The sequence below is a fragment of the Rhodoferax sp. GW822-FHT04A08 genome, from assembly GCF_058801025.1.
Map to the genome: position 1 here is coordinate 1 of NZ_JBXAMW010000019.1, position 57551 is coordinate 57551.

The following is a 57551-nucleotide window of genomic DNA, read 5'->3' on the forward strand; positions in this document are numbered from 1 at the left end:
TTAAGCCCCAAGCCGACTATGTCAATTGCCAACCCCATGAAAATAAATACTTGCACGCATTGAGATGAATCAATGGGTTCTATTTCACTTGGGCGGAGTATTCGAAGCGGGTCATTGCGTGCATCAAAGAAAGAATTGATTGCGCAACTTGATCGCGGTGGCCATTTCAAAATTCCAACCGATTGCCAAAGGATTTCAAAATGAAAACAATTAAATTTCAGTTTCCACGAATTTCTGCAATTGCCATGGCAATTGCAGCATTTGCATTTGCTGGAGGCAGCGTACTTGCACAAGACAATGTTCAAAGCAAAACACCGGGGCAAATGCGTGCCAAAGATAGCTCGACGTACGCCATCTACGGATCGCAATTGATGACCAATGCCGAGCGCAACGAATACCGCATTCATATGCGCAGTCTAAAGACCAAGCAGGAACGCGAAGCATACCGACTCGAGCACCACAAGCTCATGCAGGAGCGTGCACGTGAAAAAGGCCTTACCTTGCCTGAATTACCTCCAGCCATGGGTAAAGGTAAGGGACCTGGTCCAGGACCCGGTGGAATGGGGACTGGCCCCTCCGGGAATCCATGAAATTAAAGAACTTGCCTCGGCCAATGTTCGCTGGCGAACGGAAAACTTTGCTGCTGCCAATAGACTGACGAAAGAAATACGCAATGCTCACGTAGCTGTCCGTTGGACGCAACTCTTCAGGATGAGATCGCTGATAGGTGCGGACTTGATTCCCGTACTTTGACGCGTAGGTGAGGCCCCAAGCCAGGGGTGCTTTACTGGTTCAATCCAGTGAAGCCGATGAAAGCACCCTCAGATTGGTTGGCTGGTCAAGCGCTCAACCAAGGCTTTCACACTTTCCCGCTATATGGCAATGAGTCTATGCCCACCGAATTCCGCTTCGATTCAAGCGCAGCCGATAGCAAACCACTCCAAAAACACTTTACTGACCCACCGGTTGTTAAAGTGCCTCCCATCGTGACTTAGATCAATACTTTCTTGCTCGCCCCCACGTAGAGTGAAGCCATCGACCCGAACTTCAGATGGCGCCCCCTATGATTTCGCATGTTCCCGCTTCAGCGGGCACTCCCTGCTCAGTACGTGGCCGTCTAGCAGCCATGCCGCTGGCCGTCTCGCTGCTGCTGGCCGCCTGCGCGCACCAGCCCACCACGGTGGAGCTTCCCACGCCTCCCATTGCCAATGCCTATGCGGAAGGCCGCACTGCGGATGGCCCCGGCGCCGCTGCGTTGGCCTGGCGTGATTTCTTTACCGACCCTGCCCTGCAGCGCCTGATTGACCAGGCACTGGCCAACAACCGCGACCTGCGCATTGCCGCAGCGCGGGTGCAGCAGGCGCAGGCCGCCCTGGGCTTGCAGCATGCGGCTACGCTGCCCTCGGTGTCTGGCCAGCTGGGAGCCTCGCGGGCGCATCTGCCGGCCAACATCAACCCCCTGGGCGCGCCCATACAGGGCACGGGCTACAACGTGGGCCTGGGGTTTGTGAGCTGGGAGATTGACCTCTGGAACCGGCTGGGCCAGTTGCAGGATGCGGCGTTTGAGACGGCGCAGGCGGGCGAAGAGTCGCGCCGCGCAGCCACGCTGAGCCTGACGACTGCGGTGGCGCAGGCTTACCTTGCGCTGTGTGAACTGGATGAGCGCCTGGCCCTGGCGCGCCAGACAGAGGCCAGCCGTGTGGAGAGCACGCGCATCTTCACCAGGCGGGTGGAGGTGGGCTCCAGCTCGCGCTTGCAGCTCACGCAGGTGCAGACGCTGCTGACGCAGGCGCAAAGCCTGGTGGCGCAGTTGCAGCAGGCGCGCGCCACGCTGGTACAGACCTTGACGCTGCTGGTGGGCACATCGCTGGACTTGCCCGAGCGCTCCAACGCCCTGAGCAGCCAGCCCCCGATTGCACGGCTGCGCAGCGGCTTACCGTCGGAGCTGTTGCAGGCGCGCCCGGACATCGTGGCAGCCGAGCACCAGCTGCGCGCTGCCCATGCGCAGGTGGGTGCGGCACGTGCGGCCTTCTTCCCCAGCATCACGCTGACCACGGTGCTGGGCAATACCAGCGAAGACCTGGACAAACTCTTCCAGAGCGACAGCCGGGCCTGGCTGTTCTCGCCCAGCATCAACCTGCCGATCTTTGATGGCGGGCGCCGTCAGAACAACCTGGACCTGCAGGAGGCCCGCCGCAATGAGGCCGTGGCCCAGTATGAAAAGAGCATACAGACCGCCTTCCGCGAAGTGAACGACGCGCTGAGCGACGGCCATTGGCTGGAAGTGCAGCAAGGCATTGCCGAAGCCGCCGTGCGGGCGCAGTCCGAGCGGGCACGCCTGTCCGAGCGTCGCTTTGAGGCCGGCTCTGCCGCCTTTCTGGAAGTGCTGGATGCCCAGCGCGACCTGCTTGCTGCAACCCAGCAGCTGGTGCAGGTGCGCCGCGCCGTGCTGGCCAGCCGGGTGACGCTGTATGCGGCACTGGGCGGCGGCTCGCTGGCGGCCAACACCTCTCCCCTTTCGCAAGCGCAGAGCAGCGACGCTCAGCCCTGATGCGCACAGTCCCATGGATCAGATAGCACCATGAACAAACCCAAATACCTCATCCCCATTGCATTGGCCCTGGCCGTCGGCGTTGCCATCGCGGGCTATGGCTGGACCCATTGGCGCAACACCGGCCCCGGCCCGGGCTTTGCCAGCGGCAACGGCCGCATCGAAGCCACCGAAATCGACATCGCCACCAAGTCGCCAGGGCGCGTGGTCGATATCCTGGTGGGCGAAGGAGACCTGGTCACCGAAGGCCAGACCCTGGCCCACATGCAGATCCAGAGCCTGGAAGCCCAGCGCGATGAAGCCCGCGCCCACCAGCGCCAGGCCGAAACCGCCATAGCCAGCGCCGAGGCGCAGGTGGCCGTGCGCGAGAGCGATGCCGCTGCCGCCCATGCGGTGGTGAGCGCGCGTGAGGCCGAGCTGGATTCCGCCCAACGGCGCCTGGCCCGCTCAGACGACCTCAGCCGCGACGGCGCCGCCTCGCAACAGGAGCTGGACGATGACCGCGCCCGCGTGCGCAGCGCCAGTGCCGCCACGGCGGCAGCGCGCGCACAGGAGGCTGCTGCCATCAGCGCCATTGCCGCAGCCCGTGCCCAAGTGGCCAGTGCCCGCGCCGTCGCCCTGGCGGGCGACGCCACCGTGGCGCGCATCCAGGTGGAGATTGACGACGGCACGCTCAAGGCGCCGCGCAGTGGCCGTGTGCAGTACCGCGTGGCCCAGCCGGGTGAAGTGCTGGGCGGCGGCGGCAAGGTGCTCAATCTGGTGGACCTGTCGGATGTGAGCATGGACTTCTTTGTGCCCGAAACCGTGGCCGGCAAGCTGGCCATGGGCAGCGAGGTGCACGTGGTGCTGGACGCCGCGCCGCAGTACGTGATACCAGCCAAGGTGTCGTATGTGGCATCCACCGCGCAGTTCACGCCCAAGACGGTGGAGACCGCCAGCGAACGCCAGAAGCTGATGTTCAAGGTCAAGGCGCAGATAGACCGCGAGCTGCTGCGCAAGTACCTCACCCAGGTCAAGACCGGCCTGCCCGGCGTGGCCTGGCTCAAGCTCGACCCGCAGGCCGCTTGGCCCACTGAGCTGGCGGTGAAGGTGCCTCAGTGACTGCAACGATTCCGGCTGGCGCCTGCGCCCGCCTGAGCAAGGTCAGCCTGAAGCTGGGCAACACCCAGGCGCTGGCGGACACCACGCTGGACCTGCCCGCAGGCTGCCGCGTGGGCCTGATCGGCCCGGACGGCGTGGGCAAGTCCAGCCTGCTGTCGCTGCTGGCGGGTGCGCGCGCCATCCAGCAAGGGCGCGTTGAATCGCTGGGCGTGGACATGAGCAGCTCGGCCAACCGCGACGCCGTGTGCCCACACATTGCCTACATGCCCCAAGGCCTGGGCAAGAACCTGTACCCCACGCTTTCGGTGGAAGAGAACCTGCAATTCTTCGGCCGCCTGTTTGGCCAAAGCCCGGCCGAGCGCCGCCGCCGCATCGACACCCTGACCGGCAGCACCGGGCTTGCGCCCTTCCTGTCGCGCCCGGCGGGCAAGCTCTCGGGCGGCATGAAGCAGAAGCTGGGCCTGTGCTGCGCCCTCATCCACGACCCGGACCTGCTGATCCTGGACGAGCCCACCACCGGTGTGGACCCGCTGTCGCGCAGCCAGTTCTGGGACCTGATAGACCGCATACGCGCCGAGCTGCCACGCATGAGCGTGATCGTGGCCACTGCCTACATGGAAGAGGCTGAGCGCTTTGATTGGCTGGTAGCCATGGACGCTGGCCGTGTGCTGGCCACCGGCACCGCCGCCGAGCTGCGCGAGCGCACCGGCAGCCATACGCTGGAAGAGGCCTTCATCGCCCTGCTGCCCGAAGAGCGCAGGCGCGGCCACCAGGCGGTGACGGTGCCGCCGCTGGACAGTGCTGCCAATGCCGAAATCGCCATCGAGGCCAAGGGCCTGACCATGCGCTTTGGTGACTTTGTGGCGGTGGTCCATGTGGACTTCCGCATTCGGCGTGGCGAGATATTCGGCTTTCTGGGCTCCAACGGGTGCGGCAAGTCCACCACCATGAAGATGCTCACCGGTCTGCTGGTGCCTACCGAAGGCCAGGCGCAGTTGTTCGGCCAGCCGATAGACCCGCAGGACCTGGCCATACGCCAGCGCGTGGGCTATATGTCGCAAGGCTTCTCGCTCTACAGCGAGCTCACCGTGCAGCAAAACCTGGTGCTGCATGCGCGCCTGTTCAATGTGCCCGAAGCCGAGGTGGCCCAGCGGGTGCAGCAGATGGTGGAGCGCTTTGGCCTGCATGACGTGGTGGACAGCCTGCCCGAGAGCATGCCGCTGGGCATGCGCCAGCGCCTGTCACTGGCCGTGGCCACGGTGCACAAGCCCGAGCTGCTGATACTGGACGAGCCCACCTCGGGCGTGGACCCGGTGGCGCGCGACATGTTCTGGCAGCTGATGATCGACCTGGCGCGCAAGGACGGCGTGACCATCTTCATCTCCACCCACTTCATGAACGAGGCCGAGCGCTGTGACCGCATCTCGCTCATGCATGCCGGGCGCGTGCTGGTGAGCGACACGCCCAAGGCCATCGTGCAGCAGCGCGGCACGGCCACCTTGGAGGAAGCTTTTATCAGCCATTTGCGCGAAGCCGGTGGCGTGGATGCAGAAGCCGTACCCACCGGCGCAGCCGCCAGCACACCCACTGCGGCAAACCCGGCCGCCACACCGGCCAAGCGCCGCGGCGGATTCAGTCTGGGCCGGGCCTGGAGCTATTCGATGCGCGAGGCGCTGGAACTGCAGCGCGACCCGGTACGTGCCACGCTGGCGCTGCTGGGCACGGCCATCCTGATGTTCATCATTGGCTACGGCATCAGCCTGGATGTGGAGGACCTGAGCTACGCGGTGCTGGACCGCGACCAGACCGTGCTGAGCCAGAACTACGCGCTCAACCTGTCGGGCTCGCGTTACTTCATTGAGCACGCGCCCATCACCAGCGACCAGGACATGGACCAGCGCATGCGCAGTGGTGAACTCTCGCTGGCCATCGAAATACCGCCCGGCTTTGCGCGCGACCTGGAGCGCGGCAAGCCCGTGAGCGTGGCCGCCTGGGTGGACGGCGCCATGCCCACACGCGCGGAAACCATACGCGGCTACGTGCAGGCCATGCACATCGGCTGGATTGCAGAACAGGCTGCGCTGCGCTTTGGCATCCATATGGACACGGCCAGCCAGGTGGAAACACGCTACCGCTACAACCCCGATGTGAAGAGCCTGCCCGCCATGGTGCCAGCGGTGATCCCCATGCTGCTGATGATGATCCCGGCCATGCTGACGGCGCTGTCGGTGGTGCGCGAGAAGGAGCTGGGCTCCATTATCAACCTGTATGTGACGCCGGTCACCCGCGCCGAATTCCTGCTGGGCAAGCAGCTGCCCTACATCGTGCTGGCCATGTTCAACTTTGCACTGATGACCTTTCTGGCGGCCACCGTGTTTGGTGTGCCGGTCAAAGGGGACTTGCTCACGCTCACGCTGGCGGCGCTGCTGTTTGTAGTCAGTGCCACCGGCTTTGGGCTGCTGGCCTCGACCTTTACCAAGAGCCAGATCGCGGCCATGTTTGTGACCATGATCGGAACGCTGATTCCCTGCGTGCAGTTTGCAGGTCTGCTCAACCCGGTGTCTTCACTGGAAGGCACGGGGGCCTTCATCGGAGCCATCTACCCGGCCACCCACTTCCTCACCATCAGCCGCGGCGTCTTCAGCAAGGCGCTGGACATGACGTCTCTGGGCAGCGCGTTCTGGCCGCTGGCAGCCGCCATACCGGTGGTCCTGGGGCTTGCCATCGCGCTGCTGAAGAAACAGGAGAAGTAGCCCATGAGCCGGCTGAGCAACATCTACCGCCTGGGCGTCAAGGAGCTGTGGAGCCTGGTGCGCGACCCCATGATGCTGGTGCTGATCGCCTACACCTTCACGGTGTCGATCTATGTGGCGGCAACGGCCATGCCCGAGTCGATGCACAAGGCGTCCATTGCCATCGTGGACGAAGACGGCTCGCCGTTGTCGGCGCGCATCGTGTCGGCCTTCTACCCACCCCACTTCAATACGCCGCGCCTGCTGAACCTGAAGGAGATGGACGCCGGCATGGACAGCGGTGACTACACCTTTGTGCTGGACATCCCCTCGGGCTTTCAGGCGGACGTGCTGGCCGGGCGCTCGCCGCGCATCCAGCTCAATGTGGATGCCACCCGCATGAGCCAGGCCTTCACCGGCAATGCCTATATCCAGCAGATGGTGAGCGACGAGGTGGACGAGTTCGCGCGCCGCTACCGGGTGGCACGCACGCTGCCGGTGGACCTGAACCTGCACACCCGCTTCAACCCCAACCTGGAGCAGGCCTGGTTTGGCTCCTTGATGGAGATCATCAACAACGTCACCATGCTCTCCATCATCCTGACCGGTGCGGCCCTGATCCGTGAACGCGAGCACGGCACCATCGAGCACTTGCTGGTGATGCCGCTGCGACCGCTGGAGATCATGATGGCCAAAGTCTGGTCCATGGGCCTGGTGGTGTGGTGTGCCGCGCTGATTGCCCTGGTCTTCGTCGTGCAGGGCACGCTGCACGTTCCGGTACAGGGTTCGATTGCCCTCTTCATGCTGGTGGTGGCCATGCACCTGTTTGCCACCACCTCCATGGGCATCTTCCTGGCCACGGTGGCGCGCTCCATGCCGCAATTCGGCATGCTGCTGGTGCTGGTGCTGTTGCCGCTGCAACTGCTCTCGGGCGGCATGACGCCCCGGGAAAGCATGCCAGCCCTGGTGCGCGACATCATGTTGTTTGCCCCAACCACCCACTTTGTGTCAGCCGCCCAGGCCATTCTGTACCGCGGTGCCGGGCTGGACACGGTCTGGACCTCACTGCTGGCGATTGCCGCCATCGGAGCGGTGCTGTTCAGCGCTTCCCTGGCCCGCTTTCGCAAGACCATCAGCCAGGTTGCATAAATTACGCGCAAAAAACCCTACAGTTCAGGAACCGGCTGCCGATAACCTCCTTGGGTGAGAGCGCTTTTCGCTCGGATTTCAAGAAAGGTTTGCCATGGCTATCAGTTCTGTTGGTTCCAATTCCTCCGTACAACCCCCGGTAAAGCCTGCTCCCGTGGAGGCTGCAGAAGCCACCTCCGGCGGCAAGGATGTCAAAAATGACGGCGATACCGATGACACAAGTGGCGCTGCCGCAGCTGGCACCCCCACGCCAGTGGTCAACACCTTGGGGCAGCAGATTGGCAACAATCTGAACGTGACTGCCTGACGATTGACGGATTAGGGGAACAAGGTGTCTACCATCGTTTCGTCCGCGAGCACGTCCCTGGCTGGCAGCCTGACTGCGCCGCTCGCAGGTGTGCGCGTGCCGGCAACGGCACTGCCCGCCGCGACACCGGTCACCCAGACGGATCAGACAGACTCTGCCAATACGTCCGCCAAGTCCGGCACGCCCGGACAGGAGGAGCTGAAGAAGCTGGTCACAGAGATGCAGTCCAAAGTCGCGCAGACGGCTTCCGATCTGGAGTTTTCCATCGACAAGGAAAGCGGCAAGTCCATCGTCAAGGTGACGGAGCGCGCTTCCAAGCAGGTGATCTGGCAGTTCCCGTCGGAACAGGCCTTGCAGGTCACTCGGGAGCTGGACCGTTATCTGGGCGCATTCCTGAACCGGACTGCGTAAGCCCGCTGCTGCGCCACGGCCAAGCCGTCAGATATCTTCGTTGAGAAGAAGTCCGCGCTTGGCCAAGTTGGAGAAGAAAGCGCCCAGGCCAAACTGCCAGGGGGCGGCCTGCTCGCTATGGGTCACGCGGTTGCACAGCGCGCCCAGATGCGGGCTCTGGATACGCACCACATCACCCAGGTGGTGAGTAAAACCGTCGCCCGGCTGGTCGCGGTCCTGCGTGGGAGCAAACAAGGTTCCCATGAACAGCATGAAGCCGTCCGGGTATTGATGCGCACCCAGGGTCTGCTGCACCAGTTCCAGCGGGTCACGGCTGATCTGGTCCATGGAGCTGCTGCCCTGCAGCACAAACCCGTCTTCTCCGCTCACCTGCAGCTGCACCACCTGGCGGCGCACGTGATCGAGATCGAAGCTCTCGTCAAACAAGCGGATGAACGGCCCGAGCGCACAGGACGCGTTGTTGTCCTTGGCCTTACCCAACAGCAGCGCGCTGCGGCCCTCGATGTCGCGCAGGTTGACGTCATTGCCCAGGCATGCACCCTGGATCACGCCGCGGCTGTTGACCGCCAGCACCACCTCGGGCTCGGGGTTGTTCCAGTGCGAGTCGGAGCGTATGCCCACATCGCTGCCCGTGCCCACCGAGGACAGCACCGGCGCCTTGGTGAACACCTCGGCGTCCGGGCCAATACCCACTTCCAGATACTGCGACCAGATGCCCTGCGCCTGCAAAGCCGCCTTGAGCTCCGTGGCCTGGGCCGAACCCGGCTTGATGGCCGCCAGATCGCTGCCGATATGGGCCACCACCTGGGCACGGATGTCCTGCGCCCGGCTGGCGTCGCCGCCTGCCTTCTCTTCGATGACGCGCTCGATCATGCTGGTGGCAAAGGTGACACCCGCCGCCTTGATGACCTGCAGGTCGCAGGGCGAGAGAAAGTACGGTTTGCCCGGATCACGCGTGGCCTCGGTGCTGTTGGCCAGCACCTCTTCCAGCGTGCCTACCCGGTACCCGGCCCAGCTGCGCACCCACACCACCGGTTCCTCCGCCTCCAGCAAAGCACTCATGGTGGCCACGTGGCCGCTCAGGTCATACACCGCGTCTTCACGGATCACCGCCACCGATGGCCCGCCAATACCTGCGGGATTCCAGATGCGGGTTACCAGGGTGCCGGTGTAGAGGTCGTCGGGTAGGAAGGGGGATGTGGGCATGGTGGAGTGCGTTGGATGGTGGCGACTCGCCGGTGAGGCTGCGTGCTGGATCATACGCAAAGCCTGCCGTCGCCATTGCGAAAGCTTCTGCAAAGATAATGACGCCCATGGCTGCAACCCATGACCCCAAAACACGCACTGCGCATCACTGACCTGGTGCACCCCATGTGATGACTGACCGCTACCGAACTCCTGGCACCCAAGGCACGTTTCAGCCTGGCTCAGACGAGCAGGTGCTTGCCAACAAGCTCGGAATCACTGCGGCAGAAGAAATGGATGAGCTTGAGTTGGTTCTGCTCGACCAGTTGTACGAGGACATACTCATCCGCAATCTGCCCGAACGACAATTGACCACAGGAGACCTCAAGGACTGGCATCGTCGATGGTTGGGAAATGTGTACGAATGGGCAGGACAAGAGCGCGCAGTGAATATGAGCAAAGGCAGCTTTATGTTTGCAGCTGCGCCTCAGATACCGCGGTTGCTGGCAGAGTTTGAGCACGCTTGCTTGGCGCGGTGGACACCTTGCGATGCGTTGGATGCCGAAACCTTGGTGGAAGCCATCGCAGTAACGCATGTTGAACTGATTTTGATCCACCCTTTTCGAGAGGGGAACGGTCGTCTGTCGCGGTTGCTGGCAGACGTTATGGCCGTGCAATCAGGCCGGGACCCGTTGGACTACAGCATCTGGGAATCCCACAAGGCCGATTACTTTGCTGCTATCCAACAAGGGTTGCTTGCCAATTACGCCCCCATGAAATATTGGGTGGCCCAAGCCTTAGGCCAGGAGGGGCAAGACCTCAGGCTGCCAGCTTGACGTGCTGAAACCGCAGCTTGCTTTTGTTCTGCAGCTTCTGCTCAAGCTGCTGCACACTTTGGCCCGTTTCCACCGCCGTCGAACTAGCAACTGCGCGCCGCACAGCTTGCACGCTGGGCGTCTTCTTGCGGTTATTCGGGGTGAATTTGAGCATGGCTATTGCAGTGAGTGTGAGTTGGTAGTGTAGCCATTTCAGAAGCAACTGATCAGCCCGCCAACCGGCTCGCCACAAAGCGGCTGAGCCGATCCGGCCCCAGTGCCGTCAACCGGAACAACCAGGTCGCCATGAAGCCAACCGGCCAGTGCACCTTGCCAAAGCTGCCCTGGTAGGTGGCGGCGGCGTAGATGGTGCCTGCGACGTCCTGCACCGTGAGGCGCACGCCCATGCGCTCAATGCTGCGCGCATTCATGTTGGTGACCATGTCGGTCTGCACGAACAGGGGCATGACGTCCATCACGCGGATGCCGTCTTTCTGCCACTCGATGTTCAGCGCCTCGGTCAGTGCGCGCACGGCAAACTTGCTGGCCGAGTAGGTTGCCAAAGAGGCCTGACCGTACACCGCCGCCGCAGACGACATGTTGATGACGCGGCTGCCCGGTGTGGACTGCAGGTAGGGCTTGGCCAGCTGACAGCCGGTTAGCACGCCTTTGACATTGACGTCCAGCACCGCCTGGTGGCGCTCCAGTGCGTTGGATTCCAAGGGGCCGGAGATCAGGATGCCGGCATTGTTGAGCAGCACGTCCAGACGACCTGTTGCGCTGTGAAAAGTTGCCAGCGCCGCGCGCCAGGCCTCAGGGTCGCGCACATCCAGCGCCATGGTCAGGCAATGGCTCTCACCCAGCTCGTCGCCCAGCGCTTTCAAGCCCGCCGTGTCGATATCGGCCAGACCGACAAACCAGCCTTGCTTGCTGAACAGCCGCGCAGCTGCACGGCCAATGCCGGTGGCGGCGCCGGTGATGAAGACACAGTGTCTGGTTTGCATGGTCATACCCAGCGGATGAAGGACTTCAGGAGCTTGCGCACCAGAGGCGGAACCGGGCCTGCCCGGAACAGCGTAGCCGCCAGCGAGAACTGCGTGCGCACCACACCGCGCTCGTGGCTGAAGGCTTTGAAGCCGTAGTGGCCGTGGGCATTGCCAATGCCGGAGTTATTCACTCCACCAAACGGCAGGCGCGCATGCAGGAACTGCAGCAGAGCATGGTTGACACAGGCGCCACCAGAGGCGGTCTGCGTCAGTATCTGGTCGATGGCCGATGGGTTGCGGCTGTACACATAGAGGGCCAGTGGCTTGGGGCCGGCATTGATGCTAGCAATCACATCGTCCAGCTTGCTATAGCCGATCACGGGGAGCAGCGGGCCGAAGATCTCTTCCTGCATGATGGTAGCGTCCGCAGGAATGCCATCTAGCAAAGTGGGCTGCACAAAACAGGCATCCTCGACCACACCGCCGCCGGCCAGAGCCTTGGCGCCGCGTGCCGTGGCATCGTCCAGCAGGGCCTTCACACGGGTGGTCTGGCGCGCATTCACCATATGTGCCAGGCCCGGGCTGCTCTGCTGTTCACCCAGGCTGGTGCCATACGCTTTGCGCAGCTCCTGCCGGCACAACTCCACCCACTGGTCCTTGACGCTGTGGTGCACATACACGTGGTCGGGCGCAATGCAGGTCTGGCCCGCGTTGGCAAATTTGGACCACATGATGTTGACGGCCGCCAGCTTCAGATCGGCGCTGGCATCCACAATGGTCGGGCTCTTGCCGCCCAGCTCCAGGGTGACACTGCTCAGGTTTTTGGCCGCGGCGGCCATCACACGTTTGCCGATGGCCGGGCTGCCGGTAAAGAACACATGGTCAAACGGCAACGCCTGCAGGGCTTGCGCCACATCGGCCTCGCCTTGAAAGACCGCGACCTCGTCTTCGGTAAACACCTCGCGCACCACCTTGGCAATCAGGCCGGAGAGATGCGGAGTCAGTTCCGAGGGCTTCACGATGACGGTATTGCCCGCCCCGATGGCCGATACCAGCGGGCCCAGCGTCAGGTTCACCGGGTAGTTGAACGGACCGATGATCAGGCACCTGCCGCGCGGCAGGTACTGCACGTGGCTGGTGGTGCCCAGCGTCAACATCGTGGGCCACACGCGCTTGGGTTTCATCCAGCGGCGCAGGTTGCGGATGGCGTCATTGGCCTCCACACACACGGGCAGTATTTCGGCCAGATCCACCTCGCCGGGCGGCTTTTTGAAATCGGCATAGGCAGCCTGGTACCAGTCTTCGGTATGGGCAATGACGGCCTCGCGCAGCTTGCGGATCTTGGCGATGCGCTCTGCTGCAGTGGAGCTGCGCAATCGCAGTGCCGTGGCGGCCTGGCGGTCAAAAACCGCTTGCATCTGCGCGGTTGGTGTGACGGTGTGGAGGTTGGTGGTGGATGTCATGGTTGCTTGTACCGCATTGGGGGCCGTCATGCCAGCACCACGTCCTTGCCGCTCAGGCGTTTGGCAAGGGCCTGGGCCAGGCGGTTGATGTTGCCGTAGATGGAGAGCTGCGGATTGGCGCCGATGCTGGTGGGGAAGATGGAGCCGTCGTGAATGGACAGATTGTCGAGCTGCCAATGGACGCCATCGGGGCGTGTCACGCCCAATGATTCATCTCCACCCAGACCGCAGCCGCCCATGACATGTGCGCTGCCGATCTTGGTGAGCAGCGGCTTCATGGGCAGCGCCTCAATGGCAGACTTGGTCGCGGCCCAGGTGCTGGTGCCACCAGCCAGCTCGTGGCCGGGGTAGACCATGGTGGCGCCTGCTTCAAATTGGATCTGTGCCATGACCAGCATGGCGCGGCGGGCACCGTCCATCACATAGTCGGTCAGCGGATAGTCCAGCAGGGGCGAGCCGTCACCACGCAGTTCCACCGTGCCGCCTATGGACTGTTCGTGAAAGCCGTCGCGCATGAGCGCCAGCATCACATTGGCATGCGGGTACTGGCGCAACAGTTCCGCCTGCTTGTTGCCAAAGCCCGGCAGGTTGGCGCCGAAAAACATGGGATGCAGCGGCGCCACTTCCAGCTTGAAGCCTATGGGTCCGTCCACCGGCTGGGTATGCAGGAAGTGGTCGGAGTAGATGGACTGCGGCGCGCCGTTCCAGGCTTCCACCGCATCCTTCATGACGGCGGTGGTGATGGCCACCGGGTGCAGAAAGGTGCGCGTGCCCAGCCGCTTGTGCGGGTCCGGCGCCTTGGAGCGCAGCAGCAGCGCCGGCGAGTTGATGGCACCACCCGCCAGCACATAGTGCTTGGCCGCGATGGTGGTGGAGACTGTGCCTGCTTGCACCGGCGCGGCATTGGGCTTGACGGCGATGCACTGCATGCCGGTTACACGGTTGCCATCGAAGACCAGTTTTTCAGCCCGCGTCTCCACCAGCAGCGTGGCGCCGTGGTCCAGTGCAAACGGAATGGTGGTGACCAGCATGGACTGCTTGGCATTGGTGGGGCAGCCCATGCCGCAAGAGCCCAGGTTGTAGCAACCCTTGACGTTGCGCGGAATGGTTTCGGCCTTGATGCCCAGCTTGGCCGCGCCACGGCGCAGCAGCTCGTTGTTCTCGTTGGGTGCGGCTTCCCAGGGGTGGATGTTCAGCCGCGTCTGGGCCTGCGTGAAAAAAGGGTCCAGCGCTTCGGGGGTGAAGTCCTTGAGGCCGAAGTGGTCCTGCCAAAACTTGAGCGTGTCGGGCGGCGTGCGAAACGAGCTGGTCCAGTTGACCGTGGTGGTGCCACCCACGCTGCGGCCCTGCAGGATGGTGATGCCCTTGTCCTTGGTCTTGCGCCCGGCGTTTTCCTGGTAGAGCGCGGCATAGGCCTGCAGTTCGCGCTGCTTGAAGTCGGAGCTGGATTGGAGCTGCCCTTCTTCAACGATGACGACGTTCAGCCCGGCCTTGGTCAGCAGCTCGGCGGTGATGCCGGCACCTGCACCCGAGCCGATGATGGCCACGTCGCAGGTGATGTGTTCGGGCAGTGGCGCGTGCTTGCCGCCTAGGACTTTCCAGCCGCGTTGCAGGCCTTCCAGGATGGGATCGGGAATGTTGCTCATGGGTGGTACTCGGAGCTAGGTTTCAGACAGCGCGTGGTCCGGGGTAGCCAATGGCCTGCCAGGACTCTTCGCCGGAAAAATATGGAGCGAACACGATGTCGTGCAGCCCCTGATAAGCCTGTATGCGCAGCGCCATGCCGGACTCGCGCATGGACTGAAGTGCCGCGCTGGTCTGGGCCACGTTGGCTTCTGCCCACGACTCCGGCAGACCCACCAGCAGGCGCCGCCCCGGGGCGCTGGTCAGCAGGCTAAGCAACTGACCCAGCTCCTCCAGCACATGCACAGGCAAGCCTGCCAGAAACACGTCGGTACGCTGCAGGATGGCTTCGGTGGCGGCTTGCAGGGCGGCGGGCTCGGATGGCAACAGACCCGCCAGCATGGCCTGGCCGATCTTGCCCATGGCCTCGCGGGCCGATGGGCTGAGTTTGCCGTCGACCAGGCCTGGCTGGAGCATGGCGACGGTACCACCTGCCACGGCGAGGACGACGGCGGAACCGATACCGAGTTTGAGAAACGAGCGGCGGCGCAGGGTGGGTTGTGGCATGGCGGTGGACTCTGGTTTGGAAGAATGGGAAGGCATGTTCAACCCACGCAGGAACGGGCAAAGGCGGCGAGGGCCTGCAGCGCCTGTCGGCTGGAGCGCAGGTAGAAGGCCTGCAGATGGAACACATGCCAGCGCTCCTGGTAAATGTCCAGCTGGCAAGGGACCTTGCAGCGCTGGGCATGGGCTTCAAGGCGGACGGAATCAGGCAGCAGAATCTCCTCCCGCCCGGCCTGCACCAGCATGGGCGGCAGCCCCGACAAATCCACATCCAGCGGCGCAAACTCCGCTGTGCCCTGCGGCACATGGAACCATTGCAGGCCCTGGCTTAGCCAGGCCTGCGTGACCATAGGGTCGCCGCGTACGCCGGGTGCTGTGTCTGCGTGGTCCGCCTGCAAGTCGGTGACGGGAGAGATCAGCGTCAAGCCTGCGGGCATCGCGCGACCCAGGCGTTTCAAATGGATGGCCAGCGCCAGCGCCAAGGTGGCTCCCGCAGAGTCACCCGCCACAACGATGTTGTTGCAGGCATAGCCGCGCTGCAGCAGCGCATCGAAGGCGGCCAAGGCATCTTCCAGCGCGCAGGGGTACGGATGCTCCGGCGCCAGACGGTAGTTGGGAATCCACACTGGCATGCCGCTCTCATGCGCCAGATGCGAACACAGGCCTCGGTGCGTTTGCGTACCGCCCAAGCAGAAAGCGCCCCCGTGCAGGTACAGGACCACGCCCTTGCTTGTTACCTGCGGGGGTGCAAGCACCAGCACATCCAAGCCAGCAATGTGCTCGCGTTGCGAGACCAGCCCCGCACACCCCGGCATCAGCAGGGACAGAATATTCGCCCAGCGGCGTTGCGCCACCGGCCCCAGGCGCGGGCCTATGAAGGGGCGAAACGCTGCGCGCAGGAACAGGCGCAGAAAACCCGCCACACCGGCCTCAAGCCAGCCACCGGGCGCAGGAATGCTACGCTGCATGCGGCAAACCCCACGCGGCTTGGGTGCTGGCGGAGAAGCGATACGCGTCCAGGCTGGACGTGCGGGTCAGCCAGCGGTAGCTCAGGGTGAAGCCCGGCCAGTTGGTGCTGTTGTGGCCCTGGGCATCCACATACCAGCTCTTGCAGCCGTTCCACACCGTGTGCGCGAGGCCGCTTTGCACCTGCGCGTTGAATTGCTCGAACACGCCGGGCAAGACTTCCATCACCTGGGAGCGGGTGCTTTCCATTTTCTTCAGGCAACGCATGACGTGCGCAATCTGGCTCTCGAGCATGTAGACGATGGAGTTGTGGCCCAGGTTGGTATTGGGGCCGTACAGCATGAAGAAGTTGGGGAACTCCGGCACGGTCATTCCCAGGTACGCCTTGCTGCCTTGTGACCAGGCTGCATTGAGCTCCTTGCCCGCCCTGCCCTTGATGCGCAGAGGCGCCAGAAACTCGGTCGCGGCGAAGCCGGTTCCGTAGACGATGGCGTCCACTGTATGCACCTGTCCATCGTTGGTTTCCACACCCGTGGGGGTGATGCGCCGAATGCCTTGCGTGACCAGCTGCACATTGGGGTGGTTGAAGGTTGCCAGGTACTCGCTGGAGAGCAGGATGCGCTTGCAGCCAATCTGGTACTCCGGCGTCATGGCCCGGCGCAACGCGGGGTCGGGCACCTGCTGCTCGAGTTGCTTGCGCACCGGTATGCCCACCGCGAATTTCATCAAACCCTTGAAGCGCGTGAATGCCAGGGCGCGGGATTCGTACTGCACGTAGATGGCCAGACGGTGCAGACGCATCAGCCACGGCGCCCAGCGGCACAAGGCTTTTTCCAGGGCGCTGTAGGGGCGGTCGGGCCGGGGCAGGATGTAGGCCGGTGAGCGCTGAAACACCGCCATGCTTTGGACTTGCGCCGCAATCGCCGGAACAAACTGGATGGCAGAGGCACCGGTGCCAATCACCGCCACGCGCTTGCCCGCGAGGTCAAAAGCGTGGTCCCACTGTGCGGAGTGGAAAGCCTTGCCCTGAAAACTTTCCTGGCCCTCGATCACCGGTATGGCCGGGCGGCTGAGCTGGCCCATGGCAGTGATGAGTATCAGGCTGCGCAATTCGGTTCCGTCGGTCAGGAGCACACGCCAGTTCTGCTGCAGCTCATCAAATTCCGCGGCGCGCACTTCGGCGCCGAAGCGCACATGGCGGCGCACACCAAAGCGCGTGGCACAGTCTTTCAGGTAGGCCAGGATTTCGCCTTGCGGTGCGAACTTGCGCGTCCAGTGGGGATTGGGAAAAAACGAGAAGGAATAGAGATGCGATGGCACGTCGCAGGCCGCGCCGGGGTAGCTGTTGTCGCGCCACACGCCGCCTACGTCATCGGCCTTTTCCAGAATCAGGTACTGATCGAAGCCCTGCTTCTGCAACGCGATGGCCATGCCCAGGCCTGCAAAGCCGGTGCCGATGATGATGGCCTTGAGCACGTTGCTGGCGCTGGCTGCGCCGGGCTCTTGCGTAACTGGCATGCAATCCCTCCTGGGTCATAAGTGGCGCGATTGTTCAACACAACGCGTGCGCCGCACATGCTGACTTGGGTCATTGTCATTAGAATTTGGGCCAAATTCACCAAACAAGGGTAATCACTGATGAGCCTGTTGGACTACACCCGCAGCCCTGCAAGCATCGCCCTGCTCGTTGCATTCGGCAAGGAAACGGGGCGCGATGCTGCGGCCCTGCTGCGCGGTACCAAGCTGTCAGAGCACCAACTGACCGACCCGAACGCGGAGGTGTCCGCGTCGCAGGAGCTGCGGGTTGTGTCGAACCTGCTGCGCCTGTCCAAGGCTTCGTCCCGGTTGGGCCTGCTCATTGGCCAGCGCTACAAACCATCGGTGTATGGCGTGTGGGGATTCGGGCTGATGAGTTGTGCCACGCTGGGCGCCGCCGTGACACAGGCGCTGAAGTTCCTGCCGCTCACCTTTGCGTTCTCCACCATCCGCTACCGCTTCGACGCGGGGTTTGCGCATCTGCAATTTGAAGAGGCGAACCTGCAAACGGAACTCAAGGAATTCCTGCTGAATCGGGACATGACGGCCGCGCTGCAGTTGATCCGCAGTACGCTCGGGCGGAACTTCCGCTTGGCGGAAGTCCGGCTGAAGCAGCCCCGTTGTCCGGCCCATTCAGACGTACTTGCCTATACCGAAGCCTTCGGCATAGAGCCGTTTTTTGGTGCGGCAGACAACATGCTGATTTTTGACGGCAAGTTCTTGGAGTACCCGCTGCCGCTGGCCAATCCGTCGGCAGCGTTGATGTGCGAACAAATGTGCGTCGAGCTGCTGGAGAAGCGTCGCTCCAAACTGGGCACCGCTGCCATCGTCAACCAGTATCTCAGCCTGAACCTGCACAAGATTCCCCAGCTGGGCGATATGGCCGCCCTGCTCAATACCAGCGAACGGACCTTGAAGCGCATGCTGGCCAGCGAAGGCACCAGCTTCCGCGAACTGGTCAGGCAATTCCAATGTGCCCAGTCCACCGAGTACCTGCGCAACAGCCAGCTCGGCATCCACGAGATTGCCGCAAGGCTGGGCTTCAGTGATGCCTCCAGCTTTTCGCAATCGTTCAAGCGCTGGACGGGTGTGGCGCCGCAGGTATACAGGGACGCGGAAGACTACGCGCGCATCTGACATGCATCAGCTTTTCAAATAGACCTGCCACGTATACTGCGCCGAACATGAACAGCCACCCTAGACGCTATTGGTCCACATGGATTGCCATCCTGGCGATCCTGTTGAATAGCCTCATGCCGTCGGTTGCACATGCTGTTTCCGGAAAACAGTCAGCGCCGCGTTCCGGCTGGACCGAGGTGTGCACCACGCAAGGTGCCATCTGGATCAAGGTTGCGGCGGACGAATCAGACACTGCGCAAAGCCCAACCCAACCTGCAAACGCACCGCAGGGCGCCATGGTGCTGGCGCAGTGCCCCTATTGCCTGCTACATGCAGGTGCGCCAGGTCTCCCTGCCGTTGTGGAACACGGGTCGGTGACAGACCGTGCGGACAGCGGGCCTCTGGCCCCCGCCCCCCATTTGCAAGTCCACTCCCAGGCCCACTGGGAGTCTCCGGCAGTACGCGCTCCGCCGCTGGCATAACTGCTCCCGCATGAACCGGTGCGCCAAGGCGCCCGGTGCTGCCCTGCCCTCGCTGCTGCCATAAGTTGATCTTCCGGTACGGCTGGGGAATCCGTAATCAAAGTACCCCCATCGATGGCTTTGTCCCTGGCATTGCGCTTTGCCCGCTACGTGTTGGTCTGGTTCGCCCTATCAGTGGGCGCATCAGTTGCCTCGCCTTTCATTGCCCCCCGACTGCTGACACTGGTCTGCACCAGCGCCGGCGCCCAGGTCATCGAACAAAGCCAGTCCGCACCGAGCACTTCATCCGCCACATGGGATTGCCCCGTCTGTGTCAACTTCATCGGGCCGGTTGCCTCCTTTGCAATCCACCTGCCTGCGGCGGTTCCGTACCAGCCACCTTTGCCGCTGCGTTTGGAAATTCATACCAAACCCACTGCCGCTGCGCCGCCACCTTCCCGCGCACCTCCTGCCAGTCTTTCCACTTGAGCGGACCTGTTTGAAGCAGGTCTGATGGACCTGGGTCACCAGGAAATTTTTTGCGTTGCCGATCAGAGGTCGGCGCGCCTCATCTTGAAAGACGAAAACATGAAGAAGCAAAAGATAGCAGCGACGACACCTGCCATGTCATCGCTAGGCATGGCCTTGCTGGCAGCTGTGTCAACACACGCGGGGGCACAGCAACCTCCCCAATTACCGGAAGTGGTCGTAAAGGCCAGTCGGGTGCCGACAAGCAGCTCGGCGCTGGATGCATCGCAGATAGCCCGCCAGAGCATGTACACCAGCGACTCGGCCCGCCTGCTGGAGGACGTGCCCGGGCTGAGTCTGTATGGTGCCGGCGGAGTCTCCAGCCTTCCGGCAATCAACGGTCTGGCCGATGATCGCTTGCGGATCAAGGTGGATGGCATGGACCTGATTGCCTCCTGCCCCAACCACATGAACTCCCCGCTGTCCTATGTGGTCCCCACCCAGTTGCAATCGATCCGCGTGTACCCCGGTGTTTCTCCGGTCAGCGTGGGTGGGGACAGCGTGGGGGGAGCAATCCTTGTCACTTCACAGGCTCCTGTCTTTGCATCCGCATCGCAGGGACTCTTACTCAATGGTGAGGTGGGCACCAGCTACCGCAGCAACGGGGATGCCAAGACTTACAACCTGGGCGTGCTGATTGCCGGGGAAAGCCTGAGTCTTTCCTACAAGGCGTCTTCGGCCGAGTCCTCCAACTACAAGGCAGCAAGCGACTTCAAGAGCTACACCTCGATCCGCCCCGCATCGGCGGTGAGTGGCGCCAACTACGGCAGCACCCTTGACCAAAATGAAGTCGGCTCAACGGCGTACAAATCGCGCAACCAATTGCTGACCCTGGCGGCCAAGGCCGGGCAGGACATCCTGGAGGCCGCCGTCGGCTACCAGGACATTCCTTACGAGATGTACCCCAATCAGCGCATGGACATGTTGGGGAACACGGCGGAGCGCTACAACCTGCGCTACCAAGGCCAGAGGGATTGGGGGCTGTTTGACATACGGGCCTACCACGAGACTGTGACCCACCACATGGACTTTGGCGCAGACAAGGTCATGTACTACGGCGCCATCACCGGAACCAACGGTGTCACTTATCCGGTCAACGGCATGCCAATGAATACCGACGGAAAGACTGACGGTCTGGCCCTGAAGGCAGAGTTTGAATGGTCCGATAGGCACCTTGCACGCGTGGGCTTGGACTGGCAGCAGTACCGCCTCAATGACTGGTGGCCGCCGTCGCCCAATTGCGGCGTGGGCATCTGTTCTGGCGGTATGGCGCCTTACTCCTTCTGGAATATCCGAGACGGGCAACGTGACCGACAGGCCGTATTTGGGGAGTTGGAGTCACGCTGGAATGCGCAATGGTTCAGCCAGCTGGGGTTGCGCCTTGAGCAGGTGAGCACCAACACCGGTGCGGCCCAGGGCTACAACACGGGCATGATGTACGTGGGAAGTGCCGTGAGCGCCAGCGGTGGAGCCGCTGCCTACAACGCGAGCGACAAGCACCGTACGGACAACAACCTCGATTGGAGCGCCATCAGCCGGTATGAGCCGGATGATCAGAAGTCGTTTGAACTCGGGCTCTCGCAAAAGACACGCTCACCCAACCTCTATGAGCGCTACGCCTGGTCCACCAACGCAATGGCCATGGAAATGGTGAACTTTGTGGGTGACGGAAATGGCTATGTAGGCAACCCCAACCTCAAGCCCGAGGTTGCCCATACCTTGAGCTTCACCAGTGACTGGCACAGTGGTGATCGGGAGTCGCAACTCTCCGTGACGCCGTTCTACACGCATGTGCAGGACTACATAGACGCGACACGCAACTACCCCGGTTCCGCGGCCTCCAACATCTCAGCCACCACAGGCTTCGTCAAACTCCAGTACGTCAACCAGGAAGCGCGCCTGTACGGCATGAACATCGCCGGACAAGCGCCGGTGGGCGCCAATGGGTGGGGTTTCTGGAGTGTCAAGGCGCGCCTCAACTATACAAACGGCAAAAACCTGACCACGGGAGACAATCTGTACAACGTCATGCCCTTGAATGCGCGTTTCTCGCTGGTACAGAAATTGGAAGGCTGGGAAAACACAGCCGAGCTGGTCTCGGTGGCTGCCAAGAACGATGTTTCTGCCACACGCAACGAAGTGCGTACGCCCGAATACAGCCTCGTGAACCTGCGTTCGAGCTACACCCGCGGCCGATTCCAAATGGACTTTGGCATTGAAAACCTGTTTGACAAGATGTACTACCAGCCCTTGGGTGGAGCCTATGTGGGGCAGGGTTTTACGATGTCGCTTAACCGCGAAGTGGGTACCAACAATGCCTCGTCCTGGGGAACCGCCGTGCCCGGCATGGGCCGCTCACTGTACGTTGGCGTCAACTACAGGTTCTAGCTAGCCCCCCTGCCACCAGGAGCGCTGCGGGCCTGGCCCGCGGCGGTAGCGCCATGCTGCTTCCAATCTCCTGGTAGCGGGTTTTTCTGCCGCATTTCATGCAATGTGTTTCACATTTGTTTGATTTATCGCAAACTCACTCATCAATACATGCATCATAGTGCCGCTTATCACAAAGATGCATGCATTAAAGTGCTCTTGTGATTCGCATAACTTTTACAGGAGAAGACACTTGAGCCAGACAGATGCATTAGTTGAAGACCGCGAATCCGTTGAGAACGACCGGTTTGTGGAAGTCAGTTACGACGATTCCATCCCCAACAACGTGGGGCTTTCCTCCGACCGCCAGTTGTTGCGCGCCCTGGAGAGCTGGCACCCCAAGTACATCGACTGGTGGAAGGACATGGGTCCGGACGGCTTCCAGGATGCTGACGTCTACCTGCGCACCGCCGTGGGCGTGGACCCGGCTGGCTGGGCCAAGTTCGGCTACGTGAAGATGCCCGACTACCGCTGGGGCATTCTGTTGGCGTCCCCAGTGGAAGGCCGCACCATTCCCTTTGGCAAGCACAAGGGTGAGCCCGCCTGGCAGGAAGTGCCCGGCGAGTACCGCGCCCTGCTCAAGCGCCTGATCGTGGTCCAGGGCGATACCGAGCCTGCATCCGTGGAGCAGCAGCGCTACCTGGGCAAGACCGCGCCCAGCCTGTACGACATGCGCAACCTGTTCCAGGTGAATGTGGAAGAAGGCCGCCACCTCTGGGCCATGGTGTACCTGTTGGTCAAGTACTTTGGCAAGGACGGCCGCGAAGAAGCGCAGGCCCTGCTGGAACGCCGCAGCGGCCAGCAGGACAACCCGCGCATTCTGGGTGCGTTCAACGAACTCACACCGGACTGGCTGTCCTTCTTCATGTTCACCTACTTCACCGACCGTGACGGAAAGATGCAACTGGCCGCACTGGCCGAGAGCGGGTTCGACCCCTTGAGCCGCAGCTGCCGCTTCATGCTGACCGAAGAGGCGCACCACCTGTTTGTGGGCGAGACCGGCGTGGGCCGCACCATCGAGGCCACCTGCAATGCCATGGTCAAGGCCGGCATCACCGACCCCTACGACACCGAAGCCATCCGCAAGCTCGGCGTGGTGGACCTGCCGCTGCTGCAACGCAAGGCCAACTTCCACATGTCGGTAACCCGCGACCTGTTTGGCTCGGAAATCTCCAGCAACGGCGCCGAAGCCTTCAGCTCCGGCCTCAAAGGCCGCTTCAACGAAGCCAAGCTGAACGACGATCACCAGTTGCAGAACGAAAGCTACACCGTCACACGCGTGGTCGACGGCAAGCTGGTGGATGAGTCCGTACCCGCCCTGCGTGCCATCAACTGCCGATTGCTGGACGACTACATCGCCGACTGCCAGGGCGGCATCGACCGCTGGAACAAAGTGATTGAAAAAGCCGGCATCAACTTCAAGATCACGCAACCCCACAAGGGCTTCAACCGCCGCATCGGCGAGTTTGCGGGACACCGCATAAGCCCCAGCGGCACCTTGCTTACAGAGTCCGAGTGGAACGCACAAAAAGGCAACTGGTTGCCCAACGACAACGACATGCAGTTCATCCACTCGCTGATGAAACCCTGCCACGAGGCCGGTGCCTACGCCTCCTGGATCGCCCCTCCGCGCACTGGCATCAACCAGCAACCGGTGGATTATGAGTATGTGAAGATCGACTGAGGCGGCGCGTAATTCGGCATAAAAGAAAACGGCCTGCTGCTATTTGAATAGCAGCAGGCCGTTTGCATTGGCGGAGAAGGTGTCCCCGTTAAAGCTGTCCAAAGAAATCCGAAGACATCTTGCAACATCCCTCTGTACGAGGGAGAAAAGTCTTTTTCTGTCCAATGGCGTCCTACTCAAATTGATACAATCCAACCAACATTTGATAGTCAATTTGATAGTCATAAGAGAAGGATACTCGAACCCATGGCACGGCAACTCGCCAAGCTCACAGCGCTTCAGGTCGCGAAGTTGACCAAGCCCGGACTGTACGGAGATGGAGGAGGACTTACCCTTCAAATCACCCGCGCCGGTGCCAAAAGTTGGCTCTTTCGTTACATGCGTGATGGTAAGGCGCATGGCATGGGGCTGGGTCCAACTCACACGGTTACGCTGGCCGAGGCCCGCGTCAAGGCACTCGAAGCACGCAAACTTCTGGTGGACGGGCAAAACCCCCTGGTAGTCAAGAACCAGCAAAAAACCGCTGCGGCACTTGAGCGCGCCAGGATGATGACCTTTGACCAGTGCGCCAAGGCTTACATCGATGCCCACAAGGCGAGCTGGAAGAACGACAAGCACCGTGACCAGTGGACCAACACCTTGACCACCTATGCAAGCCCTGTCTTTGGCAAGCTGCCGGTGGCAGAAGTGGACACTGCATTGATTGTCAAATGCCTGTCTCCCATCTGGGAAACCAAGGCAGAGACGGCAACCCGACTGCGTGGCCGCATTGAGTCTGTTCTGGGTTGGGCCACCACCAGCGGATACCGCACCGGAGAGAATCCAGCCCGCTGGAAAGGCCACCTGGAGAACCTGCTGGCAAGCATCAGCAAGACCGCCAGAGTCAAGAACCACCCATCCCTGCCATGGTCGCGCATTGGTGAATTTATGGGTGCCATCAAGAAGCGCGAGGGTGTTGCGGCCAGGGCCGTGGAATTCTGCATCCTGACTGCCTGCCGCTCTGGGGAAGTACGTGGCGCTCAGTGGAGCGAGTTTGATTTTGAGAACAATGTCTGGACCATACCGGCTGAGCGCATGAAGGCACGCCGAGAACATCAGGTACCACTGTCCGATGCAGCGCTTGCCATACTGAAAACCATGCATTCAGCAGGTACTGCAAATGAAGACAGCCTTGTTGATGCCAAGAGGCAGGGATTCGTCTTTGCGGGCACGAAGAAGCAAGAGCTTTCGGATATGTCATTGACTGCCGTACTGCGACGCATGAACAGCGATGAAGAAACGCCGATTTGGGTGGACGTGAATGGCGATGGGATCACTGTGCATGGGTTTCGGTCCACGTTTCGGATGTGGGCTGCGGAAAAGACGACCTATCCACGTGAGGTTGCGGAGCATGCATTGGCCCACCAACTGCCAGATGCCGTAGAGCGTGCCTATCAGCGGGGAACTCAGTTTGACAAGCGGAAATCGCTGATGGTTGAGTGGAGCAATTTTTGCTGCACAGTTCCAGATGAATCCGCCCGGCGTAAGCAGACCAAATAGTCCCAATCAAGATTTTATTTTTGCGTTTCGGCACCGCACCAACACAACCCCCGTCCAGACCGATGCTGGACGGGGATTGAGAAGACAATGTAGCGGGGTGGCGGATGAAATATCCGTCCAGTTCATTTTGTTGAAACGCCTAAACCAACTATTGCAAAATTTCTGCTCGGTTCATTACACCCGATGCCGCCAAGAGTCGAAGCCGCGCAGACCTCCAGTCGGCCAGGGCACGCAAGCGCTCCGACTGCGCATCGGCATAGGCTGATTGCGTGCTCAGCAATTCCAGAATGTCAGAAGCACCTCTGTCAAACTTGCGCTGTACGGATTCAGTCGCCGCACTGGCCGCCTTCAATAGCTGCTCCGTGGCACTCAGGTTATCCAGCGCAGCCTCGGCATCCGCATGGGCTTTAACCACTTCGGCCAAGACTTGGTTTTGCACGTCGATAACCTGCGCCTGGGACTGTTCCACTTGAGCCTGTGCGCCTCGGACCTTGTACGTGTTGGAAAATCCAGTGAACAGCGGGATGTTAAGCGTGATTGCAGCCAGTGTTTCCTGTGTCCTGGTCGGACTCAACGTCTGATTGGGCCTGCCGTTCTCGTAGTAGTTCACTCCCAAGTCTAGCGTGGGTTTTCCTTCGGAACGCGCTGCTTCGAGCTTTTGGGTGGCGGCTTCCAACTGCAACTGGGCCGCGCGGATTGCAGGATGGTTTGTTTGAACTTCTCTCAACCAGTCTTGCAAATCAGCGTGCAATGCCGATGTCGCAGTAACAGGAGCGCCGTCGTCTGCCACTTCAAATTGCACGCCAAGTGGCAAGCCCATAGCACTCACCAGCACCGCCAACGACCTTTTGTAGGCACCGGATGCTCTGCTGCGTTCCAGGGAGGCCTTAGCCAATGCGGTGGTTGCCTGCAAAGTGTCCGTCTGGGAGCCTGCGTTGCGGGCCTCTTTTCTGATGGCGGCTTGCTGAGTTTGCATTGCCAGTCGCTCCTGGCTTTGCCGCGCGTCAAGGGTCGCGTGGGCGGTCTGCGCATCAAAGTACGCACCAATGACCGCTGTCAGTGTCTTTTGAAGGGTGGCATCGTGGCTCGCAAGCGCGGACTCCAAAAGCGCCACCGCGCTGCGTCGGCTGGCGTCATTCCCCCCAAAATCAAATAGTCGCCAGTTCACGGTCGCATTGGATGTTGTAGTGTCCACGGCCGAGGAAGGAAACTGCGAGCCAGGATAGGCGGTTTGGTCGCTGCTCTGCCCCACGCTTAAACTGACCGTTGGTAAATTGGCCGCTTTGACTTCACCCAGCGCTGCAGCTTGCACCTTGATGCTGGCCCAAGACGTTTGAATTTGCGGGTTGTTGCACAGGGCAATGTCTACGCTTTGCGCAAGCGAAAGCGTAGACGAAAGTGGCGCCTTGGAGCCTTTCGCCAGCAGGTCAGAAGTGTTGCTAGTGCATGTGACTTGCGCGTCTCCTGGCAGGGATGCAGCGCCCGCATCCAGCACGGGCGGATGAACGTTCAAAGGGTCTGCAAAGGGTGTTGCCCACTCACTGATCGAGGGCCAAGCATATGCATGGGTGCCGCAGCAAAGCATCAATACCAACGGCAGCAGCCTCCAAGCCACCCTAGCGTTCATGTAAAGCCTCGTGCTGATGCTGGATCAGCGGGGACAGCAGGTACTGGATAATGCGCCGCTCACCGGTCTTGATCTCCACATTCACGCTCATGCCTGCCGTGAGCGATACGGTGTTGGAATCTACCACCATGCTGGACTTATCCAACGCCACCTTCACGCTATAAAGCAGTCCTTTCTTGTCATCCTGAATCGCATCCCGTGAGACATGGCTTACTGTGGCTGAAACTGTGCCGTACCGTGTGTAATCAAAGGCATCGATTTTGACTTCCGCCTGCTGGCCTTCCTGCACAAATCCAATGTCCTTGTTCTCCATCATGGCCTCCACTTCCACTTGATTCTCTTTGGGAACAATCATCATCAAGGGCTGCGCGGCAGGCACCACCCCACCCACGGTATGCACGGTGAGTTGCTGCACTGTGCCATCCACTGGAGAGGTGAGTTTCAAGAGTTTGCTGTGCTCGCCCGAGCGCCGTGCATCCTGCACACTGGATTGCAGTGTCTTGGAAGCATCAGTGTAGGCATCGTTGGCTTCCTTGATGCTCTGGGCAATCAACGCTTTACGCTGATTGCTTGCATCATGCAACTGGCCTTCCAGATCGATACGGGCCTGCTCTTTTTCTTGCCAAGCATGGACAGAAACATCCTTGTTGTCAGACAGTGCCTTGTAGTCTTGGGCACGTTGTGTAGCCAGTGGCAAAGCTTCGGAATAGCGCGCAATCTCGTCATCCAGGCGAGTTAGCTTGGCGTAGAAGTCCCGGTATTGGCTGTCCAATTGGCCTGCGGCTGACTGCCATTGTTGAATAGAGACGCCATCCAACTTCGGTAATGCGGGGGACTTCAGGCTGCGCACCGCGTCTGCCAATGCAGTAGACCTTGCCATCTGCAGTCTTGCCTCTGTGGCGCCACTTTGGGCTTTGTCATGCTCGGAGTCCGTGGCGCTGGAGTCCAGTTCCACCAAGACATCACCGGCTTTCACTACTTGCCCTTCCGTGACGTACAGCGCACGCACCGAGGCAACGTCCACGGAAGCAATGGTCTTGGTATAGCCGCTGGGGATGATCTTGCCTGCGGCATTGACCACGATGTCCATCTTCCCCAGGATGGACCAAGCCAGAGCGGTAATGACAATGGCCATCAGGATGCGACCTGTGATTTTGGCCGTTGCGGATACGGGCTTTTCTTGCAGGGACAGCGCTGCAGGCAGGAATTCTGCTTCCTGCTCATTGAAGATGCCACCACCCAGGTTGTGACGCTCTTTCCAAAAATGCGCAAAAACTGTTCTGTAGCGCCCCAGCAGTTCAAAGTAGGCTTCCAGCCGGTGCCAACTCACAATGCACCACCTTGCTGCAGTCGATAGAGGTGGCTGTAGATGCCTTGGGGGTTTTGCAACAATTGGTCGTGGCTTCCCACTTCAGCAACCTGACCGCGCTCCATAACCACGATACGGTTGGCCTCCCGCACTGCAGAGAGTCGGTGCGCAATGATCAATACCGTTCTGCCATGGCAGATGCTGCGCATGTTGTCCTGGATGATCTTTTCTGACTCGTAGTCCAAAGCACTAGTGGCCTCGTCAAAGATCAGGATGCGTGGGTTTGATATCAGTGCCCTGGCAATCGCAATGCGTTGCCTCTGCCCGCCAGACAACCCCGTTCCATGCTCTCCCACTAGTGTGTCGTAGCCTTCGGGCAGTTCACAAATAAACTCGTGGGCGCCCGCCAGCTTGGCCACTTGAATGATTGCCTCGATGGGCAAGGCCGGATTGGACAGTGCAATGTTGTCCCGGATGGAGCGGGTGAAAAGAGTGTTTTCCTGGAGGACCACGCCGATCTGATGGCGCAGGCTGGTGGTGTCCACAATGGCAATGTCTTGCCCATCGACCAGTACACGGCCACGGTCAGGAATGAACAAGCGCTGAGCCAGTTTGGTGAGCGTGCTTTTGCCGGAGCCAGATCGCCCCACGATGCCAATCACTTCCCCTGGCTGAATCTTGAGACTCACACTGCGCAATACGTCTGGCGTATCAGGACGGTAGCGAAAAGACACTTGGTCAAATTCAATAGCACCGGCAATGCGTGGAATTCGGGTCTTCTGACCCGAGACCTCAGTACGGGCGTTCAGGATGTCACCCAGTCGCCCCATGGAAATGCCGACCTGCTGGAAATCGTTCCAAAGCTGGGCCAACCGGAGAATGGGGGAAGCCACTTGGCCGGAAAGCATATTGAAGGCAACCAGTTCACCAACGGTCATCTTGCCGTCGATCACCAGCCCTGCACCTAACCACATGATTGCAGCAGTCACCAGTTTGCTGACTAAGGTCACCCCACCACTGGCAACCATGCCGATGTTGGTGGTGGACAGGCCCGCTGACACATAGGACGCGAGTTGCTTTTCCCACTTCTGCTGCCAGCGTGGCTCCACCGCCATGGCCTTGACGGTATCGATACCACTCAAGGTCTCTACCAGGAAAGACTGGTTCTCCGCGGACTTGTTAAACTTTTCGTTCAGGCGCACTCGCAATATAGGCGTGAACACCATGGACAGCGCCACGTAGACCGGGATAGAGACCACCACCACTACGGTGAGTGTCACGCTGTACCAGAGCATGGCTCCCAGGAAAATGAACGAGAACATGACATCCAGCACCAGGGTCATCGCGTTGCCGGTTAGAAACGAGCGGATGTTTTCCAATTCACGGATGCGTGCAACCGAGTCGCCCACTCTGCGTGCTTGAAAGTAGCTGATGGGCAAATTGAGCAGGTGTTTAAAGAGCCGAGCCCCAAGCTCCACGTCAATCTTGCTGCTGGTGTGGGAAAAGACGTAGGTGCGAATGCCTGTCAGCATGGCTTCAAACAAAGTGGCGCACACCAAACCAATTGCAATGACGTTCAGCGTCTTCATCGCGTGGTTGACCAGCACCTTGTCCATGACCACCTGGAAGAACATGGGGGTGGCCAGACCAATGAGTTGCAGCACCAGGGAGATCAGGAGCACTTCACCCAGCAGGCGGCGATATTTGACGATCGCCGGAATGAACCAAGTAAAGTCGAACTTGGCCATTTCTCCCGAGAAGGTTGCTTTGCTGGTGAAAAACAGAAGTTCACCGCGCCACAGGGATTCAAAGGCCTGCAGTGTCACCACCTCCGGTGCACTGCCTGGTCGCTGTATCAGAATGCGTGTAGAAGCATCGTTGTCTGCAATATGTTTACCGGCAATAAAGAAGTGGCCATTCAAGTCCTGTGCAATGGCAGGCAGGGGCGCGCGGTCCAGCCGCTTGACGTCTTGTCTTACGGCCTTTGCAGACAACCCCAGCCTCTTTGCAGCCAGCAGGATGGTGGAAGTGGTGAACACTTCACTTCCATGCTCGTGCTGCAATTGGGCAGCATCGGCCGGTACACCATGCAAGCCTGCCATCATGAGCAAACACTGCAAACCCGTGTTGGTGGGAATTGCAGTACTGGATGCCAATGAAGGCGGGGACAACGTATCGCTAGGCTTTAAGGGTATGGCAGACATGCAAATTCCCAGCGCATTTGCAGGGAGTTCTCAAGGAAAAGTGTTTGCGGAAAGTGCTTACTGGATGACAAGCACCAACTGGCGGCACTAGCCGCCAGTTGGTGCTTGTTTCAGAAAGATTCAGTGTGCTGCAGCCAGCAGCGGTGTACTACCCAAACTATCGTTGGCGGCAGGCAGGTTGGTCTGTGCCGCTGAGGGCACTCCAAAGCTGGCCATGGCCTGAATGAGTTGGTCCAGGTTGGTCTGGCCGCTGGCGTTGTTGACGCTAGTGTCGATAGTGCTGGCTGAGGCAACAGGCGATGACTGGGCGCCACCCCGGAACGCCAGATTCACACCGGCAATATCCCCACTCGTACCGTCGACCCGAGTGAAAGTGCTGTCGTCCAAAATACCATTGCCATTGTTGTCCTGGTTTACGCGACTAGCATTCAAGTCAATGCTGGTAATACCCAACTGATCAAGAGTATAGAGATCGGACGACTGAAAACTGGCAGTGCCAGTTGAATCGACCCAGACTTTGAGATCACCCCAGGATGTGTCATTGGAATCGAGCTTGCCGTCGCCATTGGAATCCAGGGTCTGTAATTCTGAAAAGCCCGCAACCAGATCAGCGCTGCTGCTGACTACACCAGTATGGTTCTTGTCATTCACCAGCATGCCTTCACCTGCGGTTGCCCAGCCTGTCTGCACCGATTGACCACTGTTTTGCATGTCAAAAAAGGCTGAGGACGTGGCCAGACCTTGAGTGTCTACCTTGCCGCCTTGGAGATTGAGAATGATGGGGTCCGCAACTGAAATCGCACCGGTTGTTTCATATGGCAAAGTGACACCGTCTGCTGTGTCCCCCGTGTCGTCTCCAAATACAGTGAAAGTTGCTGTGCTGAAGGGGTCCGTGACCGCATCATATTGGCCGTATACGTTAATTTGGTCGTATCCGTAACCGAGAATAGCGTCATGGCTGCCGACTATTGTCGCGCTGTCATTGGGCCCAAGATCGACTGTGTCGCCAGTCGCATTTATGATGGAGCCAGTGCCTGCACCAGCGGAGGCCAGACTATTACTATAGGCGTTTAGGTTCACGATATTGCCTATGCCGCTTTCGTTGACAAGTACATGAGTCGCACCTACCGCTGCACTAATTGCATTTCCATCCCCTGAGAATTGAGCCACAGTAGTGTGATCCTCGAGCGTAATCGTGCTGTGCGAAGCATAGGCATATTCAAGCGTACCGAAGCTGTCAATTGTGCTGCCAGTACTTTCCGCGTAGCCAGCATTATTTGAGCCGTATAACCGTTCAATACCGCCTCCACCCCAGTCATAAACACTGCTGCCAGTGCCATTTACGGACGCCGTATTGTTTGTTCCGCCTGTCATTAATTGGGATAGATCACCAGTCCCATAGCTGTTTACTTGACTGCCCGTTCCATAGACATGACCACCGTTATTATTGCCTTGCAGTACAGTAACATCACCTGACCCGAAGCTGTCAATGGTGCTACCAGTGCTTTCTGCATATCCATAATCATTTGCCCCCCGCAACCAGGCAATTCCACCACCACCCCAGTCATATATATAGCTGCCAGTACCATTTACGGATGCCGTATTGTTGGTCCCGCCTGTCATTAATTGGGATAGATCACCAGTTCCATAGCTGACTATCTGACTGCCGCTTCCATAGACATGGCCGCCATCGTTATTGGCTCCCAACACCGTGGTGTCGCTGGCTCCAAAACTGTCGATAGTGCTTCCGGCAGCCTCTGCGTAGCCAGAATCATTGGTGCCGCGTAGCCAAGCTATACCGCCCCCGCCCCAGTCATAAACACTGCTACCAGTGCCATTTACGGACGCCGTATTATTGGTTCCACCTGGCATTAATTGGGATAGATCACCAGTTCCATAACTGTAAATCTGGCTGCCGCTTCCATAGACATGACCACCGTTATTATTGCCTACCAACGCCGTGGCGTCATTGCTTCCAAAACTGTCAATCGTGCTACCGGAAGCCTCTGCGTAGCCAGAATCATTGGTGCCGCGTAGCCAAGCTATACCACCCCCACCCCAGTCATAAACACTGCTGCCTATTCCATTTACTGACGCCGTATTGTTGGTTCCACCTGCCATCAATTGAGATAGATCACCAGTTCCATAGCTGTTTATCTGACTGCCGCTTCCATAGACATGGCCGCCATCGTTATTACCTTGCAGTACAGTGACGTCGCCGGCTCCAAAACTGTCGATCGTACCTAAAGTGCCAGAGGCAGTACCGGTCTCATTGCTACCACGTAACCATCCAATCTGATTGCTACCCGTTAGGTTGAGACTGCTTCCCACGCCACTTAACGATGCAGTAGAGGCATTTCCAATTAAACTCACCACGTCACCATTTGCGGAGTCCGTAACGGCAGAGCTTGCACCGTTAACCGTGATTGCATTCTTAGCACCGGATATGACTAAATTGTCGCTGCTATCAGCGTTCACCGAGGCACTGTTACCAATCAAATTGGCTTGGGTATTTGCACCCAAGTTAACAACCGCGCTGCTGACGGTAATCGAATCGGCATTACCGTTGGTTCCATTGAGTGTGACTTGGGCATTGGTACCTTCACTGATAGTGTTACCGCCTCCCACAATAGTGGCAATAGCATCTTGAACTACCATGATGGTGGCATTGTTAAGATTTGCAGGGTCACCTATTCCTGAGATAATTGCACTGACTTGACCTGTGGTGGCAGTGTTTGTCACCTGTTCATATTGAACCGAGCCAGAAGTGTTAAACGCTTTCAGATCATCCGACTTATTTCCAATCGTATCTTTAGTCGCCTGTTCAGTCAGGTTGACGATAACGGGGTTTCCATCTTTATCCTGATATCCAACAGATTCACTCACTATATTGCCATTAATATCGATTTGCTTTTGTGAAACGATGAAGCCACCAGTCACTGGGTCTATCGTTCTTGAATAAATAACGGAACCACCGGTGCTGTCCATGGTGTTGGGAGTAGTCATTGAATACTCACCAGTCTTAGCATTCGAGGTGACCGCTACTCCATTGATGTAGTTGTATGTGACGTTGTCACCCGCACGCTGTGGAATTTGAATGTTGGTGTTTGCTGGGATTTGGTTGGGATTGGTGAATTGAGGATTGTTTGCCAAAATATCAGCCACTGTAATCTTGTTGCCTTTTGCCGCTTCCAGTGTGACTATATCCAACAGACCCGCATAGTCCACCCCATTCGGACTGCTGTTCAACACGACACTATGCGTGCCGGTATAAGTCACAAATGTTGACGAATTGGGGCGTGTTGTGGAAGCAACTGGCTGAGTATATTGTTGACTAAGCGTATTTGCAGTAGTTTGAGTTTGTACAATGCTTGAAGCCGTCGAGTTGTTGCACGCGGCATTAGCATCGGTTAGGCCAATCGCATCAGAGGTACCTGCTTTTATGCCGTAAAGCGTAACATCTTGAATCCAATTGTTGATGCCCGTCGCGCTTGGACTTCCTGTTGAATTGGCTGCAGTCGATGCAACCTGCATGTCTTTCATCCAACCGAAAAGGAACCCTGATGCTGCACTTTTATTTGGGTCAATAGAGGCCTGCCAGTTTGATTCGAGTTGCTGTGGTGTCAGATATTTTGACGGCGCATCAAGAGTCCAGGTGTCCGGAAGGAGACCGTTTTTATTAAAAACATCGTTGTGAAAAGTGTGTGCCTCGTCATAATGGAGATCACGGTTAACAATTCCGTCACTTCCGTCTGCATTTTTTGAAATACCAATCAATGTATCGACATAGCCATTGGCCATTCCCGTTTCAATGGTTTTTACTTGATCTACTGTCAGATTAACGCCTTGGGCTTTGGCCGATTGCGTCATGAAATTCTGTGCTGTGGAGCCGCCCGTCAATAACGAGCATTCCACAACACCCTTGGCGATATTGGCATAGCCATACCCCTGGCTACTCATGTAGTTATAAAAGCCAATCAGATCCCCATTGGCAATCATGGTCTTTGCAGATTTCAGTTGGGCCGTAGTAAGAGCGTTAGGCATGTTTTAACTTTGAAGGGAATGGATAGCGAATGAAAGAGCGCGTGTGGATTATTCACGGCACGATAAACGACTGGGCCACTTGGTGAATACCCGCTTCGATGTCGCGCCAGCGGGCAAGATCGTCTTTGTCTTGTATGCCTGTGACACGCATGAGTGTTTTGACTTCTGGAAGGATGAATTCGATTTGACAGGAATTTAGCAACTTGCCAGTTGTCGTCTGGATGGTGTTTTTGCAAGTAATGAAAGTGGCTTGAGTCTTTGCATCATAGAAAAACTCATGCTGCCAACCATCAGCATCCGTTGATGGCTGCTTGGCGGAGATGTAATGCTGTAAACCCCAAGTGTCAGGCTGTTTAATAAAAGGCCCCCAAATTGAGTCATCCTTGAGCCAATTCTGATAGGCGTATTTAAAAGTACCCTTGGCATTTATATAATCTTGCGCATTAAAACTCACATTAATCCATCGATTTTCAAGGGGCTGGATCTGCAGGGTTTTATCCTTTTTATCGAAATCATCCCAATCTTTTTGCGTTTCAATTGGTTTGAAATTATTCAATCGAATTTTGATGGCAAAGTAATCCAACTCATTATCAAAAGTGGGTTGCATGGAGCGACTTGCAAAGGATTTAGGGTCCCAGATATCTACGCCCTTGTAAGCCATTGGTCCCATCAAATAATGCTGGGGGATTGCAAGCTTGACACCGCCCATACTGCCAACGCGAGGACAAGTTTCCCCTGTGAGGGCGTGAGGCGCATGGCGGGGCGCATCAGGCGCACACCATGCCTCGCTTTTGACCTGAGCCTGTAACCGCCCCATGGTCAATGTGCAAACTGTCGTGGCAATTATTACCAGCAGTGGCAAACCAGACAATTGCATTGCTGAATATCTCCGACGCTTATTGTTTAATTTACTCACCAATCGAACTTTGAATTCTGGTTTCAACATAAAATTAATTTCTGCATTGAAGTAGATTAAAAGCAACATCTGCGATTTCAGCTGAACGCTTCTCAAAATCACTCATTCAAAATCGAACGGCAACTGCAAAGCCAACAAGAGTTGCCTATGCAATGACTTACATATTGCTGATCAACCGCTCCCCCACACTTGTGGCAGTTAATAGTGAAACAGCTTTTCTTCACAAAATGCTGTTTTTAGAAATTTGGCGAGATGATATTCAATCTTTTCACGTTGTGACCTATTTTTACGCCAAGTTCACACCACAGACACATTTCTTTACCATCAAGAATTCGTCTCCCATTTCGGCGTCAGGTCAACTTTGATGAGTACCAACATGACTTGCACAATATTCCACGATGTCCTGCGTCACTGAGTTCCTTCAAGCTGCCGACCACCGCCGCAGCTACGCCTCTGCCATTCAACACTGTGAGTTGGACCAACGCACTTGCCCACTCGCTGCGAATCTAAAAATTTTCGGCCACATATAACCGCACTGAATCTATCCCACGATTCCTTCTGAGGGTGGCCCAGTAGCACACAGCAGCCCCTCTGAGTTTCCTCCCTCGCCAGTCCCCGTGCTGGCTTCTCCAAAGGCCCAAGCCTTCCCCGGATTCGTCCTGGGAGGGTTTGAGCCTTCTTTTTTGCTGCACTTTTTTACAGGAGTTTTGTCATGCCACTTTTTTCTCTGCCCGCCCAACTGCTCATCTGCTTTCTCATCATCTTTGCAACGGGTGTGGCAGCAGCCATCTTTTTGCCTGTGCTCCACGCGCTATAGGGGATAGCCCAATGCTCCCACCCTGTCCTTACTGCCACTCCAGTCGCGTGCTGAGCCGTGACCTCGCGCAAAAGACGGGCAGCGTCATTGGAGCCGTCTCAGGTGCTGCCAGCGGCATTGCCAGTGTCCTGCGCGGCGCAGAAATCGGCGGCGTCCTGGGTTTCGCTGCTGGTCCCGGCGGTGCACTGCTGGGCACCATTGCCGGTGCGGTCCTTGGTGGCCTGATCGGTGGCACCACCGGCTGCAACATCGGCGCATCCCTTGGACAGGCCCTCGATACCACGGTGCTGCACAACTATCGCTGCCTGGACTGCGGCTCACGCTTCAAGGCCGCGCCCGACTAAGAACTGTGCTGGTATTGACAGGCATCGACGCCGACGTCCCGCCACCTATCACTTCCCCCGCCACCATCAACCACTACTTCCGTGGACAGTCTCGCCCCTTTCTTCGGCGGAAGACCCCACCCATTCATCTGAAAGGAACTTTCATCATGGCTCATCTCGTAAATTCCATGGCCTACTTGGGCGCAACAACACCCTGGCATGGGCTTGGCAATGCGCTGCCCCCCAAACAGTCCATCTCTACTTGGGCGAAGGCTGCAGGCATGGATTGGAACATCTGCGAAACACCAGTGCGCTACATGGCCGAACAAAGTGGCGCACTGGGCAATATCATGACGTTCGATGACCAGCGTGTACTTTTTCGAAGCGATACAAAAGCTCCGCTGTCTGTCGTCGGCGGGCGCTATCGCGTGGTGCAGCCTCGTGATGTGCTGGAGTTCTATCGAGACCTGTCTGAGGTTGCCGGTTTTGAACTCGACACGGCGGGTGTTCTAAGGGAAGGTCGCAAGTTCTGGGCCTTGGCAAAGACTGGTAAATCGGCCTCTTTAAAGGGTGGCGATGTGGTCAACGGCTACCTGCTTCTGGCCACATCCTGCGATGGCACGCTGGCAACCACAGCCACCCCCACCACGATACGGGTGGTGTGCAACAACACGCTTTCCATTGCCCTGAATGGGGCCACGGGAGCAATCAAAGTGCCTCACAGTACCCACTTCAATGCACAAGCCGTGAAACAACAACTCGGCGTTGCAGTAGCGCAGTGGGACCACTTTATGTTCAATATGAGAACCTTGGCAGAGCGTAAGGTACGCAGCCACGAGGCTATGCGGTATTTTCTGAAAGTACTTTGCCAAACCGATGACCAGCCTGATCCCACGCTACGTCTCACAAACGAGCGCGCCCTTAAAAAGGTGCAGGCGCTCTACGAGGGTCAGGGGCGAGGGGCAGAACTGACGTCGGCCAATGGCACTGCGTGGGGATTGCTTAACGCAGTTACTGAGTTTTGTGATCATCAACGGGCTGCGCGTTCCGCCGAGTCACGCTTGTGCAGTTCGTGGTTCGGACAAGGTGCTGCGTTGAAGCAGCGAGCCCTGGATCAAGCCCTGCAACTGGTGTCCTGAGGGCGACCGCCCCTCTCATCAGACATCCCGCAACCCTGCGTCATAAGCCCCGCCCAGTCTTCGGACTGCGCGGGGCATTTTTGCTGAAAGACCACCATGAAACACCCCATGAAAGCCCCTCCATCGTGGGCCTCCCGACCTGCGGCCTCTCGACCGGCCCTCAAGCTCAAGACCCACGACATGCCACGGGAAGAATGGCTCTCTGTTCGCAAAGGCGGCATTGGCAGCTCCTATGCCGCACCAGTTGGCCTCAATCCGCCTGTATTCACGGGAGGGCCATCATGATGCCCAACCAAACGACTCAGCCGGAGCATCCCTGTGAGCAGGTGAACACCTCTCTGGAGGGCTCATGACCCAGCTGCTGCACATCTTTGCGCAAGGTCTGCGCTTCGATACGCTGTTGCAGTACACCGTGTCGGGTGCTTCTGGACACCGTTACCGCAATCTGCCATTGGGTAACCCGGACTCGGTGCAGGCTGCTGACAGTGGCCCGTTCTGTCTGGCGCAGTGTGTGGCGGTGCTGGGCCAGCTTCCCTTTAACGAAGCCGCTGCGCATCTATCTCGCCGTGGTTTCACACAAGACGGTCGCTGGATGGACGGTGCCCAGATGCATCTGGGTGAGGCGTCCATTCGCATGCGATTGGTGGAATCAGGGCTGACAAGCGCCATCGGCAGTGCTGCGGGCGCAGCGGTGCAACATGGGCACATGTGCATGGTGCAGTGTTGCAGCGCAACTTCCAGCCTGTGGGCAACCGTCACGGGTGTGGAGATGGATTCCACTGCGGGCCACATCCGCACCCTGCTCTTGCTGGACCCCACAGCAAGTGAACCCTGGGGAACCTGCCATAACGCACGGCTGGAACTGCTGGGGAAGGCGGGCCGTGCGGTGCCTGCATCTGCTGGATACGGGCTGCATTACCGGCATCTGGACGGCAAGGCCAGTGCAGTGCGCCTGCAAGGCCTGCTCGTTCTGAGCCTGTGATTCAGCGCCGGGTGATGGCGTGCACCCGGACCGTGCGGGGTGAACGGGTGCGGGTGACATCAAGACCCTTGCGCTCTGGCAGCGCCGGGTCTAGCAACTCGTGTGCGGGCATTCCAACTACGGCAGCGAGTTTCTCGATGTTGTCGACAGAAATATTGCGCTGCCCACGCTCCAGTGTTCCCACAAAGGCGCGGTCCAGCCCCGCTTCATCGGCCATGGCTTCCTGGGACATGCCCGCGTGCACCCGCACCAGCCGGATGTTGCGTGCAAACACCTGGCGCAGCGACAGCGGGGCAGATGGATCGGGACGGGGTACCGCTTTGGACATCCTCCTGATCGTTACCAAAAGAGGTGTTTGATACCACGGTGTTTGAAACCCTTTATGATCTCGGAATGCAAGCTTTTGGGAGGGAGCCTGTCATCACCTGGCCTGCATTGGGACAACGGTATGCACCCCATGGCCTTCCCCTCGAAACGCTCAGCAACTCATTCGCTTTAACCAATCAACTCAACTTTTTTACTTTGAAGGACTATTCGAAATGGAAGACATAGACGTCACACAACAACAAGACCAGAACCCAAAGGCCACTGTGATTGTTTGGGGCATAGCCGCCATGGCGTTTGCGGCGCTGGCGGCCTATGCGATGTTTGTGAATCCGAAGTACAACTTTGGATTTTTTTCAGCGGTGCTTTGCTTCATCGTCACAGCCATTGGCGGGACGATTGGAGCGCTGATTGGCAATGCGCTTTGCAACTTTGTGCGCCCTACTGCGGTGTGGACCACCGGTGGCTTCTTCAGCTTGCTGTGGATCAAGATATTTTGGCGTATTGGCCCGCAGGTCATTGGTCTGATCGTCGTGGGCGCTGCCTGCGGTGGGATGTTGATTCCGTATTTGAAGAACCCTGTCCCCTATCAGTACCCGCAGAACACTGGCACCAATGCACCGGCGAACTTCAATCCAAACAGCTCCGGTCAGGCAACTGCCAATGGCAATGCTGGCGCAGCACAGGCCATAAGCCCATCTGCACCAGCGCCAGCAACAACACCGGCACCGGAAACTGCCCAAGCGCAACCGGGCAAGCTGTCTGCTGCAGCGGAGAAAGCGATTTCAGAAGGGTTTGTGGAAATCAAGGACCCCAAGGTGGAAGCGTGTACCGATGCCAGGGTGGAAGCGATCCGAAAGGAACGCGGGCAGGATGCCATCATCGATTTTGCAACCTACAACGAGGCGGCTGTACGGTGTGGGTTTAATCTGTAGCCTGCACAAGCTCTATGGAGCATTGCAATCCAATCAACCGGATTGACATTGTCAGGTGTGAATTGAAGTGCTGTGCCAAGGATGTTCTTCTGGTGTTGCCAGTGAACGAGTGCCCGAAAGGGCTCCGTTCATTGGCAGCAGCCCAGCGGTTATTTTTTGGCCCAAGACAGATTTGTTTCAAGGTTTCCGCCTCAAATTCAGCGGTCGCGATCATCTGGAACGTGCTGCTTTTGGTCGTCATGCTTTAGTCTCCTGTTCACACGACCGAACTGAATCCGAAGCAGGCATGCGCGAATCCAGCATCCAAAACGGCAGTGCCACATAGGAACAATGGACTTTGGGCAAACGGCAGAAATGCAGCGGTTGCAGTCATTGACTCTAGTTTGACCTTCACTTGGTTGGGCATCCTAAGCTGATGTTGCCTCTTGCGATATTGACCGTGCTAAATGTCCGCAATCCGATGTGCTGCGGTCGTAGGTTTTGTGAAGCAGTTCAAGGGTTGCCTTTCAACCGTACGGAGCCACGCTGCTTGCCTAGAAATGGCTTGAAGGCGGGCGGATAGTGGAAATCCACATGTGTAGATGACTACACTTCAAGGCCTGATTTGCGCCGCATAGACTTCAGGCACATATAGGGAAGGCAGCACATGAAAGCACAGCACCATGACCAAGGCTCGTCGTCCGTAGTGGTAGAGACGGGATTGGCCCGCAAGGTGCTTCGTTGCCTTGCAGCCTGCACCTCAGTGGCCTTTACGCTGATAGGCTCTGCCGCTCTGGCGCAAGACCCCTTCGTCATCAAGTTCAGCCACCTGGTGACGGCCGATACGCCCAAGGGCAAGGCGGCACCATCCAATCGGGCAAATCTAAAGAATTAAAATTTCATCCTATTCAAAGCATCCCCCGTCTAGTTCGGTAGCCCCCACATCTTCGATAAGATGGCATGCGAGTTGAGAAAAAATTCGATTCAGAAGATGCGGGGAGATTCCATGGCAGGCAAAGTCAAAGTCAAATCGCTGACGTTCGGTAAACCACCGTTTCGCAAGCTCGGCAGATTCGACATCCAGTTCGCGGACAGGCTGACTCTTATCGCCGGACACAACGGCATCGGAAAGTCGACCATATTGGGATTGGTGGCCAACACCTTTGGCCTAACTGAGCGCGGAGGGCCGAAAACTTACTTGGGCGATCCGTTTTACGCGAACATTGAGCAAATTGTCTTCTTGGCTTTGGACGAGGTGGCTGAAGCTCAGAAGGACACGGCTTCCGCGCCTGTTGTAGTCGCTAGCGTCGGCGGTGTGGATGTCAAGAAGCGATGCTCAATGACCCAGCGCACGGAGTGGCAGAGGGCGAGGGTTGTTCCACGTACGGTGGACAAGGCAGAAGGCGATACCGTTGGTCAAGACGCGAAGATTCCGTTGCCGACGATTTACCTTGGAATGAAGCGCCTTGCTTCTGCGGGAGAGGCCGAAGAGAAGGACGTGAGTAGCGTCAAGTTGGCTATGCATGCAGATGACAGCGCCCTGATGCGGGAGTTCGTCAGCGCCGTGATACTCGGCGCGGAGCTGACCAACGACGTGAATCACCAATCCATCAAGGGCGCGCGAAAGAAGTCGGCACAACCTGGCTACGAAAAGCATGGCCCGTTCGCGGTCTCCATGGGCCAAGACAGTCTGGGCAGCATTGCCACCGCGCTGGCCTCGTTCAACAAGTTGAAGCGAGAAATGGGCGACGGCTATCCAGGAGGATTGCTGGTTGTCGACGAAATGGATGTTGGCTTTCACCCGCATGCCATTGAGCGGCTCGTCAAGTCTTTGAAGACATGCGCCAAACGTCTTGAACTGCAAATCATTGCAACCACCCATTCGCCAATGGCTGATCGAGGCGGTTCATCCCGATGGCGATGGCAATGCAAATGCTCCAGATAGCGTGGTCTATTTGCTCGATACAAGGCATCCCCGCATCGCCAATGACCAGTCGCTACGAGCGATTCTCAATGACATGGCCTTGATTCCCGACGACGCAAAGCCAGCCAAGAAGGTGAAGCCAACGATTGGGGTCTATTTTGAAGACGACGAAGCTGCCGAGTTTTGTTCTTGCCTGATTTCGACGGCAAAGAAGGCGGCGCTTGCCAAAAAGTATGGCGTTCGGATCAGTTGGATACCGCTGGGAGTCGGTGGCTCGAACCTGCTCGGGTTCCCGGCCAAAGACCCGCTTTTCTTGGATCGGGTGTTGATGGTTGATGCTGACACGACCATTCCAGCAGATGCTGCCGCTCGGGGAAACGCTGTGAAGATGCCTTGCGTTGCGGGGGCGGCAGGGACCGCAAGGTCGTTTGAAAACACCATCAAGAAATTTTTGAAGGACATTTCAGCCGCGGACGATGGGGCCTTGCACGGCGCATTGCTCAATCTCAACATCACAAACCCAACCAGCGACCGAGTTCATGCCACCTTTTTCGAAGATGGAGCTGGCGAAAGCACAAAGCGCGACAGCGCGAAGAAGTGGTGGCGGAAGAACTGGACCAAGTTGAAAAAATGGAAGGTCATCGAAGGATGGGCCGATGTCTACAAAGCAGAAGTGAAGGCCTTTGAAACTGAATTTGAAAATGCGCTGGCCCGCACGGTTGCCCGTTTGGCGAAAAGTTCATGAGGTAAGCTCGGAGTAGCCGTCCGCTTTTATGTACTCAAACAAGCTATACACCCCACTGCGCTACCCAGGAGGCAAGGCTCGCTTTGCGCCCTTGATCGCCGGGGTGATTGCGGACAACGACCTCACGGGTGGCCACTACCTTGAGCCGTACGCCGGCGGTGCGGGTGTCGCTTTGTCGCTGCTGATGGATGGTGTCGTTGAGCATGTTCACATCAACGATGCCGACCCGGCAATCGCCGATTTCTGGCGAGCCGCAACGGAGCAGTCCGATCACTTGGTGGCGATGGTCGCGTCGGAGCCCATCGACATGGATGCTTGGCATCATTGGCGGGGCGTGATGCTTAGGAATGTGCCGGGCTCTGATTTGGAGCGCGGGTTCGCCACGCTATTCATGAACAGGACCAATCGGTCCGGCATTCTTAAGGGTGGCGTGATCGGAGGAAAAGCGCAGGCAGGCGACTACAAGATCAATGCGCGGTTCATGCGCGACGAGCTTTGCTCGCGCTTGGAGCGAATTGGAGCCCATGCGGATGGCATCCATGTCTACGAAGAAGACGCGCATCAACTCCTGTTGCGGTGCCATCAGTTTCTGCCTGCCAAGTCGCTGGTGTACCTGGACCCGCCGTACTACGTCAAAGGGGCGGGGCTCTATCGCAACTTCTACAAGCATGAAGACCATGTCCGAATTGCAAAACTGCTAGGAAGCGATCGCTTTAGGCGGCCTTGGGTCGTGTCCTATGACAACGCGGACGAGATCAAGGAAATGTACGCGTATGCTACACCGTATGCGTATGGCCTGAACTACACGGCTCAACGGCGCTACACCGGGTCGGAGGTGATGTTTTTTAGCAAACGTATTCGAGCTCCATTGCGAGTGATTGAAAAAATTGCCGCTTGACATTGAAGCGAAGTGAAGGAGCTTCGATAAAAGCTTAGGCGCAGACTAAGCGGTAGCACATCAGTGCATCATTACCGGCAAGCGCTGACCGTGGCATCTTACGGGCGAAATAACGCTATTGGTCTGCAGTGCCTGTTAGAACCCCGTGCAGTCGGTCGTTGACCACCGCTCGAATTTCGCACTGAGTCAGTGTCAGGTGTTGGATGGTCAGCCGTCGTTCAAACTGCCACCGCTGAATGTCGGGTGTTGGTCGCTGCGGGCGTGCAGCCTGTCTGACCGCGGATGACTCAGATCAGCCTCATGCGGCATGTTAGGTGTTAAATGGCAGTCGTGCAACGGAAGCTGTCGCATGGCCCCTGCGCCTCGGGTGACCCCAACATCGAGTTGGAATGGTCACCCACCTTGGCTTGGAATGGGGAGCTGGCATTGACGCTCCCCACGTCCAGTTGCAGCATCAAGCAATAGGTACTTATTCAAGTTCCCTTCACTCCGAATGGGAGTTCATTAAACATCTCGATTCCGAGAGACTGGTGGACGCCCCCTGCGTGGCGCATTCGGATCAATGGCCTTAGGCATCCAGCTCCTGCCAAAGGTGCGAAAGTCCCCTGATTGCGTTCTGTCAGATTGGACATTGAAAGCTGCGCACTTCTTTGTGATGTACGCCGCTACTCTTTCAACCAGGTTAATACGCAGGTACACGTTGTCACGGTGAATCATGCCAATACCCAGCTCTCCCTGCATTGCCATCCTGTCCTTATCGAAGTTACTGACATAACAACGTCCAGTTTGATTGGTAACCGTTTTCCAGGCCTCACCAATGGCCAGCCCTACACCGACATCCTCAAGTCGCTTAGCACCGTTATACAGCGCCAATAGATGGATGTGGTAACCACCACCATCCTCACCGTATTCCAGCCCCCATGCATAGCCGATCATGCCCTTGAAGGCGTGAGGAAACCGTCTCCTATTCAGTAGCAAATGATCACGATGCATCTGAATTTCTTCCAGACTAATGCTGTCTGATATGGACTTCTGATAACCCAAATCAACTCGTACTACCAATATCTTGGAATAGTGTTGAAACAGGATATTAATGAGATGAATCAGGTCTATGAGATTGCGTCTAGCTCTACAGATCAAGTGATCTGCTGTTCGATAGTCGTAGACTGTCAGATCGAATGGGTAGTCTTCAAAGTAGTCGGCATTGTATTGAAAGGTCATGATAAAAGTCCTTGTTGAATGGATGAAACTGCAATGCATTGCTTCATTGCAAACCATCAGTCAACTTGATATTTTTTATCATGCGTGTTGACCATTCCTGTTTGAATGGTCAATCAACATATACACCCATAGGGCATATTCAGTTGTTCAAAGAGCAGGGAATTCAGTCTCTACGTAGAACTTCAATTCCAGTGAAGTTCTACGTAGAGAGATAACACAGATGTAGTGGATCATTGAATAATCCACATTGCATTGCATTGAATGGGAGTGAGAGCAATGGTGATTACCATCCTGACGATGGTATAAGCTTTGAATGTATTGAATGAATGTAGAAGCAGGAGTGTCTATAGAAGGCAATTGGACTCAATAATCCATTGCGATGTGAATAGATGCTTGAATACTAGAATGTGTATCTACTAGTATAGAATACCCTTAACCAATATTCACCCATCATTCATTAAATGAATTTATGCCTGAATTTCATAGCAAATCAGCATGAAATTGACAGATTTTAATGAAACGATCTTTACAGAATTATGCAATCACAGGGCAATAAGGTGATGCACCGCCTTTGGTTGATAAGACATACCAACTGGCATTCAACGGACCTTGACAGGCTAAGGTGCCTTCAGTTCGGAGACCTGAGGTGTTGCTATTTCTGCTAATAGCAACTATAGCAGGGGTAGACCCTCCGTTTTTCCATGCTTTGGGGCTACCGACCTCCAGACCCCACCAAGGTAAAAGGTGGAGTCCGGCGGGCTAAGACGCTTCTAAAAGATTGACATTTGATGTCGCACAATCAATGTGCATGTGATCAGTAACAGCTGTCGAATCGCGGGTCCGGTGGTGGAAACCGCGATCGATCGAAGTTTGGCATATACCGTATATTGCTTGCCAAGTTACGGCCACTTAATGTAAGACCAATGTATTTAGTTACATCGCCCGGTACAAAAACTTGACAAATAACCTGATGATGCATGAGTAATGCCAATGCCTCTTCTCTTATCTCCTTGTCACGAACTTCCGGGCATCCATACTGTGCAACATAGGTTCGCTTGCAGGGAACAAGTGGAGTTTTGCACTGCCAGTCGAAAACTTTATCCATAATTGAGTACGCAGCTTTGACAACTTTGTCCTGCTTAGGAACTTCACCCAAAATCCGTTTGTACTCCTCCAAATAAATACGACTGACAGCAATAGCTCTTTGAGTAGTATCGAATGAAATATTGCCAGCACATCCCTCAAAAACGTGGAAGACGGCAGCAATTCGGGCGGCATTTTCTACCGTCTTGCCTGCAGCACCTGCAACATCTTCGAATACACCGTTTTGCCCAATCTGCTCTTCAATCTGATTTGAATAATGAGTCAATAATATTTGTGCTTCTCGATCAAACGTCAATTCCGTGGGATTTTTGACTCGCTCTGGAGTACAGTCTACAAGCAATTCTCTCATCCTATTCTCATATTTCGAAATGTCCAGCTTGCTTTCAAGGCCGGGATATTCAATCCGAGTCCCCCTAGTTGTCCGGGGGTGGCAAACCAGAAACCGCGACATCAGCCCAGTTGAAAACCAACTAGATCCAGAAGACTTCAGGAATTTCTTCAGCACTTCTTCCTGAACCGCAATCAGCATTGCAATCTTAGGTTTTGGAATATCAAAATTGCCAGCCGTTTTAGTCTCATGGTGAATCTGATTACCAGACCAGGCATCTGCAATGGTCGCCGCATTACGAGCCATTGACGAATTGAAAAACGTGCCCCCCTCTCCAATAAGCCACGCAATTGCACCGTTTTGTTCATGCAAGACTTCAAGGGTTTTTTCAAAAGTTGCTGTGCTGATTGTGAGCCGCCGTGGTTTGGCAAGCTTCGGCACACTTCCCAGCAACTCGGCATACTGTCTTTGCAACTCATGAGTATCGGCATCATTGGCAATTGCCTTGTTCATTTGTCGCTCGAGAAGCTTGACCTTCGTGGCATGAATTTGCATGGCGGCTTTGTGCTCATGCTTAAGCAATTCAGCATTTTCTGATTGTTTCTGAGTGAACTCGTCGAACACTCTCGTACATGCCGCCGTCACAGCGGATTTGCGCTCGCTGGGCTCTGCAATGGCGATGCATGAGAGGCCAGTGGGCGAACTGGACGTTTGCGCACGCTTCACGACGAAGCAGTTTTGCACTGGCACTGAGCAGGACGCAAGTAGGATTGACAAGTTCATAGCAGTCGGCGACTGATAATGCCTGTCGAGTTCTTGCAGCGTCGATGCCATCAATGGCGGCAACAAAGAGCACACATTGAAGTCACGGCCACCAGGATCATTTGCCATTTGATCCAGCATGGTGGGCAGACGCGCGGGCTGCTTGTGACGATTCCACCTCGATTCCCACCTCGTCATGCTGCGCCCCCTTCGGTCGTATTGAATTGGGAGCCTTGTCCACTGCGGCGTGGTTGACCGTTGTCCTTCAACTTGCCATCACGTCTTGCAATTTGTCGTTCTATCCAGGAGTCGACCTCGGTTGAGATCCAGCCAACGGCGACGCCGGACGGACCCAATTTCACAGGTTTGGGAAAGTCAGGATCGTAATATTTTCCGCCCACCTGCAAAGTGCTGTAGAGATGCGATCGTGATCGCCCAATGCGCTTGCAAACATCAGGAAGGCGCTCTACCTTTACAGTCGCCAACTGCGAGTTAGATAGTTCTGTTGGGTGCGCACACGAGTTCGTTGAACTGCGTGGTCTTTCTGCTGATATTGCCTCTCCAGCCAATAACTGCAATGACGACTCCATATACGCAAGACTTCTATCCTTCATATCAATCTCCAAATTTTCAAGCCAAATTCCCCATGCACCAGTGCCAACAAATTGGCGCGTTCAAGCCTCTGGAAACAATCGAATGAAGAAATTCGACTTCCAGGACCGCGAACTGTTCCAGTGCGCGATAGTCGTAGGCGGCCAATATGGCCTAATGTGTGTTGGGCGACCGATCAAAGATCAGTGGCCGGCGCAGTGTGCGCAGCGTTGGGCTCCGAAGAGCAGCAGGTGGCGTTCGGAAAAAACTCCGCGTCGGACTATGTGTCCGACAAGCCGTGTGATACGGCCCAGCAAAATACTGGGCCGGGTGAAGGGGCGTCCCTTCACAGCAAGAAAGAGCGCTCGTTTGTCCTCATCATTTCTGATCGGGCGCAGAACGAAGTCCGCCGAGTTCCAGTCTTTTTCAAGACCGGTGCGCAGTGATCCGCGCAGTGGAATTGTAGTCGATTGTTTTCGCAAGCGGCAAAGTGTCTCGTGTGAACCACACAAGCTCCTGAACGAACCTTCTTTCAAGTGGCTCAGCACGCTAGAAACAGCATCAGCGCAAGATGTTGCGCACCGAGGTCAAGCAAACCGAAAAATCAACGGCATTGTGGCAATCGTGAATGTCCGCATCCCTTGCCCACTATTTCAATTGAGCAGCATAAAGCCCAGGCCATCCAACTTGACGTTGAATGGTCGGGCAGGATAAAGGCGGGGACTGAAGTGCTTCAGATCAAGGAGCTTTGGGCAGCAGGGCTAACATCTTCGTCAGTAAGAATGAATGCACAAAGCAAACGTAGACCTGTTTGAATTTCTCTGCTGAGGGGCAAGTAAAGTATGTTTGTCCGTGTGTGTTTCGAAAGGGTGTCACATGGCCACAATTTATCTGGATCACAACGTGATCGCCATCATTGCAGGCATCCCCGCAGCCGCCAATGCACCTGGAGTTCGCCAGAGGGTGAGCGAGCTGCAGGCGGTGGGTCACCGTTTTGTGCTGTCCGCCTGGAACATGTATGAGCTGGCTCGCTCCAACAATCAGCAACATATCGACCAGTGCTGCGCGTTTGTCGAATCCTTGAACCCGCTGTGGCTCAGCGATTCCACGAAGGTAAAGAGACAAGAGGTTGATCGATTCTTGCAACCCATCTTCGACAAAGTGGGCCCGGTACGCAATCGGAGCTTTTCAGCATTGAACCAGACCGTTGCCGCGATGTGGGGCACCTATGGCGAAGAAGGTAGGCCCGACGAAACCTTTACGACTTCAGTTGCATTGCTGCGTGCCCACCCGGAATTCTTGAAGACTATCGACAGTTCCGCAAAGCAAACACCCGAGGCGATATTGATCGGTCGTCGCGCTTATCGCGATGGTGCTGAAGCGTTGCTTGATAGCATTGTTGACCGGGAGTATTTGGCCCTATCGCTGCCGGCAGGTGCAGACAGACCTCAGCTCGACTACCTCATGGAAAACCGCAACAAGCTCTTGTCTACCTCTCCGGCGCTGGCTGTTGAGGATGCAATGTCGAAATTGCGTGTTCGTGACTCTTTCAAACCGGAACCTGCTGATGCAGCCGATCTGCAGCACGCATTGGTGGCACTGGGCTACTGCGATTACTTTGTAACGGGTGATCGCCAATTGGCGCAACATTGCAAGTACGTGGTACAAAAGCTTGGTCTTGCGTGCCACGTATGCCGCAATGTGAGTAACATCCCCTGCCAACCCATGAGCGGCTAGCGTTCGATGAATTGATAGTTGTTTTGATAGTTTGATTTTTATGCCAAAAAAAAGTCCTTGATTTACAAGGACTTTTTTTAATTCACTGGCGGAGAAGGTGGGATTCGAACCCACGGTAGGGTCGCCCCTACGCTTGATTTCGAGTCAAGTACATTCGACCACTCTGCCACTTCTCCTGAAAACCGCTTCGACTGGACGAAGCCGGGATTCTACCAGCGTGGCGCAGGGGTTATGCGCCTATGCGCTCCAGGCCGCCCATGAAGGGGCGCAGTGCCTCGGGAACGGTGATGGAGCCGTCGGCATTCTGGTAGTTCTCCAGCACGGCAACCAGGGTGCGGCCTACGGCCAGGCCGGAGCCGTTGAGGGTGTGGACCAGCTCGTTCTTGCCTTGCGCGTTCTTGTAGCGTGCCTGCAGGCGGCGGGACTGGAAGGCTTCGCAATTGGAGACGGAGCTGATTTCGCGGTAGGTGTTCTGCGCGGGCAGCCACACTTCCAGGTCATAGGTCTTGGCAGCGCCAAAGCCCATGTCGCCGGTGCACAGGCTCATGACGCGGTAGGGCAGGCCCAACTTTTGCAGAATGGCTTCGGCGTGGCCGGTCATTTCTTCCAATGCTTCGTAGCTCTTGTCGGGGTGCACGATCTGCACCATCTCGACCTTGTCGAACTGGTGCTGACGGATCAGGCCGCGGGTGTCACGGCCAGCGCTGCCCGCTTCGGAGCGGAAGCACGGTGTGTGGGCGGTGAGCTTGATGGGCAATTCGCTCTCGGCCACCACCACGTCACGCACGAAGTTGGTCATGGTGACTTCGCTGGTGGGGATGAGGTAGAGCGCGGTGTTGTCGGGTTGCTCTTCGCCCTCTTGTCCGCCTTTCTTGGCCGCAAACAGATCGCCTTCAAACTTGGGCAGCTGGCCGGTGCCGCGCAGGGTCTCGCCGTTGACGATGTAGGGTGTGTAGCACTCGGTGTAGCCGTGCTCGGTGGTTTGCACGTCCAACATGAACTGGGCCAGTGCGCGGTGCAGGCGGGCAATCTGCCCTTTCATCACGGTAAAGCGTGAACCGGTGAGCTTGACGCCCATCTCGAAGTCCAGGCCCAGGGGTTCGCCCAGATCCACATGGTCCTTGATGGCGAAGTCAAAGTTGCGCGGAGCGCCCCAGCTGCGCACCACCACATTGCCATGCTCGTCGCTACCCACGGGCACGCTCTCGTGCGGCAGATTGGGCACGGCCAACAGCAGGGTCTGCATCTCGGTCTGGATCTGGTCCAGGCGCGTGGCAGAGGTTTCCAGTTCGGTCTTGATGCCGGCGACTTCGGCCATGACAGCATCCACCTCGGCGGGCGTGCCCTTGGCCTTGAGCATGCCGATCTGCTTGCTCAGGGTGTTGCGCTTGCTTTGCAGCTCTTCGGTGCGCATCTGGATGGTCTTGCGCTCGGCTTCCAGGGTGCGAAACGCGTCTACATCCAGAAAGGTTTGCGGGGACTTGCGGGTGGCAAGGCGTGCCACGACGGTGTCGAGGTCTTTACGGAGTTGTGTGATGTCCAGCATGGTCTGATTTTACGTGTCCAGGCGCAGGCCCTTGGGCAGCGGGAACTTGACGGTTTCTTCGATGCCATTCATTTTGCGAACGGACACCGCGCCCAGCGATTTGATGCGGTCTATCACCGCCTTGACCAGAATCTCGGGAGCCGATGCGCCCGCAGTCAGCCCGACGCGCTGGGCGCCTTCAAACCACTCGGGTTGCAACTCATCGGCGCTGTCCACCATGTAGCTCTGTGTACCCAGCTTGCGGGCCACTTCGCGCAGGCGGTTGCTGTTGGAGCTGGTGGGGCTGCCCACCACGATCACCAAATCCACCTGCGGGCTCATCATCTTGACAGCGTCCTGCCGGTTTTGCGTGGCGTAGCAAATGTCCTGGTGCTTGGGTTCGCGCACCTTGGGGAAGCGCGCCTTGACCGCAGCGGCAATCTCGGCCGCATCGTCCACACTCAAGGTGGTTTGCGTCACCACCGCCAGCTTTTCGGTCTGGGACGGGTTGACGTGCGCCACGTCTTCCACGTCCTCCACCAGATGGATGCCGCTGTCGAGCTGGCCCATGGTGCCCTCCACCTCCGGGTGACCCTTGTGGCCGATCATGATGAACTCAAAGCCTTCCTTGTGCAGCTTGGCGACTTCCACATGGACCTTGGTCACCAGTGGGCAGGTGGCGTCAAAGATCTGAAAGCCACGTGCTGCCGCCTCTTCATGCACAGCCCGGCTCACGCCATGGGCGGAAAACACCAGGGTGGAACCCGGCGGAACGTCGGACAGCTCCTCGATGAAAATGGCGCCTTTTTGCTTGAGATCGTTCACCACATAGGTGTTGTGCACGATCTCGTGGCGCACGTAAATAGGTGCGCCAAATTTGGTCAGCGCCTTTTCCACAATCTCGATGGCGCGGTCCACGCCAGCGCAGAAACCGCGCGGCTCGGCCAGAAGAATCTCCTGTGTCATAGCACTCCGATCAGTTGAACCTCAAAGGTCACCGGCTGCCCCGCCAGGGGGTGGTTGAAATCGAACAGCACCGATGCATCCTTGACCTGCAGCACCACACCGGCAAACTTGCCCCGGCCATCCGGCGTAGGGAACTCCACCACGTCACCCACCGTGTAGGTCTCGTGGGGGTCGCCCATGTCGCTCAAGACCTTGCGCGCCAGCCACTGCTGCATGTCGGGGTTGCGCGGGCCAAAGGCCGCGCCTTCAGGCAGCTCAAACGTAGTGCGGGTGCCCTCCTCCAGTCCGATGAGGCGCTCCTCCACGGCAGGTGAAAGCTCACCCGTGCCCAGACTGAGCGTGGCCGGTTTTCCATCGAAGGTATTGATGATGTCCCCAGCCGGGCCCGACAGGCGGTAGTGCAAGGTGAGGAAGGAGCCCGCTTGAACGCGGGGAAGCGCTGTGGTCATAAAAGTCCCGATAAACTGGCCTCTATTGTAGAAAGCCGCCCTCCATGTCCGTCAAAGACCTTCCTGCAGAAGCCCGCCCGCGTGAAAAGCTGCTGGCGCGCGGCCCTTCGGCCCTTAGCGACGCGGAGCTGTTGGCCCTGCTGCTGCGCACCGGCATCGCCGGCAAGGGCGTGCTGCAGATGGCGGACGAATTGCTGCGCATACGGGGCAACGGCGACACACAGCAACCATCCGGCGGATTTGGCGGCATCGCCGGTCTGCTGCATGCCACACCGGATGACCTCAAGAAGGTCAAGGGTCTGGGCCCCGCCAAGCGCGCGGAACTGTTGGCCGTGCTGGAGCTGGCGCGGCGCGCGGTTGCCCAGCGCCTGCAGGAGCGCACCGTGCTGGCCGACCCGGCTGCCGTCAAACAGTACCTGCAGCTGCATTTGGCCCGGCGCACGCACGAGGTGTTTACCGTGTGCTTTCTGGATGCCCAGAACAAACTGGTGGCCACTGAAGAACTGTTTCGCGGAACGCTGACGCAGACCAGCGTCTACCCCAGGGAAGTGGCACTGCGCGCCCTGCACCACCACGCTGCCGCAGTGGTGCTGGCCCACAACCACCCCAGCGGTGCGGTGCAGCCGTCGGCCGCCGACATCTCCCTCACGCAGAACTTGCGTGCGGCCTTGGCATTGCTGGATGTGCGGGTGCTGGACCACATCATCGTGGCGCCTGGGCAGGCGCTGTCCATGGCAGAACAGGGGCTGCTGTGAAATTCAACTCCCTGGCCGATCTGAAGGCGGTCAAGAAAGAAATCGAGGCCCAGGCCCAGCACGCCGCCGCAGAAGCTGCAAGGCGTGCACTGGAGGCCAAGCGGCATGCGGCGCAAAGCAATCTGTTCCAGGCCGCCGTGGGCAAAGTGGCGCGGCTGCCAGAGCCACGCCTGGCCAACCTCAGACCAGCACCTCCCCTGCCTATCCCCAAGCAACAGCAACTCGATGACGCAGCCGCGCTGCAGGAAGCCATCAGCGACGAAGTCGACATCACCAGCCTGCTCGATACCGATGACCACCTGAGCTTTCGTCGGCCCGGTGTGGGCACCGACGTGACGCAGAAGCTGCGCAAGGGCAAATGGTCCATCCAGCGGCAAATCGACCTGCACGGGCTGCGCAGTGAAGAGGCGCGTGAGACCTTGTCCTCCTTCATCCGGGAGTCGCATCGCCAGGGCATCCGCTGCATTCGGGTCATCCATGGCAAGGGCCTGGGTTCGCCCGGCAAAGCTCCCGTGCTCAAAGACAAGGTGCGGCGCTGGCTGGTCCAGAAGTCGGAGGTGGTTGCCTTTGTGCAAGCACCACCGGCGCAGGGCGGCACCGGCGCTTTGCTGGTGCTGTTGCAGCCGGTGCGTGCTGGCTCCATGCATTTTCAGTTTTGATCACTTTCAAACATAATGCCAATAAGGATTGAAGTGATTCCAATCAAACTCATACTCTGGGAAAGAGCAAATGCAGGCGGTCCAATCGATCCAAACGTTGTCTTGTTGAGCGAATTTCCATGGATACATGGCAGTTCGTTAGCTTGGGCGTTGCCGCCCTGCTCTCCTGGCTGTACTGGCTGGAGCGCAAGAAACGGCTAGAAGCCACATCCGCCCGCGACCGGGCGCTGGTCGAGCTTTCGGTCAAACACGATCTGGACACGCTTACCGGGGCATTGACTCTCGAAGCCTTTGAAAAAGTGCTCGATGAAGCAACACGACGCGCCGACCGGGATGGATCTTCCTTCGCCGTGCTTGCCGTGTCACTGGATAATTTCGCCTTGATTGAAGACGGGTATGGAGAAGATCAGAGTCTGGAGGTTCTGAAGCTCACGGCGCAGCGCCTGGACCTTTGCGCCGGAACCAGCGGCAAGGTCTGCAAGGGCACTGCCGGGCAGTTCTTCATTCTTGTCAGTGGTGGTGCCACCGTGGGCACGGACCTGGCGGACCGCATCAAGGTTGCGCTGGCGCAGCCCTACGAGTTGGGTGACAACAGGGCGCACTCCACCGGCTCCATAGGCGTGGCCATCTATCCCGAGCATGGCGCGCGCGCGAAGATCCTGAGCAACGCCACGTTGGCCATGCGCAGCCTCAAAAACAGCGGCGGCGGGGATTACTGCCTCTACGACCCCAAGATGGCAGTGCAGGCCCGCGACGAAGCCGTACTGGTCAACGAACTGCGACTGGCGGTAGAGGCCAACCAGTTTGACCTCTACTTTCAACCCAAGATAGATGCCAAGAGCCTGCAGGTCACGGCGGCGGAAGCGTTGCTGCGTTGGCACCATCCAACGCGTGGATTTGTGAGCCCGGTCGTGTTCATCCCGCTGGCCGAAAAGTACGGTCTGATGGGCCCCATCGGCAACTGGGTGATCGAAGAAGCCTGCAGAACGCTGGCCGTCTGGCTGGAGAGTGGCCTGCGCATGCGCGTTGCCGTCAACATCTCGGGCTACCAGATGCGCCAGGACGATCTGGTGGAGCACATTGAGTCCGTGTTGCAGCGCTATGGCGTGCGGCCCAACAACTTCACCTGCGAGATCACCGAGACCGTGGCCATGGAAGACACGCAGGCGACCAAGCTCACTTTCGAAAAAATGCGCAAGGCCGGATTTCACGTATCCATCGACGACTTTGGCACCGGCTATTCCAGCTTGGGATCGCTGCGGCGCCTGCCTGCTGCCGAACTCAAGATCGATCGCGCATTCGTGACCGATCTGGAGGAAAGCGAAGAGGCCCGCTCCATCGCCAAGTCGGTCATCGACATGGCACGGGCACTCAATCTCAAGGTCATCGCGGAAGGTGTGGAAACGCGCGGTCAGTGCGACGTCCTGGTGCAGATGGGGTGCGACGAGTTGCAGGGATTCCTGTTCTCCATGCCCATCCGTGCAGATGAGCTGCAACAAATGGCCATGAACCGGCATTCTGAAGAGAATGCCGAGTTCCGTGATTCGCTCTACGCCACCAACTTCGTCACCAATCTGGGCTCACTCAAGCAGTGAGATTGCGTGCCAACTAACGATTGGCGTTGGGGAAGAAAAGCTGCTGGCCCTCGATCTTGTAGGAAGCAATCACCGTCTGACCAGCCGGTGAGGTCACCCAGTCGACAAACTTCTGCGCATCCGCGGCCTTCACGTGCGGGAACTTGGCCGGATTGACCACCATGACGCCGTATTGGTTGAACAGTGCCTTGTCACCCTCCACCAGAATGGCCAAGTCCGCACGGTTCTTGAAACTCAGCCAGGTGCCGCGATCGGCCAGCACATAGGAGCCGGTGCTGGCGGCCATGTTGAGCGCGGGCCCCATGCCGCAGCCGCACTCCTTGTAACCGCTGCCCTTGGATGCGCCATCGCCCAGTGCCTTCCAGAAACGCAGCTCAGCAGCATGGGTGCCGCTCTTGTCACCGCGCGAAATGAAGCTGGCGTTGCCCGCTGCAATCTTGCGCAGCGCATCGCCAATGTCCTTGCCCTTTGTCTTTGCCGGATCAGCCGCCGGCCCGATAAGCACAAAGTCGTTGTACATCACGGGAAAGCGCTTGACGGCATAACCCTCAGCCACCACTTTTTCTTCGGCCACCTGGTCATGCACGAACAGCACGTCCGCATCGCCGCGGCGCCCCATGTCGATGGCCTGCCCCGTACCCACGGCTACCACCTTGACGTCCACACCGGTAGCCTTCTTGAACTCGGGCAACAGGAAGGGGAACAAGCCCGATTGCTCGGTAGAGGTGGTGGATGCCATCACGATGGAGGCTTGCTGTGCGTATGCCTGTGTGGCCAGGACAGCGCAACCGATCAGGGCCGAGAGCAACAGTCGACGTGGCAGGACTTGGGATGTGTGGACGAGGTTTTTCAAACGAGTTCTCCTTTTACAAAAGCATGGGCATGGGGAAACTGCTGCTGCAGCACTCCGGAGTCAAAAAATTCGTGTACCGGCAAGTCCACCAGCAGGCGGCCTTGCTCCAGGTACAGCACACGTGTGGCCAGGCGCTTGACCTGACCCAGGTTGTGGCTGGCAAAAGCCAGTGTCATGGTGGGGTCAGCAACAGAGAACTGCTGGATCAGCGCCTCCACCTCCCGCTTGGCATGGGGGTCCAGACTGGAAGTGGGCTCATCCAGCATCAGCACATGGGGCTGCATGGCCCAGGCGCGCGCCAGGGCCACCCGCTGCTGCTGTCCGCCCGAGAGTCGGTGTGCCGCACGCAGCGCGTGCTCTGCCATGCCCACCTGCTGTAGCGCAGATACTGCCGAGTGCCGGGCTTGCGCCCAGTTCTGGCCACGCAGCCAGAGTCCCAGCGCCACATTGCTCAGTGCCGACATGCGCATCAGATAAGGTCGCTGGAACACCATGGCATGGCGCAGCGATTCGTTGCGTGCGAATTGGCCCGTGCTGGGCGCGATCAGGCCGTGCAACACGCGCAGCAGGGTGCTTTTTCCGCAGCCATTGGCGCCGATCAGGGCCACCCGCTCGCCGGGCGCGATTTTCAGCGTGATGTCCCGCAAGGCATGCAGCACGCGTGCACCTTTGCCAAACCGCACATTCACCTGTTGCAGGGAGACGACCGGCATCACAGACCCAACCCCATGGGAGCCAGCGCATTGGAAACGCCCTCTTCCTGCTCGCGCCACTTGCGCAAGGAGGACACCAGCACGTTCAGCAACAGCACTACGGCCAGCAAGACGATTCCCAGCCCCAGGGCCAGTGGCAAATCGCCCTTGCTGGTTTCCAGCGCAATGGCTGTGGTCATCACGCGGGTGAATCCGTCAATGTTGCCGCCCACGATCATGACCGCGCCCACTTCCGAGATGGCCCGGCCAAAGGCAGCCAGCAACACGGTCAGCAGCGCGTAGCGCTCATCCCAAGCCAGCAGCACGCTGCGCAACAGGGAGCGCGCGCCCAGCGACTGCAGTTGTTCACCATGCAGACCTTCCGCATCCTCCACCACTTGGCGCGTGAGCGCCGTCACCACGGGCAACACCAACAAGCCCTGGGCCAGCACCATGGCCTTGAAGGAAAACAGCCACCCCAGAAATCCCAGAGGCCCGCTGCGAGACAGCAACAGATACACCACCAGACCCACGACCACCGAAGGTACGGCCAGAAACGTGTTCAGCAGCGCCAGCAGCATCTGGCGTCCGCGGAAGCGGCTCACGCCTATCAAGGCGCCCAGCACCAGCCCCAGCGCACAGGCGATGGCGGTCGCGCAGGCGCTCACCCAGAGCGAGCGCGCCACGATGGCCAGAAGATTGGGGTCCAGGGAAAAAATCAGATGCAGCGCCGTTGCGGCACTATCGGTAAAGCTCGTCATAACTTCAGGTATCGTAGTCGCTCACCCAAATACCAACCATATGAAACGCTGTGCATAGGATCCAGTTCCACTACACCCTCTCGCGTACCGGCAGTCCCGCACAAGTGCGCAACCCGTTGATCGATTTGCTGCAGGCGGTTTCCACGCATGGCTCCATTTCGGCCGGCGCACGCGCGCTGGGTCTGAGCTACCGCCATGTGTGGGGCGAGCTCAAGCGTTGGGAACAGGAGTTGGGCAGCG

51 protein-coding genes, 1 tRNA gene and 1 pseudogene (1 of these 53 running past the window's edge) are annotated in these 57551 nt (G+C 58.0%); 29 read left to right on the top strand and 24 right to left on the bottom strand.

Annotated features, from left to right (window positions below):
• The first annotated feature begins 200 nt into the window (after nt 1-200).
• From AC1RMF_RS23365 to AC1RMF_RS23395, 7 genes are all read left to right on the top strand, one after another.
• Nucleotides 201-590, top strand: a complete 390-nt coding sequence (locus AC1RMF_RS23365) for a hypothetical protein (RefSeq protein ID WP_342618576.1) — start codon at nt 201-203, stop codon at nt 588-590.
• A gap of 473 nt (nt 591-1063) precedes the next feature.
• Entirely contained in the window at nt 1064-2551 is a 1488-nt protein-coding gene (locus tag AC1RMF_RS23370) for an efflux transporter outer membrane subunit (RefSeq protein WP_493144682.1), read from the top strand.
• Between the two features lie 30 nt (nt 2552-2581).
• On the top strand, nt 2582-3652 hold the full coding sequence (locus AC1RMF_RS23375) for an HlyD family secretion protein (RefSeq protein WP_342618578.1): 1071 nt from the start codon (nt 2582-2584) through the stop codon (nt 3650-3652).
• The gene (gene rbbA, locus AC1RMF_RS23380) at nt 3649-6405 is read left to right on the top strand and encodes a ribosome-associated ATPase/putative transporter RbbA (protein WP_493144684.1); all 2757 of its coding nucleotides are present in this window, start codon (nt 3649-3651) and stop codon (nt 6403-6405) included. The genes AC1RMF_RS23375 and rbbA overlap by 4 nt, the downstream gene beginning before the upstream one ends.
• Before the next feature lie 3 nt (nt 6406-6408).
• Nucleotides 6409-7533, top strand: coding sequence for an ABC transporter permease (locus tag AC1RMF_RS23385; RefSeq protein WP_342618580.1), 1125 nt, complete (start codon nt 6409-6411; stop codon nt 7531-7533).
• Nucleotides 7534-7627: 94 nt separating this feature from the next.
• Nucleotides 7628-7840: a hypothetical protein gene (locus AC1RMF_RS23390; protein ID WP_493144685.1), complete on the top strand. Its 213-nt coding sequence runs from the start codon at nt 7628-7630 to the stop codon at nt 7838-7840.
• Nucleotides 7841-7864: 24 nt separating this feature from the next.
• A complete protein-coding gene (locus tag AC1RMF_RS23395) occupies nt 7865-8251 on the top strand; it encodes a flagellar protein FlaG (protein ID WP_493144686.1) in 387 nt (128 codons plus the stop codon).
• A gap of 27 nt (nt 8252-8278) precedes the next feature.
• Here the strand turns inward: AC1RMF_RS23395 and AC1RMF_RS23400 are convergent, their stop codons facing one another.
• Nucleotides 8279-9457: a fumarylacetoacetate hydrolase family protein gene (locus tag AC1RMF_RS23400; RefSeq protein ID WP_493144687.1), complete on the bottom strand. Its 1179-nt coding sequence runs from the start codon at nt 9455-9457 to the stop codon at nt 8279-8281.
• Nucleotides 9458-9627: 170 nt separating this feature from the next.
• Here AC1RMF_RS23400 and AC1RMF_RS23405 point away from each other — a divergent pair, with 170 nt between their 5' ends.
• Entirely contained in the window at nt 9628-10272 is a 645-nt protein-coding gene (locus AC1RMF_RS23405) for a Fic/DOC family protein (RefSeq protein ID WP_493144688.1), read from the top strand.
• Here the strand turns inward: AC1RMF_RS23405 and AC1RMF_RS23410 are convergent.
• The 6 genes and pseudogenes from AC1RMF_RS23410 to AC1RMF_RS23435 all read right to left on the bottom strand — a co-directional run bounded on the left by AC1RMF_RS23410 (nt 10256) and on the right by AC1RMF_RS23435 (nt 17371).
• Nucleotides 10256-10426 (bottom strand): hypothetical protein, encoded by a 171-nt coding sequence (locus tag AC1RMF_RS23410; protein ID WP_493144690.1) that lies wholly within the window; start codon nt 10424-10426, stop codon nt 10256-10258. The genes AC1RMF_RS23405 and AC1RMF_RS23410 overlap by 17 nt on opposite strands.
• A gap of 52 nt (nt 10427-10478) precedes the next feature.
• Nucleotides 10479-11255, bottom strand: a complete 777-nt coding sequence (locus tag AC1RMF_RS23415) for an SDR family oxidoreductase (RefSeq protein WP_493144692.1) — start codon at nt 11253-11255, stop codon at nt 10479-10481.
• A 2-nt stretch (nt 11256-11257) separates the two neighbouring features.
• Complete coding sequence (locus AC1RMF_RS23420) at nt 11258-12730, bottom strand: aldehyde dehydrogenase family protein (RefSeq protein WP_493144694.1); 1473 nt, start codon at nt 12728-12730, stop codon at nt 11258-11260.
• Nucleotides 12727-14346, bottom strand: a complete 1620-nt coding sequence (locus tag AC1RMF_RS23425) for a GMC family oxidoreductase N-terminal domain-containing protein (RefSeq protein WP_493144695.1) — start codon at nt 14344-14346, stop codon at nt 12727-12729. The genes AC1RMF_RS23420 and AC1RMF_RS23425 overlap by 4 nt, the downstream gene beginning before the upstream one ends.
• Nucleotides 14347-14368: 22 nt before the next feature.
• The gene (locus AC1RMF_RS23430) at nt 14369-14890 is read right to left on the bottom strand and encodes a hypothetical protein (protein WP_493144697.1); all 522 of its coding nucleotides are present in this window, start codon (nt 14888-14890) and stop codon (nt 14369-14371) included.
• Nucleotides 14891-14928: 38 nt separating this feature from the next.
• A pseudogene (locus tag AC1RMF_RS23435) lies at nt 14929-17371 on the bottom strand (flavin-containing monooxygenase).
• A 120-nt stretch (nt 17372-17491) separates the two neighbouring features.
• Between AC1RMF_RS23435 and AC1RMF_RS23440 the strand changes: the two are divergent.
• The 6 genes from AC1RMF_RS23440 to AC1RMF_RS23465 all read left to right on the top strand — a co-directional run bounded on the left by AC1RMF_RS23440 (nt 17492) and on the right by AC1RMF_RS23465 (nt 25147).
• On the top strand, nt 17492-18526 hold the full coding sequence (locus AC1RMF_RS23440; RefSeq protein ID WP_493144699.1) for an AraC family transcriptional regulator: 1035 nt from the start codon (nt 17492-17494) through the stop codon (nt 18524-18526).
• Between the two features lie 47 nt (nt 18527-18573).
• Nucleotides 18574-18990, top strand: a complete 417-nt coding sequence (locus tag AC1RMF_RS23445) for a DUF2946 domain-containing protein (RefSeq protein WP_493144701.1) — start codon at nt 18574-18576, stop codon at nt 18988-18990.
• A gap of 114 nt (nt 18991-19104) precedes the next feature.
• Nucleotides 19105-19458, top strand: a complete 354-nt coding sequence (locus AC1RMF_RS23450; RefSeq protein ID WP_493144703.1) for a DUF2946 family protein — start codon at nt 19105-19107, stop codon at nt 19456-19458.
• Nucleotides 19459-19557: 99 nt separating this feature from the next.
• Nucleotides 19558-21885 (top strand): TonB-dependent receptor, encoded by a 2328-nt coding sequence (locus AC1RMF_RS23455; RefSeq protein ID WP_493144704.1) that lies wholly within the window; start codon nt 19558-19560, stop codon nt 21883-21885.
• A gap of 289 nt (nt 21886-22174) precedes the next feature.
• The gene (boxB, locus tag AC1RMF_RS23460) at nt 22175-23608 is read left to right on the top strand and encodes a benzoyl-CoA 2,3-epoxidase subunit BoxB (RefSeq protein ID WP_493144769.1); all 1434 of its coding nucleotides are present in this window, start codon (nt 22175-22177) and stop codon (nt 23606-23608) included.
• 246 nt (nt 23609-23854) lie between these two features.
• On the top strand, nt 23855-25147 hold the full coding sequence (locus AC1RMF_RS23465; protein ID WP_493144706.1) for a tyrosine-type recombinase/integrase: 1293 nt from the start codon (nt 23855-23857) through the stop codon (nt 25145-25147).
• A 148-nt stretch (nt 25148-25295) separates the two neighbouring features.
• Here the strand turns inward: AC1RMF_RS23465 and AC1RMF_RS23470 are convergent, their stop codons facing one another.
• The 3 genes from AC1RMF_RS23470 to AC1RMF_RS23480 form a co-directional block, all read right to left on the bottom strand.
• The gene (locus AC1RMF_RS23470) at nt 25296-26660 is read right to left on the bottom strand and encodes a TolC family protein (protein WP_493144708.1); all 1365 of its coding nucleotides are present in this window, start codon (nt 26658-26660) and stop codon (nt 25296-25298) included.
• A 103-nt stretch (nt 26661-26763) separates the two neighbouring features.
• Complete coding sequence (locus AC1RMF_RS23475) at nt 26764-28104, bottom strand: HlyD family type I secretion periplasmic adaptor subunit (protein WP_493144710.1); 1341 nt, start codon at nt 28102-28104, stop codon at nt 26764-26766.
• Entirely contained in the window at nt 28101-30188 is a 2088-nt protein-coding gene (locus AC1RMF_RS23480; protein WP_493144712.1) for a type I secretion system permease/ATPase, read from the bottom strand. Before AC1RMF_RS23480 ends, AC1RMF_RS23475 begins: the two co-directional genes overlap by 4 nt.
• Here AC1RMF_RS23480 and AC1RMF_RS23485 point away from each other — a divergent pair.
• Entirely contained in the window at nt 30187-30378 is a 192-nt protein-coding gene (locus AC1RMF_RS23485) for a hypothetical protein (RefSeq protein WP_493144714.1), read from the top strand. The genes AC1RMF_RS23480 and AC1RMF_RS23485 overlap by 2 nt on opposite strands.
• Before the next feature lie 29 nt (nt 30379-30407).
• On the opposite strand, the gene AC1RMF_RS23490 is transcribed toward AC1RMF_RS23485, so the two are convergent.
• Together AC1RMF_RS23490 and AC1RMF_RS23495 are read right to left on the bottom strand one after the other, a co-directional pair.
• Entirely contained in the window at nt 30408-34331 is a 3924-nt protein-coding gene (locus tag AC1RMF_RS23490) for a beta strand repeat-containing protein (protein ID WP_493144716.1), read from the bottom strand.
• A gap of 52 nt (nt 34332-34383) precedes the next feature.
• A complete protein-coding gene (locus AC1RMF_RS23495; RefSeq protein ID WP_493144719.1) occupies nt 34384-35316 on the bottom strand; it encodes a hypothetical protein in 933 nt (310 codons plus the stop codon).
• A 759-nt stretch (nt 35317-36075) separates the two neighbouring features.
• Here AC1RMF_RS23495 and AC1RMF_RS23500 point away from each other — a divergent pair.
• The 4 genes from AC1RMF_RS23500 to AC1RMF_RS23515 all read left to right on the top strand — a co-directional run bounded on the left by AC1RMF_RS23500 (nt 36076) and on the right by AC1RMF_RS23515 (nt 38508).
• The gene (locus AC1RMF_RS23500) at nt 36076-36408 is read left to right on the top strand and encodes a hypothetical protein (RefSeq protein ID WP_493144721.1); all 333 of its coding nucleotides are present in this window, start codon (nt 36076-36078) and stop codon (nt 36406-36408) included.
• Between the two features lie 146 nt (nt 36409-36554).
• Nucleotides 36555-37526, top strand: coding sequence for a DUF932 domain-containing protein (locus tag AC1RMF_RS23505; protein ID WP_493144723.1), 972 nt, complete (start codon nt 36555-36557; stop codon nt 37524-37526).
• Between the two features lie 96 nt (nt 37527-37622).
• On the top strand, nt 37623-37811 hold the full coding sequence (locus AC1RMF_RS23510; RefSeq protein WP_493144725.1) for a hypothetical protein: 189 nt from the start codon (nt 37623-37625) through the stop codon (nt 37809-37811).
• 64 nt (nt 37812-37875) lie between these two features.
• The gene (locus AC1RMF_RS23515) at nt 37876-38508 is read left to right on the top strand and encodes a hypothetical protein (RefSeq protein WP_493144727.1); all 633 of its coding nucleotides are present in this window, start codon (nt 37876-37878) and stop codon (nt 38506-38508) included.
• 1 nt (nt 38509) lies between these two features.
• Here AC1RMF_RS23515 and AC1RMF_RS23520 read toward each other — a convergent pair whose 3' ends face one another.
• Complete coding sequence (locus AC1RMF_RS23520; RefSeq protein ID WP_493144729.1) at nt 38510-38836, bottom strand: helix-turn-helix domain-containing protein; 327 nt, start codon at nt 38834-38836, stop codon at nt 38510-38512.
• Between the two features lie 211 nt (nt 38837-39047).
• Between AC1RMF_RS23520 and AC1RMF_RS23525 the strand changes: the two genes are divergently transcribed.
• Nucleotides 39048-39767 (top strand): hypothetical protein, encoded by a 720-nt coding sequence (locus tag AC1RMF_RS23525; RefSeq protein WP_493144731.1) that lies wholly within the window; start codon nt 39048-39050, stop codon nt 39765-39767.
• Here the strand turns inward: AC1RMF_RS23525 and AC1RMF_RS23530 are convergent.
• Nucleotides 39757-40008, bottom strand: coding sequence for a hypothetical protein (locus tag AC1RMF_RS23530; protein ID WP_493144732.1), 252 nt, complete (start codon nt 40006-40008; stop codon nt 39757-39759). The genes AC1RMF_RS23525 and AC1RMF_RS23530 overlap by 11 nt on opposite strands.
• A gap of 405 nt (nt 40009-40413) precedes the next feature.
• Between AC1RMF_RS23530 and AC1RMF_RS23535 the strand changes: the two genes are divergently transcribed.
• The 4 genes from AC1RMF_RS23535 to AC1RMF_RS23550 all read left to right on the top strand — a co-directional run bounded on the left by AC1RMF_RS23535 (nt 40414) and on the right by AC1RMF_RS23550 (nt 43313).
• Entirely contained in the window at nt 40414-40641 is a 228-nt protein-coding gene (locus AC1RMF_RS23535; protein WP_493144733.1) for a hypothetical protein, read from the top strand.
• Nucleotides 40642-40752: 111 nt separating this feature from the next.
• Nucleotides 40753-41691 (top strand): AAA family ATPase, encoded by a 939-nt coding sequence (locus tag AC1RMF_RS23540; protein ID WP_493144735.1) that lies wholly within the window; start codon nt 40753-40755, stop codon nt 41689-41691.
• Nucleotides 41615-42415 carry a hypothetical protein gene (locus AC1RMF_RS23545; protein WP_493144737.1) on the top strand — a complete coding sequence of 267 codons (801 nt, stop codon included), beginning with the start codon at nt 41615-41617 and terminating at the stop codon, nt 42413-42415. Before AC1RMF_RS23540 ends, AC1RMF_RS23545 begins: the two co-directional genes overlap by 77 nt.
• Before the next feature lie 28 nt (nt 42416-42443).
• Nucleotides 42444-43313, top strand: coding sequence for a DNA adenine methylase (locus AC1RMF_RS23550; RefSeq protein ID WP_493144739.1), 870 nt, complete (start codon nt 42444-42446; stop codon nt 43311-43313).
• 504 nt (nt 43314-43817) lie between these two features.
• On the opposite strand, the gene AC1RMF_RS23555 is transcribed toward AC1RMF_RS23550, so the two are convergent.
• The 3 genes from AC1RMF_RS23555 to AC1RMF_RS23565 all read right to left on the bottom strand — a co-directional run bounded on the left by AC1RMF_RS23555 (nt 43818) and on the right by AC1RMF_RS23565 (nt 47342).
• Nucleotides 43818-44534, bottom strand: a complete 717-nt coding sequence (locus AC1RMF_RS23555) for a YagK/YfjJ domain-containing protein (RefSeq protein ID WP_493144741.1) — start codon at nt 44532-44534, stop codon at nt 43818-43820.
• Nucleotides 44535-45348: 814 nt separating this feature from the next.
• Nucleotides 45349-46869 (bottom strand): YfjI family protein, encoded by a 1521-nt coding sequence (locus AC1RMF_RS23560; RefSeq protein WP_493144743.1) that lies wholly within the window; start codon nt 46867-46869, stop codon nt 45349-45351.
• Between the two features lie 53 nt (nt 46870-46922).
• A complete protein-coding gene (locus tag AC1RMF_RS23565) occupies nt 46923-47342 on the bottom strand; it encodes a helix-turn-helix transcriptional regulator (protein WP_493144745.1) in 420 nt (139 codons plus the stop codon).
• 853 nt (nt 47343-48195) lie between these two features.
• On the opposite strand from AC1RMF_RS23565, the gene AC1RMF_RS23570 reads away from it, so the two are divergent.
• Nucleotides 48196-49056 carry a hypothetical protein gene (locus AC1RMF_RS23570; RefSeq protein WP_493144747.1) on the top strand — a complete coding sequence of 287 codons (861 nt, stop codon included), beginning with the start codon at nt 48196-48198 and terminating at the stop codon, nt 49054-49056.
• Between the two features lie 86 nt (nt 49057-49142).
• Here the strand turns inward: AC1RMF_RS23570 and AC1RMF_RS23575 are convergent.
• The 4 genes from AC1RMF_RS23575 to AC1RMF_RS23590 form a co-directional block, all read right to left on the bottom strand.
• Nucleotides 49143-49232: transfer RNA gene (locus AC1RMF_RS23575), tRNA-Ser, on the bottom strand.
• A gap of 53 nt (nt 49233-49285) precedes the next feature.
• Entirely contained in the window at nt 49286-50602 is a 1317-nt protein-coding gene (serS, locus tag AC1RMF_RS23580) for a serine--tRNA ligase (protein WP_493144749.1), read from the bottom strand.
• Between the two features lie 9 nt (nt 50603-50611).
• Nucleotides 50612-51547: a 4-hydroxy-3-methylbut-2-enyl diphosphate reductase gene (gene ispH, locus AC1RMF_RS23585; protein ID WP_493144751.1), complete on the bottom strand. Its 936-nt coding sequence runs from the start codon at nt 51545-51547 to the stop codon at nt 50612-50614.
• Nucleotides 51544-51996 carry an FKBP-type peptidyl-prolyl cis-trans isomerase gene (locus tag AC1RMF_RS23590; RefSeq protein WP_342618596.1) on the bottom strand — a complete coding sequence of 151 codons (453 nt, stop codon included), beginning with the start codon at nt 51994-51996 and terminating at the stop codon, nt 51544-51546. Before AC1RMF_RS23590 ends, ispH begins: the two co-directional genes overlap by 4 nt.
• A 44-nt stretch (nt 51997-52040) precedes the next feature.
• Between AC1RMF_RS23590 and radC the strand changes: the two genes are divergently transcribed.
• The 3 genes from radC (at nt 52041) to AC1RMF_RS23605 (ending at nt 55005) form a co-directional block, all read left to right on the top strand.
• The gene (radC, locus tag AC1RMF_RS23595) at nt 52041-52751 is read left to right on the top strand and encodes a RadC family protein (RefSeq protein WP_342618597.1); all 711 of its coding nucleotides are present in this window, start codon (nt 52041-52043) and stop codon (nt 52749-52751) included.
• On the top strand, nt 52748-53410 hold the full coding sequence (locus AC1RMF_RS23600) for a Smr/MutS family protein (protein WP_342618598.1): 663 nt from the start codon (nt 52748-52750) through the stop codon (nt 53408-53410). The genes radC and AC1RMF_RS23600 overlap by 4 nt, the downstream gene beginning before the upstream one ends.
• Before the next feature lie 119 nt (nt 53411-53529).
• Nucleotides 53530-55005, top strand: coding sequence for a putative bifunctional diguanylate cyclase/phosphodiesterase (locus AC1RMF_RS23605; protein ID WP_493144755.1), 1476 nt, complete (start codon nt 53530-53532; stop codon nt 55003-55005).
• 13 nt (nt 55006-55018) lie between these two features.
• Here the strand turns inward: AC1RMF_RS23605 and AC1RMF_RS23610 are convergent, their stop codons facing one another.
• Genes AC1RMF_RS23610 through AC1RMF_RS23620 form a run of 3 tightly spaced genes read right to left on the bottom strand, consistent with a single transcriptional unit; the run spans nt 55019 to nt 57311 of the window.
• On the bottom strand, nt 55019-55813 hold the full coding sequence (locus AC1RMF_RS23610; RefSeq protein ID WP_342621187.1) for an ABC transporter substrate-binding protein: 795 nt from the start codon (nt 55811-55813) through the stop codon (nt 55019-55021).
• A 41-nt stretch (nt 55814-55854) separates the two neighbouring features.
• Nucleotides 55855-56571 (bottom strand): ABC transporter ATP-binding protein, encoded by a 717-nt coding sequence (locus tag AC1RMF_RS23615; RefSeq protein ID WP_493144757.1) that lies wholly within the window; start codon nt 56569-56571, stop codon nt 55855-55857.
• The gene (locus AC1RMF_RS23620) at nt 56571-57311 is read right to left on the bottom strand and encodes an ABC transporter permease (RefSeq protein WP_493144759.1); all 741 of its coding nucleotides are present in this window, start codon (nt 57309-57311) and stop codon (nt 56571-56573) included. The genes AC1RMF_RS23615 and AC1RMF_RS23620 overlap by 1 nt, the downstream gene beginning before the upstream one ends.
• 50 nt (nt 57312-57361) lie before the next feature.
• Between AC1RMF_RS23620 and AC1RMF_RS23625 the strand changes: the two genes are divergently transcribed.
• Nucleotides 57362-57551: the start of a substrate-binding domain-containing protein gene (locus AC1RMF_RS23625; protein WP_342618602.1), read on the top strand. 926 nt of this gene lie beyond the right edge of the window; 190 of the gene's 1116 nt are visible here — the first part of the coding sequence; it begins with the start codon at nt 57362-57364; its stop codon lies off the right edge, out of view.

Coding starts and splice junctions, on each gene's coding strand:
- AC1RMF_RS23405 (WP_493144688.1), top strand. CDS start 9,628: ATGACTGACCGCTACCGAACTCCTGGCACCCAAGGCACGTTTCAGCCT.
- AC1RMF_RS23370 (WP_493144682.1), top strand. CDS start 1,064: ATGATTTCGCATGTTCCCGCTTCAGCGGGCACTCCCTGCTCAGTACGT.
- AC1RMF_RS23455 (WP_493144704.1), top strand. CDS start 19,558: ATGAAGAAGCAAAAGATAGCAGCGACGACACCTGCCATGTCATCGCTA.
- radC (WP_342618597.1), top strand. CDS start 52,041: ATGTCCGTCAAAGACCTTCCTGCAGAAGCCCGCCCGCGTGAAAAGCTG.
- AC1RMF_RS23430 (WP_493144697.1), bottom strand. CDS start 14,890: ATGCCACAACCCACCCTGCGCCGCCGCTCGTTTCTCAAACTCGGTATC.
- AC1RMF_RS23605 (WP_493144755.1), top strand. CDS start 53,530: ATGGATACATGGCAGTTCGTTAGCTTGGGCGTTGCCGCCCTGCTCTCC.
- AC1RMF_RS23410 (WP_493144690.1), bottom strand. CDS start 10,426: ATGCTCAAATTCACCCCGAATAACCGCAAGAAGACGCCCAGCGTGCAA.
- AC1RMF_RS23540 (WP_493144735.1), top strand. CDS start 40,753: ATGGCAGGCAAAGTCAAAGTCAAATCGCTGACGTTCGGTAAACCACCG.
- AC1RMF_RS23570 (WP_493144747.1), top strand. CDS start 48,196: ATGGCCACAATTTATCTGGATCACAACGTGATCGCCATCATTGCAGGC.
- AC1RMF_RS23500 (WP_493144721.1), top strand. CDS start 36,076: ATGCTCCCACCCTGTCCTTACTGCCACTCCAGTCGCGTGCTGAGCCGT.
- AC1RMF_RS23445 (WP_493144701.1), top strand. CDS start 18,574: ATGAACAGCCACCCTAGACGCTATTGGTCCACATGGATTGCCATCCTG.
- AC1RMF_RS23615 (WP_493144757.1), bottom strand. CDS start 56,571: ATGCCGGTCGTCTCCCTGCAACAGGTGAATGTGCGGTTTGGCAAAGGT.
- AC1RMF_RS23510 (WP_493144725.1), top strand. CDS start 37,623: ATGAAACACCCCATGAAAGCCCCTCCATCGTGGGCCTCCCGACCTGCG.
- AC1RMF_RS23440 (WP_493144699.1), top strand. CDS start 17,492: ATGAGCCTGTTGGACTACACCCGCAGCCCTGCAAGCATCGCCCTGCTC.
- AC1RMF_RS23620 (WP_493144759.1), bottom strand. CDS start 57,311: ATGACGAGCTTTACCGATAGTGCCGCAACGGCGCTGCATCTGATTTTT.
- ispH (WP_493144751.1), bottom strand. CDS start 51,547: ATGACACAGGAGATTCTTCTGGCCGAGCCGCGCGGTTTCTGCGCTGGC.
- AC1RMF_RS23560 (WP_493144743.1), bottom strand. CDS start 46,869: ATGCTGGATCAAATGGCAAATGATCCTGGTGGCCGTGACTTCAATGTG.
- AC1RMF_RS23505 (WP_493144723.1), top strand. CDS start 36,555: ATGGCTCATCTCGTAAATTCCATGGCCTACTTGGGCGCAACAACACCC.
- AC1RMF_RS23485 (WP_493144714.1), top strand. CDS start 30,187: ATGAGCAAACACTGCAAACCCGTGTTGGTGGGAATTGCAGTACTGGAT.
- AC1RMF_RS23385 (WP_342618580.1), top strand. CDS start 6,409: ATGAGCCGGCTGAGCAACATCTACCGCCTGGGCGTCAAGGAGCTGTGG.
- AC1RMF_RS23400 (WP_493144687.1), bottom strand. CDS start 9,457: ATGCCCACATCCCCCTTCCTACCCGACGACCTCTACACCGGCACCCTG.
- AC1RMF_RS23490 (WP_493144716.1), bottom strand. CDS start 34,331: ATGCCTAACGCTCTTACTACGGCCCAACTGAAATCTGCAAAGACCATG.
- AC1RMF_RS23365 (WP_342618576.1), top strand. CDS start 201: ATGAAAACAATTAAATTTCAGTTTCCACGAATTTCTGCAATTGCCATG.
- AC1RMF_RS23415 (WP_493144692.1), bottom strand. CDS start 11,255: ATGCAAACCAGACACTGTGTCTTCATCACCGGCGCCGCCACCGGCATT.
- AC1RMF_RS23465 (WP_493144706.1), top strand. CDS start 23,855: ATGGCACGGCAACTCGCCAAGCTCACAGCGCTTCAGGTCGCGAAGTTG.
- AC1RMF_RS23550 (WP_493144739.1), top strand. CDS start 42,444: ATGTACTCAAACAAGCTATACACCCCACTGCGCTACCCAGGAGGCAAG.
- AC1RMF_RS23425 (WP_493144695.1), bottom strand. CDS start 14,346: ATGAGCAACATTCCCGATCCCATCCTGGAAGGCCTGCAACGCGGCTGG.
- AC1RMF_RS23375 (WP_342618578.1), top strand. CDS start 2,582: ATGAACAAACCCAAATACCTCATCCCCATTGCATTGGCCCTGGCCGTC.
- AC1RMF_RS23495 (WP_493144719.1), bottom strand. CDS start 35,316: ATGTTGCTTTTAATCTACTTCAATGCAGAAATTAATTTTATGTTGAAA.
- AC1RMF_RS23450 (WP_493144703.1), top strand. CDS start 19,105: ATGGCTTTGTCCCTGGCATTGCGCTTTGCCCGCTACGTGTTGGTCTGG.
- AC1RMF_RS23420 (WP_493144694.1), bottom strand. CDS start 12,730: ATGACGGCCCCCAATGCGGTACAAGCAACCATGACATCCACCACCAAC.
- AC1RMF_RS23525 (WP_493144731.1), top strand. CDS start 39,048: ATGGAAGACATAGACGTCACACAACAACAAGACCAGAACCCAAAGGCC.
- AC1RMF_RS23530 (WP_493144732.1), bottom strand. CDS start 40,008: ATGACGACCAAAAGCAGCACGTTCCAGATGATCGCGACCGCTGAATTT.
- AC1RMF_RS23565 (WP_493144745.1), bottom strand. CDS start 47,342: ATGAAGGATAGAAGTCTTGCGTATATGGAGTCGTCATTGCAGTTATTG.
- AC1RMF_RS23390 (WP_493144685.1), top strand. CDS start 7,628: ATGGCTATCAGTTCTGTTGGTTCCAATTCCTCCGTACAACCCCCGGTA.
- AC1RMF_RS23480 (WP_493144712.1), bottom strand. CDS start 30,188: ATGATGGCAGGCTTGCATGGTGTACCGGCCGATGCTGCCCAATTGCAG.
- serS (WP_493144749.1), bottom strand. CDS start 50,602: ATGCTGGACATCACACAACTCCGTAAAGACCTCGACACCGTCGTGGCA.
- AC1RMF_RS23590 (WP_342618596.1), bottom strand. CDS start 51,996: ATGACCACAGCGCTTCCCCGCGTTCAAGCGGGCTCCTTCCTCACCTTG.
- AC1RMF_RS23520 (WP_493144729.1), bottom strand. CDS start 38,836: ATGTCCAAAGCGGTACCCCGTCCCGATCCATCTGCCCCGCTGTCGCTG.
- AC1RMF_RS23555 (WP_493144741.1), bottom strand. CDS start 44,534: ATGACCTTTCAATACAATGCCGACTACTTTGAAGACTACCCATTCGAT.
- AC1RMF_RS23535 (WP_493144733.1), top strand. CDS start 40,414: ATGAAAGCACAGCACCATGACCAAGGCTCGTCGTCCGTAGTGGTAGAG.
- AC1RMF_RS23515 (WP_493144727.1), top strand. CDS start 37,876: ATGACCCAGCTGCTGCACATCTTTGCGCAAGGTCTGCGCTTCGATACG.